The organism is Vibrio sp. 1078-1, assembly GCF_033340475.1.
The window spans coordinates 1-54006 of the sequence record NZ_JAWOWM010000016.1 but is presented as its reverse complement, the minus strand read 5'-3'; the positions used below and the strand labels follow the sequence as shown (position 1 = coordinate 54006).

Below are 54006 nucleotides of genomic sequence, written 5' to 3'. Positions count from 1 at the left end.
CACCCAAGTTGGCGGTACCACTGTCTTGAACAAAGAACGTCTCCATTTCGTCAGGACACTCCAACACGGCGACCTTTTCATAGTCGGCGTACTCTAAGGTTTCTTGGTTAACATCAATGTCTGTAACCTGATCCTCTTCATAGTGACCGCCACCAGCATTGGGCGCATTTTCTATCGGTCGATAAAGGAACGCCTCGAACGAATCCGGGGAGAGTGCAATAGCAGTTTGCCAATCCTTACGGATAGCGGCGTTTAGTGCTTCATGGCCATGAAATCTGGCCTTTCTCATCGTCATTTCAATAACCCTTTCAAACGTGACGGCGTGACATTTAATTGCTTGGCGTAATCGTTGATTGCTTGCGCCTTGGTTTTGCCTTGGGCCTTGTAGCCATCAGCAAACGAGTTAAAGCCAAACACGATCATGTCTTTCATTTGCGTTAACTGGTTTTGCTGCTTCCGTAGTCTTCGCGCTTGGCGTTTTACCTTGTCGCTAGTCTTGCCTTGTGCGGCGAGTTTACGATCCAGTGCCTTTTGAGCTTTTTGGTACTTGGCAAAGTCTCTATCCGCTTTGTTGCGGTCGGTCTGCTTGCCTCGGTTCGCTCGGCGTATCCGCGCTTGCGTTTTCTCATCAATGAATTGTGTCCGGTTGTCACTGCCAAACCCTACCTTGTCGGCCTGTGTCTTCATCTGCTTCACAAGCTGCCTTTGTATGGATGGCGTTTGCATCATCCGGGTAGCACGTAGGATGTGTTTACAAGCGACGCCCGCGAGCTCCGGGTTTCGGATCTTCGGAAAAGAAAACTCAGCTGGTGGCTTGATTTGGTAGTTACCCATCGTGGCGATGTATCGGTACCAGTATTGATGACGCCCACAATCACAATCTATCGAGATACGGCCCGCACAAGCAGCCTTTACCGCCTTGGCATAATCCCCGTCAGGCGGCGACGCCATGTAGTCGTCCCACTCTTCCAAGCGCACTTTGACCCGGTGATGCTGGTGCTTTGAGACTTGAGAGGCATCAACCGACATAATGAGCTCATTGCCTTTAATCCCTTTCAGGTTGGCCCACTGCACCCCGGTACCATCGTCCACCCGGTTGTTAGAGCGGTCGATATCCACTTGGCGGGAGTTCTTTACCAAAAACGCATACACAATCCCGGCGGTTCGGGAGTCGTACTTCTTGGCCACCCCTTTACGAGATTTGTCGAACGCTTCCAAATCGGACTTGGTAAAGCCCATGCCCTTTGCTTTCTCACCAAGCGCCTTAAGTGCTTTGCTGGTTGGATTGTTGAACGTTCCACGATTCAGCGTGCGCTTGGCATTGCGGCGGTTTTTCTTTTGCGCCTTCTCAATCTGGTTAAAGAGCTGGTTAAACTTCTTGGCCGTCAATCCCGACGAGTCGAACGCGCCATTATCTAGCTTCTCGAACTTAGGCATGGCTACAGCCTCAACTCATCCATGAATTGCCGCATGGTTCGTCTCACCCATGCTGAAGGCGGTAGATAGATCGTCTCTCCTACTGGTAGCGGCTCGGTGGCATCATCCAGATCGCAAATCAACATAATGAGCCAACCTAAATCTGCGCTACCGTAATGGCGGTAACTGATCAGGTCCGGGCGAAACTCTTCATCAATCTTGACGTCGTACTCGGCCAGATCACTATCGGCACTACTGACGTAATCCAGCACAATCCGGTAATAGGACGAACGCAATATATCGTCTTGGATGTTTAAGTCAGACAGGCGAGGCAAATCACTCATGCTCACCTCTCAACGCTCTCTCAAGCGGATCTGTTGACAACATGCGCTCGTTGGTTGCTTTTATGATGTTAGAAAAGCGATTCATTGGGCTTTGTTGCTGGTGGCCAGAGCCTTGCCCCAACACATTCAGAAAGTCAGAAAAGCTCTGTGCGTCCCCAAGAGAGGGATTAACAGCGGTGTATACCGTGAGTAGCAACGCCACGCTTTCAGGCTTGATAGAGTGCCAATCAATGCGATATTGGACCTTGCCGTCGTTACCTCTCACCTCGTTATAGAGGGTTTCTGATATTTCCATCATGCCACCAGCATTGGCCGGGAATGAGATGGACTGAAATTTCTTGAGGTTTTGGTATGCCTTCATCGCCTCAACGACAATCGGTGTACCTGAAGCGGATTCACCATCCAAACGGACCGCCCGGCCATGTTTGGCAAAGTTCGGCAACACTTCATCAACGATCACGATAAAGCCTTGGCGTCTTAATGCGTCCAAGCGTTTGTGCAGTGTCTTATTAAGCTCTTTAATGTTGCTCGGTAGGTTTTTGCATTCAACAATGTGGACCGCGCCATCTTGAACACCAGACAGCATGAGGCGTGCTTTTCCGGTGGAAAGCGTGACAACGGCAATGCGCTTACGGGACATGAGCATATCCTTTAGTGAGCGCGTATTTTCTAGGTTGGGGGCGTGATTAGTTTAGCATCAAACCCCGCAAACACATCAACTTTTACTTGTGTTTGCAGGGAGTGATTAGGAATTTATGAGTTAATCAAAAAGACCGACAGGAACGCTTATCCCGGCCATCTCATAGCAGCGTAAAACAAGCGACTGTTGAGTGCCGTGAATGGCTTCCCAAGCACGCTTACCTCCGACCGTTCCGCGAGCGTGTACGGGAATTAAGTCAGGGTATTGCTCGATCACTGCTTTGTCAGCTGGCGTGTCGTGGTGATGCGCACAAAGCGGTAAGCCTCTCGCGTGTGCCAGTTCTTTAGTGCGGCCATCAATATGATGATACGAAATAACCGGGTTCTCTCTTCCCTGTAGATAGCAAGCAATGCAAGGTAGCTTACAAATTGCGTCCATAATGCGCTTTTCTTCAGCGGTTGGTGTTCTACCTTTCAAGCCTCGACTAGCCTTAGCTGGCTTTTTGCTTTGAACTGGCTTAATTCTGCGGCTGGTGGCCTTTGTGCGGGCCCGCTCGCGTGCTTCCTCCCGCTTTTTGGCGATTTGTGCCTGATATTCTGGCGATTTAGCCTTGGCTATCGCTCTGTCTTGCTGGCGCTTGGCGGTAGCCAGTGCCTTTTTCCGCTGCCTCTCTTTAAACTCGGGATCTTTCTGCTTGGCCAATTGGCGTGCAATGGCCCTATCTCTGGCCGCTTTTTGCGCCTCTTGAGCCTTTTTTCGCTTCTCTTCTATTGTCTTCGCCATAAAAACACCTTACTATTTTGGCCATCAATGTGTCGCTTTGCTCGCGCTCATTGGTGTGTAGTTGGTCATGGTCTTTGCTTGGGCCTGACCATTAAAGAAAGCCGTGATTCGTTTCACGGCTTTTTTTATGCTTGCGATTTATCGTGCTGCGCTGGTGGTAAAGGCCAGTGCTTTAGTCGCAAACTCTAACTCTGACTGCCAATGCGAAAGGCTTCGCTCAAGCAGCAACTTGCCATAAGGTGTCGAATAAACAGTGTGCTCGTCTGCTAGTAGTTCTTTCGCCCATGTTATCTGACCGTTTAGTTTTTCTACCAACACCTCAAAGTAAGCCCAATTCCCAAGAGCAAGCTTACTGAGTGATTCGCAACGCTGCGGATCAAGCATGACGGCCTCGGGTATTTCATTTTTCAAGAAGTCGTAAAGCTCAAGCCCGGCATCTGCAATGCTGTAGTCTTTGCGATCTGGCTTGCCGTTCTGTGGTACATACGTCCATTTGGCCAGCTCAAGGTCGGCCAGTTTGTTAAGCTCTCGGTAAACCTGTTGATGGCTTGCAGCCCATACCGGGCCGAGAATTTGAGTCAAGGTGTAACCGGATAAGCCTTCCTTTGCTGTCGCCAATGTCGCTAAGATGATCTCTTGTAGCGGGGATAGTTCATTAGGATTTGATTTCTTGTGTTTCTTGTTCATTTGCTTGCTCGCTTGTGTGTAGTTAATACTGCTTGTGTATCTCGCCTGTAGTGGCATCAATGAAGCCATGACAGACAAACTCAGCCTCGCTTGAGTAGTGGATCATGCGACCCTTTAAGGCTTTCTTGTTTCGCGCATGCCAGTGTTCGTACCCGGCACTAAACGCATACTGGTTGTTGCTGTAGTCGGCGTAGTGCAGATCGTTACCTAACCTCGCCTCTCTGACGCCAGCCTCCCAACTTGATAGAAAATCATCTCTTTGGATAAGCTTTAACGCTTGCCTCTCATCATCAAAAACACCCACCAGCTCAATAAGGCCAACGAATTGCATTTTATCAATGACGGTTTTGTCAAAATAACCAATATAGATTTCATCGTTTGGGATAAGCTCTACCTGTGGCGGTGTTTCGTATTCCGTTCCGTCCATAGGCATTGCTTCCATAAGCTCGATAATCAAGCTCAACTGCTTTTTGGGGATTGCCATTCTTCTTAACGTTGCTCAGTGCGTTAATGATCTGTTTCGTGAACGCTGAAGAGAAAGAAAACTTACTCATAACCTGCTTAACGTTATGGTCGTTTATCTCGCTCAAAGCAGCTTTCGCGGCCTCTTCCTTTCCATAGTGCTCAGTGATTGAAATGTGGTTCACATGGCCATTCAGAAAAACAGTGAAGGTCAGTATTGCTCCCTTTCTCGTCACTTCTAACCAATGCCCTTTGTCATTCAAAGAGAACGTGTACTTTTTCATCAAATAATGCACTTTCTGTTAGGAATTGCGGCGAAGCATATCAGCGAGAGGATCTTAGTTCAATCATTTATTAAATTTAATGAATGCAGATCATATCAGCTTGCAACAATACACTTAATGAATTAAATTTACCGCCGATAGTAAAAAGCTGTTAGTAATTTAATGGAAGAAGAGGAAATAGTTTTGGAAGGAATAATTGTCCACATATGGCACTGCGATAAAGATATGGCATCTATGACCAGTCCCGACCAAACCATTGAGTGTGCATCCCAACAAGAAGCAACCTTAGCCATAGCGGAAGCAAAAGGGAATGGTGGGTACGCAGAAAGAATGAAGGAAAATCATTAATGGAAGCGTATACGATTGAAACCTTTGCAAAAAAATACTTTGGCACGGTTGCAGCGTTTGCAGAACATATAAACCGTCCTGCTAATTCTTTGTACCGATTGAGCAAAAAAGGTGCGGTCGTCGTACTCAAAGGCGACCGCATCACCTTATTCAAAAACGGGGAAGTCCACTCACTCTCTGAAAAGGCCACATGATGACCCCATTAGACAAGTTAAAACGGAACGTGGAAGCGACGAACTTTCACCGACACAACATCCAAACCATCGGGATTAGCATCATCTCAGTTGGGGAACTTGGATTTTCTTACACGCTAGGTGCATCACAATCGGGTTTACCTGATCTTATTGCAACGAACGTCTCACAAGCCGCTGCCCTGCATATCTTCAACACCATCTTTCAGAGCTGGTTGAAAGAAGGCTACCGAGATGGCCGTATTACTGATCTATTTGAATCCCCTGAATCCGGTCGGGATATGGCAATTTACATCAAGCCTATCGAGTATAACGATCACCTTATCGACAACTACGTCACTCAAGCCTACAACTTCTACAGAATGTTACCGGAGTTCGTGAGCCCTAAGCATGGCATTCGATACGTGCAAGTGTTTGCCCCTGACAACCAAGGGAAGACGCAGTTTGAGGCGGGATTCAATATGCAGTATCACCAAATGCTGGTGGAAGAACCAATAGGCAACCTACAGTAAGGCCACTACACACCATGAACCGAATGAGCAACCTACCCCACGTTAAAAAGCCCTGCCGAGACTGTCCATTCAAAAAGGACGCCCTAAAAGGCTGGTTAGGACGGGAACGCATGACAGAGATACTAGAATCAGATCGATTCGTCTGTCACAAAAAGCGACACTTACAATGCGCTGGACACATGATTATTAGCGGAATGGACAATCAATTTGTTCGACTCGCTACCGCCTTGGGTATCTCTCTAGAACTAACAGGCCATGAGCTTATCTTTAACACCAAACAGGAATGTATCGATCACCATGACCACAACCAAAAAGCGTAAGCACAAACTCGACGCGCATCGAGACAGGATCTTAAGCGGCCTAAAGCAAGGCAAGAAGAAGATCGATATATTGCGAGAAATTACCGTTATCACTGGCCAAAGCATTACGCCCCAAACGCTGCGTAACTGGCTTAAAGAGAATGGCGAGTCTTAGTCTATGGATATCGAGACAATCAAACGTGTAGCACCGGAGGGAGCCAAATATTGGAGCCCTGCCGTTGAGCAATACTTTTCTAGTAGCTTCATCAACTTATCGAGCGCTTTCAGAGGCCGATTCATTACGGTTGCACCGTCAGAACGCGCCGAGCTCATCCCTTTATACTGATACACCACCAGCCTTTTTACCTAACAATGGTTGATTTTTGTCCACTTGAGCATTAAGGTGTAAATTGTAGCTTGAAAGCTACGTAGCTTTTAAGCTACTATACTTGGTATGAACTTTACCGTTCTACGCACTAAAGTCTTTAGTGACTGGCTGACGAATCAAAAAGATCGTCAGGCGCGAGGTTCAATCGCCGCGCGCGTGCAAAGACTAACCCGAGGATTGACTGGCGATGTGAAGCCCGTAGGAAACGGAATCAGCGAACTACGAATTCACATTGGCAAGGGTTACAGAGTCTATTACAAACTACGTGGTAATGAAGTCATTGTGCTTCTATGTGGTGGAGATAAGAAGACTCAATCAAAGGACATTGAAAAAGCGAAAGAGCTTGCAAAAGAACTTGATTTGTAATCATACCGAAAAGCCAGCTAACCACTGGCTTTATCTTCAACCTCGGATTAAATACTATTTGTTGGGAGATACTATAACCATGTCAAAAAACACAGCCATGCTCGCAGAGTTCGACCCTGCCGAGTATCTAGATAGCCCTGAATCAATTCAGGCGTATATCAACGAGGCTGTTGAAACTGGTGATGCAGCCTTTATCAGCGAGTCTCTAGGCGTCGTTGCAAGAGCACAAGGCATGACAGACCTTGCCGCTCAAACAGGATTGTCTCGCGAGACTTTATACCGAACTCTAAGTTCCAAAGGAAATCCAAACCTTAAAACATTGCTATCTATCGTCGCAGCTCTTGGTTTATCCTTTAGCTTCACGACTAAACAGCATGCATAAGCCCCTAGCCTAGCGCAAGGGCAAAAAGAAAAAGCCCCGGCCTTAGCGTTGGGGTTTTTTTATGAACAAACCGAAAGGGAGAAGCATGGACATTCAAGCTCTAAAAGCCCTATCAAATGAGATTCACACAGCGATGCCTTGGTTACAAGGCATCCGTAACCATGAGCAATACCTAGAGCTTATGGAGCTCATGGATACGCTAGTGGAAGACTACGAGGAAAACCATGTCTTGATTGACTTGCTATTCCCTGTACTTGAGCGCTATGAGGAAGAATCAGAACACTTCCAAGAGTTTAACGCGCACATTGATAGCCTAGATACTGGTATCGCTACTCTTCGCGTTCTCATCGACCAATACCGCCTAACTCTAAGTGATTTACCTGAGATTGGTGGCAAGTCGCTAGTATCGCTAATCCTAAGCGGTAAACGCCAACTAACCGTTGGACACATTAAAGCGCTATCGGAACGTTTCGGCGTGCCAAAGCATATGTTTATTTAGCAGAATACCACCAGCAAGGACGTATCATAAGTAAAGGCAGCGGTCATATAGGTACGCTGCCTTTTCTAAAACATTTATGCTCTATTGTTGGTTAGCTCTGAAGCTAATTAACTTCATTTGGATAATGAGTTTTCTTTATCTATAGCTATCCGTCATTTTGCAATCTAATATCCAGCACCTCTCATTAACCTATTGATTTCCAATTGAACTGTAATTGGAAAGATTGCATGATAGGAGTATGAAAGACAGCTAAAATCCGTATAGAAAGCGTTAAGTGCAATCAGCGAGAGTCACATCAAAAAAGTAGGGAAGTATGAGCATTAATATAAAATGGAATGGTGATTGTCGCTTTAAAGTATCAACTGAAGGCGGTTTTACGTTTAATGTTGACGCTACAAGTGAGAAAGCCCCTTGTCCAACGGAAGTTCTATTGTCGGCTTTAGGTTCATGTAGTGCTACGGATGTCGTCTTGTTACTACAAGATCAAGGTTTTGAAGTTCAAGGTCTAGAAAATACGGTTACTTTTGCCCTAACGGAATCAGAACCTCGTTTATATAAATCGGCAAACTTACACTTTACAGTAAATGGCAGTGGTTTTAAGGAATCTGACATTTTGCGAGCAGCTCAAGAAGCGGTGGAAAAGCATTGTCATGTTTGTCTTATGTTGAGCCCTACGATCGATATCACTTGTTCAGCCGAAGTGGGTAAAAATTGCACTTAACAAAGCGTTTAAGAGGGATTTGGCACGCGTGGCATTTTTGACATGCGTTGAGTTTAGTGTTTAAGGTGCTTTGCAGAAGCTTTTGTATTGCGTGCCGGCACCCCTTAACGCGGCGTTAGCTGCTCTCGAAAAATTTATCTACGGAGTTATAAAGTGACTTTAATTATTGCAGGGCATACGCTTGAACGTTGCTTTCCTGGAGAGGCAAGTAATTTTGAAACGGGTTTATTTGTCTCAACAGACAGTAACATTACCCAGAACAATGTTGTGCTCGTACATGGCTTTCGAAAAGTGTATGAAGTTCCTGTAAGAGTCAAGGCATTAAATTTTTGTGGTGAATGGTTTAATGGGTATTTGGGGACGAGTCATGAGTACAAATCATTTGTAGCGTTTGCTGGAAGCTCATTGGTAGCCCAGCATATTATGAACTCAATTGAAAATCATCTGGGTGAGCTTTATCCAACTATTGTTAATGGTGAATATACGCTTGCAATGTCGTGTGAGAAACATAAGCATTTACCTCAAGCTGATTATTCACAAGATATGTTTCTTGACTCTGATATTGAAAGTTTAGTTACTGCAGAATACCTCTCGATGGTTGTCAAGCATTCGATCGAAGCAGTCATTGCATATGCGAATGGTAAAGGTCAGATGGCGCGCCTTTTTTCTGCATATCAAGCAGAGTTCATCTTCGGTATTAGATGCCCGATCACTCGTGAGCACTGTTTATATCAGTACGAAATCGTAGAAGAAGTTGAGGGTATGTACTCCAAAGCCATCGTAAAAGTAGAAGCTATTCAAAAAGGTTCGGTGGCAGTGATTGGCATGAAAGATGAATTTAAAATTGGGGCACAGAGAGCTTTTGATACTGCAGTAGAAAATGGTGACAAAACTTCACTGATAATACATGAGTATCTTAATCAGTCTATTCGTGAAAACTCAGCAAATAACAATAGTATTGGTTTTCCGTCAGGTTTGTTTTATTTAAATGGCCATAGTTTTGAACGAGTAGAACTGACGAGAGAATGAGCAGCTAACAAACTGTTTAAGAGGGATTCGCAACGCGTGGCATTTTTATCATGCGTTGATTTTAGTGATTAAGGTGGTATGCGGAAACACCGTATTGCGTTGCTCACCACTTAAGCGAGCGTTAGTTTTCCTACTTACATATAATCAAAGGTGGTTTTTTGGATAGTTTGATCGATGCAGTAAAAGATTGGCCAGTGATTCTTCAAGGGGCTCTAGGGTCTGCTTTATTTTGGTTAATCTTATTGTTAATGAACAAGTTGTTTGTTTTTTTATCAGAGAAATACAGCAGGTATTCGAAAAATAGTAGGCTATATTGGTTAGTCAGTGAACAGTTCAAGTTTCATGGATATTTATGCGAAGACATTCATGAGAAAAATTATTGGGTGTCAGCGCTAATATATCGTTCATTTCGATGTTTAATTAAAGCTCTAATGTGGCTTTCCATGGGGCTTATATGCCAATCATTCTTTTCTCCACTAGGGGTGATTGGTTTTGTTGGTGCTTTGTTTTATCTGTTTCGTGCCTATGACCTCGTCGCACCAATTGGCAAAGAAGCAACAAAAGAACGGTTGGAAGAAATCGAAAGAGAAATTGAGGAAATTGAAAACTAACAAACAATTTAAGAGGGATTCCCAACGCTTGGCATTTTTGCTTCAACTTCAATTTTAGTGGTTGCGGCACAATGCTTTAGGTCGGGTGGTAGCGTTGCTCACCCCTTAATTGGGCGTTATGTGACTGTGCAAAGATCGAAGGTATCATTAATGTTAGACATAGAAAAAAGAATCGAAGTCATTGAAGCGTTACTATCAGAAGGTTCGGCTGCAGCTCTAACATATGCAGCATTAGAATGTAGGCTTACAATTGAGTATTTATGCTATGAACGCTTCAAAGTGTCGCATTCCTATTTATCTCCCCAAGATCTAAAAAGATGGCAGCCAAAACATGTAGTTAAACAAGTGTCAGATGATATATCAGAACTTTCAAACCGTGAATTTACATTGTCGGTATGTAAAATGGATAGTGACTCTAACCGACCTAAAAATAAGCAGGAATATGAAAAATTAAAGTACAAAAAGGTTGGCACGCAAAAGTCGCTAAATTTAAGGAAACTAGATAAATTATGGCACTCACTTTCGAATGTGAGCCTACATATTCCGGTACCTACAATACATAGTGGTCAAATTTCAATGTATGGAGATGTCATTGAGATCAAGAAAAAGGTTGTCGATGTATTGGATCTGCTTCGAGATCTAGCAACGGCGAATCTAATCATGGGTGGCGTTTTTGGGGAAGTTCTTTCATTTGATTGTTTAGCTTGTGACACCACGGTTAAGAAGCCTAAATCTGTCCTCGAATCAGGAAAAGTGGTTATTAATTGTATTTCACCTGATTGCCCTGAAAGTTACACCATCGAAAAAGATGGGGAAGGGTACAGTTATGAAAGGAATGTGTTTGAGTTTAGTTGCCAAAATTGCTCAAGTGCCTTACATGTACCTCATCAAACATTTTCTAATTTGAGGTTGAACAGCGTACTTAAAATAAGATGCGGCGAGTGTGTTAGTGAAACATCTGTAATCATGCGCCCTCTAGTTAAGTGTGAACCAGCCACATAACAAAGCGTTTAAGGCAGATTCGCAACGCTTGGCGGCGTTAGCAGTTATGGAGGTTCAGTGGTATCAAATAAAGCAATATGGGTTTGTTGCATCAGCTTAGCTGCGAGTGGCTTTATTGTCGGAGCTAATTGGTTAATTGACCCCGATATATTGAAAATTTTCAATTTGAGCTTTACAGCTATCGGAGCTTTAGCAACAGCAGGGCTACTGTATTTTGGTTCTAAAGCCTTTTCAGTGTGGAAGTTGCAGTTTGTTTATGCTGAGAAATTTAAAGCATTCGTAGATCTAGAAAAATCATTTTCAAATGCTATTAGCTGCTACAGGCGCTTGGTAGCTAGTATGATCAATAAACATGATATACAACGAGGTATTCCAGCGGACAAGCTCATATATATCGAAATTGATCATGAGAGAGCATATTCAGATTTTAAGGCCGCAAAGCGTGATTATTTAACCAAAGTTGACTGGGCGATCTCTTTCTTACCTGATGGACAAAAATTTGAGTTAGACTACATAAAGTTTGAAAGTGAACTTCATAAAGGACTTCGTTATTGGCACCAATCGCACAATGCGGACGATACCGACTATGAACATGAAATGATGTGCAAAGCCGAGCAATTTATCGTTGATTTTAATGTAAAAGGTAAAAAACTAATTCGAGAGCAGCGAAATAAGTAACTCATAACAAATTGTTCAAGAGTGATTCGGCACGCGTGGCATTTTTACTTCTGATGCAACCAGAGTAACAACCACCAGCGACAAAAAAGCCTCGGAACGTCAACCGAGGCTTTTGCTTTCTATCGTTTACTTGAGTCCAATCAGTGAGTTTCTACCCATAAAGGCAAGCAACTCCATATTATTCTTGTGTGCGTGCATGAGCGCTTTCTTTGCCAGTAAGTAAGCCGTCAGCTTACCATGCTCATCACAGCTGTATCGACGCGCCACCTTGACAACCTCATCGCCTTTTCTCATTACCCAATTCGCTCTGTACTCTCCTGCTTGAGACTCCTTATCTGAAGCAAGGTAATGTCTTGGCTCTAGGTTCCTTGGCAATCTAGCGAGCAGTGTCCAATCAGAAACGACTTGATGCCAGAACTTACCCCATATCTCTTTACCTTTCTTGTTGCGCTCGATAATGGCTTTTTTCAATGCCTTCTCTTCACCAAGTCGCACAAATCCCACAGTTCGGTAAGTGTAACTTCCATCTGGCTTGGGAATGCTGATCTTAAATGCCGTCTTACCCTTAGAAATAAACCGATAACCGGTATTAGATTTGAAGTAGGCTTTCGCGTTAATTGTTTCCATTGCTTAACCCTATATTAATATCACCAAACTCTTTAGATCATTCATCGCTCTAGTCCTCGCTGGTGGCCGTTGCTTTTTGGCGTAGTTCTGTGGCTAATTCCATACCTCTATCAGAGACACGGAGGTTCTGATATTCAGGATGGTCGCAGTTATGGCCGAAGTATCCTTGCTTTGATGCTTCATCGGCAATACGAATCGCATGATCATTGCCCCTCTCTTAACCCCTTCAGGAACGCAGTCAGATGATCCTTGGCCACCTCTTCTAAGATAGCACGCCAAAACACCCCATCAGTAAATAGAAACTCGCCAATCACCACATCGACCGAGCTATCTAGCTGACAGATAAACCCTCGGCGTTGAACCGTATCAAACACAACACGCACTTGGTTTTCCGCATCAAAGTGAGACAGGTACGTTTCTATAACGACTTGCCCTATGCTGACGCCCTCTTGAGAGAGATCGACGTTCTTAACGACGCCTTTTGGTTGGCCTACTTGAAATACGCGCAGTTCGACCGCGCTAAGTGAAAAGATTTCCATTTTGCTATTACCCGTACTGGCTTAATGCGTTGTTTGCTTCTTGTCTGATCTTGGTAACATCATCCAAGGTTAGAATGGTTCTGAGAGAGGCCACCAGCCCCTCTTTATCTCTACTAATTTGACCTAGCATGCCCCTGACTTGAACCATGTGGGCATTTGGCACGCTATCATCATCATCATCATCATCGTCGTCGCTCTCATTTGGCAATCCCACGTACTGACAGTGGCTTTCCGTTTCAGCTTTAATCTCTTCTAGCGCACGCTGGATCTCGTTCACGGACATAAACGGATAACCCCGGAGCAAATCTATAAACCATCGTTTGATGTTGCTTTCCTGAATGTCGGCAGCGACATGACGAATAAAAGAGATTTGATACTGACTAAGGCGAGCAAAGGCACAGCTAAATGAGTCTCGCTTTTCCTCCCCTAGCAGCTCGAAATGTCGAATGGTTAGCTCTAGGTTGTAAATGAACTCTTCACGAACGTTGGCATATTTAAAGATCATTGCTCGCCCCCGCTGGTGGCGTGAGAGACAAGATCCAATCGCGCAGCTGGATCATTTGAGGACAAAACACCATGCTTTCTACATAGGTGTATAACTTAGGGTAGTCGTGCTGCTTTCTTTTGATGAACGCATTGGCGTCAGCTTCGGTTAGGCACGTTTTGACAACCACCTCGACCTCTTGCATGTGGAACTTTTTAAGCGAGTCAGGAAGCTCTTGTACGTTAGGGTCAAAGTGGCTCTGAAAAGCCACCAGCAGCGCGTCGTAGCTATCGCCCTCAATATCACCATCATGCGCTTTAACGTCCATATTGGCGAACTGCTCGGCCCATTCAATTAACCAATCTGGTTGGCAATCAAAAAGATGCTCAAAGAGCCCATCAAAGTCACTGTCATGCTTTGAGTGAAACAGGGTAATGCCCTCTTCTATATCAACGATTTCCCAATGGCTTTCGTTATAGTCTTCCTCGGTCACAAGGTGCGTTCTGTACTTTACTTGCCAAATAGGATCGCGTGTTGAGCGGTTGTCTTGCTCGTGCATTTGACGGGACATTTCGAGTAGAAAGTCTGGTACTTCTACGTGGTTGCTTGCTTGCTCTTTCATGGTGTGTAGTCTTCTTTATTAAAGGCTTTTCAGTTGCTTGTAGCTGGTGCCATACATCATATTGATGAGGCGTTTAGGCACTTCTTCTTTGAGTAGTTGACGAATACTTTGCTTTTGCTCATCGCTCAGGTAAGGATTGCCTATCTCTTTCTGGCGCAGCTTGTATTCGTTGGTTCGCATGCTTGTGCTCATTGCTTGCTCTCCGGTTTGGTTGGTTTGTTCTGCCTATCTAGTCGTTTGCGAACTCTAAGGCCAGTTCCTACGAGTGAACCGTTTAAGTACCACCCGCCACGACCGATATTGACGGACACCCATCGCGTGCCGAGCGTGACGCTCATAAATCCGCGCTTACCAAAGTTAAGGTGTACGCCGGGAAAGATTTTGATGCGTTTTTGAAATCGTACTTGTGTTGTCATTGAATGTTTCTAGTGCCTCGAATGGCTAGGTATTGCTGGACTCAGCGCTCATATGGCGCACTTCTACGTGTTGAACTCCGCACTCTTTTAACCAGGAGCACAAGCGATCTAATCGCCACGTTCTAGGCAGCTTTTTTGCTGCATGGCGAACCGTGAAACGAGCTCCGGTAGAGAGGTTACGAGCAATGACAATAAAGCCATGCTCAGTTTCTTGAGCGCCAATAGCGAAATGGCCACTTTGAGCAGCAGCAGCGGCGGTGCGTTTGAACTCGCCTAGAGTGACTAAGCCAACTTGCATGGGGATTCCCTTTTCGTTACTTGCTTTAAAACGTCAATATATGACTAATAATATGGTGTTTTATGATGATTGCAAGTTTTTGTTAGGAATTTATAGGGAGGAAAGGTTTAGTTGTTCAATAAAAAAGCGCACTCGAACGGTGCGCCCCTTGTCTATCAGGTTGCCGACTAATTCACTAAATCGTCCCCTTTGGGGCGAATCTTCTCTTCATTCTGGCTTTTTTCTTGTTGTCTAAGTTCTCTTAACTTCTCTGCTTCGTCCTCATCGAAAAGCAAGCCTTTCAATCCTAATGAGTTAGGAATTGGCTCAAGCTCTGCATAGACAGATGAGTTATCTCTTTTGACGGGTTTAACCGAGAAATGCTGTAGTGATGCGTTCTTATCTTTCACCGCAACCAGACCACCAACATTAACGCGCACCTTCTCCATGGCCACCGGACCACCCGCAACCGAGTACAGCGCAATAACATCATCGTGCGCTTTCGTTCTCAGACGGTAAAGTTTCTCAGGTTTCTTGGCGAACGTCGTCATTTCTGCCTTAAGCGTCTCGATTAACTCTTGGTTTTTCTCTATTTTTTCTTTTCTTTTGAGCGTCTTTAACTCACGCTCCAAGCGCTTGATGGCGCGAGCGTATCGAGCAACCAATTGCTCACCAGTACGCCTTTGGCTCGATACCGCAGAGTTAACCGTGACTTTTAGCTTGGTTACATTCCTAATAATTGTAGGCGTTCGAAACGATTGTGAAGCGTCCTTGAAATACATCGGAGCCTCTTCAACAAGCTGTTCATTTATCTTTGCTTGCTGCTCAATCTTTCCTAACAATTTATCTGTTGTATCACCTTCGTAAACAACGGCAACAATCCTAGAATCCGCATATTCAGAATCCATAACACCACTTACCTTTCCTTCATATAAAGCGTACTGCTTCATTTCGGCGTGGACGTCACGGTCAGCTCTCTCCTTGTCTGCAAGTAGATCGTTTATGCGTTCAGCATCGATACTCTTATTGTTTTCTTTATTCATTTTATTACCCATTACCTAATTGATTCTCAGATAAACCGAGTCACTAGCCATTCTTTATTTTTTTTATTATTCCGCTGATGATACAGGGAGTTATGGCGAGTATAGCAAAGAAAATTCCTAAATAATAAAGTTAAACTGCAATTAGACGCTTAAAACCCAAAAATGTCCGAAAAGAAATAAAAAAAGCCCGCCAAGTGGCGAGCTTTATAATAAAAAAACTAACATTTTTAATTATGATATTAAATGCAAAAATGATTAGTCAAAAATTGGGTAATAACTTCGGCATCAATAGTGCCAGATTCGGCCAGTTCTGGACGACAACTAACTAGACGTTTTGTGCAATCAAGGACCATTGCTGGAATGACACCTTGACCATGAGCGAATGGATCGTGTTTTTCTTCTAGTGCATCTAAAAAATCTTCAGGGAAGACCTCAAGCAGCTCACTTGTATTAATGTTCTCGTTCATTCTGAATCTTTCTGCTAGTTAAGGGATTTCTAAGCCGACGAGAATGTTCATACTTTTGGCCGATCTTGTAAATAACCTCTCTCGCAGTTGCATAGCAGCTAGGTTTTTAGCTGTTACTGACAAAGTTGTTTACAAATATGCAATAATACTCACTTGTACATACATGCAGTGGTTTATTCGAACCACTGCCCTTTGTTACATCGTAACGCTTTAAAAAATGTGCTTGTTACTAGGTGTTATAGTGGTTAAACTCTCAATCCATAGGTTTACTTTCATCTCTTCACAGAAATGAAAGTAACTCTAACCCTTGTTTTTGTGCAGATATCGCCCACACAAACAACCTTTTTCTTTAAAAACAATCACTTAGTGATTGTCAAAACACCAACGCAGTGAACGAGGGAAAATGAGGGATTTTTGACGCGCATAAATATGCACTATGACCGTAGCGGGTTTTTTGGTCACTTTTAGGATGGATCACAACTCTTTGTCATCCATTTGTAAGATAAACAAAAGAGTTGATCTGCGTTCCAAAACGCTTTTTGTGACATTGTCATTATGTGATATTGGTCACATAATTATGAGACATAACAACAATGGCCATAAGGTGAAGCAACACCAAGCCATTAAAAATGACCTCCTAACTCAGCAACTTATTGCAATGAACTAACGCGCCGAGATGCAATGAATACAGGCGTATACACACCAATTGAAGAGCAAATAAACAATGGCGACTGCATACCCAACAAGAAGTAAAGACGAACTGCTAGAAATTATCGACCGCCTCAATGCTTATAACCCGCTGGTGGTTATGTTTGTCGAAATGGAAGTGAGAACAGGATTGCGATACAGCGACATTAGCCGATTGAAATTTAAAGACGTTATGATTAATGGCGTTCCCCGAGAATCTTTTTCGGTTGTTCAATCGAAAGCACTTAACGCAAGACTAAGCAGCAAATCTAAAATGGACCGCGCCACTGCCATCAGCAAAAGCCGTGTTGTGATCCACGTTAACGAACAACTGTCCGACCTTATTAGGCGGCTTTACTTGGTGAATGGCCACAACGAATTAATGTTCCAATCCACTCACCATCACGCCAAGAAAGGCTCACCGATTAGCATTCAGTACATCAACCAAACGCTGAAGAAAGTCGCTATAGAGATGAAATTACCTTATCAATTATCGACCCACTCATTGCGTAAAACCTTCGCCAAGCTGCTAATGGATAACGGAGCGGGCCTGAATACGCTAAGGGACTTACTAGGACATGGTGACTCGAAAACCACCGATAACTATATTAAAACCTTCGAAAGTGAGCTAAAAGAACACGCAACAGGCATTTCATTCTAAGCCACCAGCAACAGGGCGGGATTATCCCGCCCTTGTCTTTTTCTCGCGTTCGTTGGCACTAACGATTAGAAAACCTCATCAAACGTATCACCCGCATCGGCCACCCAATCACCGCGACCTAAGTCGTCCTGATAGTCGTCATAGTCATACTCAGCGTCAGCCTCCCGGATCCAATCTTCTATCTGCGAGCGCTCTTGAATCATATCCTCGGTAATCACCTCGTTCGCCGGGACATAACCAACCAATTGAGTAAAACAATATGTGTCCCATTGGTCAGGTGACTTGATGTTTAGTTTCTCGCGCATTGTCTTCTTAGGCATGATAACAAACGCACCACGCTCATTCAGGCCACAAGGGATCTTACTGCCTTGCTCGGCGGTTTCTGAAGATGGATCCGTTACCATGCGACCCTGCCAAATAGCATCACGGCTCATCACGTTCGCATACGCACGCTTGTTTATGAATCGCTTCTTCAGTTCGTCAGAGAAGAGAGGTAAACCCCAGTTAATGCGCTCAACACGGCGATGATGTTTCTCAATCAATAGCGTGGCCGTATCGTGGCCCACACCGTCACTATCCACCGCGATAGTAATGTTAGGATACAAGTCTTCACTACACTCTGCATTAATGACGTCAGCAAAGCGAACAGGCGTAATATTGGAATCCATGATGAGCATCTTATGATTGACCACCAGCCTATTAGGTACCTCACCCCACACCTTACAGATATTAATGATCGACTTATCCCGACCGTTACCGACGTCACACGTAGCCATCCAACCCCAACCATCCGGTAGGGTAAGTTTGCGCCTTGCTGCCCGGTCCATATCCGCACGGCCAAGCAACATTCCCGAGATAGTTGACGGGAACTCACCACGTACTTTGATGAGGTATTCCGGGGATTCACGCCCGCCATATTCAATGAGCTTGGTTCTAATGAACTTAGTGGTAACAATCGGACTCTCTTCAGAGTTGAGCCTGATTGACGTCCATTCGCCCTTCTCGGCCAGCTTATGATGCGTATCGTAGAAGTAACCACTTGGGCGCGTTGGCTGGCTCAGTAGCAGCATGCGGTTATCGTCAGAGGTAAAGGCACCCGTCATTACACCAAATGCCTTATCGCTTACCCCGGACGCCTCATCGACCACAACCAAAAGGTGATCGGCGTGCTCACCCGCCAGTGCTTCCTCTTGCCCCAATCGGCAAGACTTCATACCTACAGACCACGATTGCTTACTCTCGTTCGCATAAAACATCGTATCGGTCATAGTGAAGTATTGCTCTAACCATGGGTAAGAGCGACACGCCGCGTTCCAGTGCTTTCTCAGGTACTTCCATACACCAATTTTTGCTTGGTTCGCGTTGTTGGCCGTCAATACCACACGCGCATCGTAGTACGTCGTGATAAAGGCAATGATCATCCCTGCCGTTGAATCTGACTTACCCGTACCGTGGCCAGAGGTTACAGATACCCGCGACCCTTCCTTATTGGTTTCATTAATAACCTTGCGTTGCTGCCATGTAGGTTGAAAGTTTAACGCCTCAACGAAATAGCGCGTCCAATCATGGCGGTACCGTCTGACATATGCCTGATATCGTGGATCACTTAGTATCGAGCGACGTTTACGGCTACCACCGCCTTTACGCTTGGCCATTACTCATCATCCTCGCTATCCGCTATAGGCAAGGCGTCATAATCCCCGGCGGTATCTGGCGAGAACTCATCAAACAGAGCATCAAGCTCTACTTTCTTGGTGTCCCACTTCTCTTGCTCTCTTTCTTCCAACCCTTTGAAATAATCAACCTGTCGACGCTCAAACTCTTCTGGTGATACCTCACCTTCTAGTATTTCTGGCTCGGCGGTTTCTAGTTCGTCTTTCAGCTCGAGCAATAACGCTGGTGGCACTTTCGCACCTAAACGCTCTAAGTTCTTAGCGGTTGTTAGAGCGTCCCATCCATTGCGCTCACGCAGTTCGAGGACTTGAACAACAAGGGCCGTCTCTTCAGCTGGTAGATAGTGTGGCATCTTCATTTCTTCTATCAGCTGCTTTCTATGGTCAAAGTGACGCTTATTCTCAAGAGCAACAAGGTTGGCTATGCCACGTTCCAGCTCGGAAAGGCGAGGCTCATAAGCAAAGAGCAATTCCTTCTGGACCCGTTTAGGATCGACTTTCTCCCCTTCAGCATCGAGCATCGGAATGTCTTCATCTATATGGAGCTGTACCGTATCGAGCTCTTTAGATAACCAAAGGTGCATCTTTCGGTATCGAGCTCGAGCAACCAGCAATTCCTCGGACACGGAAAGCGGATCAGCCTTTTCCAGAACGTCGAGCATTTCCGATATCAAGTTGATATCAGAACAGTACCCACCGTGACGCGCACCCCGGCGACCATCCATTAATTCATTGAGCTGGTGTTTCTTGTGTTGTGCCGACTCAAACCGGGACGCACTGAAGTTGGTAAAGCGGGTAATGAGCTCGGCCCCTTTCCCCAAACCCACATCATCAAGCGACGGCGAACCATTTTGCGCATTTTCAGGATCCGCGCCTCCCCGAGATCCATCACTTTGTTCACGCTCGGGCGTTTTTGGCGACTTCCCCCGGCGAGCCTCACCCTTTGACTTATCAGCACTTTTTTTGCCACCGCCATTTTGCATTGCGCGAAACAGCTCAACTTTCTCGTCATAAAGATCAAAAAGTTGCTCAAAATCGGGCGCTTTGCGCAATTTGGCGATCTCTCTGCGCAATGATGAGCTCGCCAAACCTTGGCTCTGAGCAAACGATGCCACCTTCAGACTTGGATTTTTTATCCCTCGACTCAAGAAGTTACGCACATGCTCGGCCCACTTAGCCTGTGCGGGCGTGCGATTGACGCGAGCAACTTCACTCTTTGCTTTCTTCTTTTTTGTGTCGTTTTTTAGCTTTTTGATCACTTCCTTGTCGGGCTTTCTCAAGTGACGTCGGGCAGTGGCGTATTTGAGCCCTTTATCCTCACAATATTGCTTCACTGTGAGCTTGGGGTTTTCCTCTAACGCCTTGATGTAAGCGGCTTGATGCGCCACATAGTCTATTTTGCTCATAGGGTAAGTTTGCGCTGAAAATACAAAATGATTAGGAATTATAAACACCCAAAAGTGCGCACCACAACATTATAAAATGCGCACAAGAGCGCCATAATGCTCAAAGTGCGCACTTTAAAGCACAAAAAACACCTAATACATTGAATTTCATGTAACGGTTAACACGCTCATGATATAATATTGTTAGGAATTGCCCCCGTTACATTAAACGCATTCCACTGAGGATAACCCCCTGTGTTAATGCACGAAAAGAAGCGAAAACAATCCCTAATGAAAGGAAGTAAGCGACAAGAAAGATTCAGAGAGAAGCAGCGTAACAACCAGCTGTTTCAGCTCCAATTGCGCATCACTCGATACTCACACCGAATGGCAAAAAAGCTCAAAGATAAGCAAGGCGGGAAGATTAGCGATATCTATGAGGCGGCAATTCTGGACGCCAGCACCACTACCCCGCCCATCATGCACGAACCGTCGTTTGAAGAGGATGATTTAGGCGTGCGCTCGATTTGCCCTTGGGTACAAGAGACAACCGCCACCCATTTTGGCGAGGTGGCCACCCACTACCGCTCGACGGTTACGGCAATGAGCGCCATTCTTTACCAATACTGCAAGAAAAAACTCAATGAATAGGCTTGGCCACGTTGCCGGGGCAATAGCGTTCTCCCCGGTCGCGATTCTCCCGGTGTGGGACACAAACCCACTACTCACCCCTTTGTGCGCTATGGGCCTCATCATAGGCTCTAACGCACCTGATTGGCTTGAGTTTGGCGTTATCCCGCACCGAACGTTTACGCACATCCTTTCTATTTGGCTCTGTGTCGCTCTGTATGGGCTCCTTTCTCTTATCGGGTTGCCCTATATAGAAATGACCCCGTTCACACCCGCACGCCCGGAACTAGCCGCACTACTGGCGGGTTTTGGTTGTGGCGGCGTCTCTCATTGGCTCGGGGACGTCCTAAACATGCGCCCGGTACCTATCGTGACCCCATTCGACAAGATTGCGTTACGCCTGTTTAACAGCGGTACCAATCAGTCATTCACATGCCTTTTCATTTTCTTGGTTTCGTTAGCACTAACAGACGTAGTGACAGTGTAATTACCAAAAGCCACCAGCTTTCTATACATACAACAAAGGGCCACCATCTCAAAAATGGTAGCCCTCTTACTTTCGGCGCTTTAAGTCAATCCAATATGCAATCAAGGCGTTCACGCTGCAACTACTTCGCTTGTACACCCTATAAGTGCATTAACTCAGGTAACAACACATAAGCACTAAAGACACCGGCAACAAAGCCAACTATCAGACAAAGCATACTGGTTATATTGATTAACTTGGCTTGCTCTATTGTGCTTTCATACACCAAGCGCCCATTGATGTATACATGCTTACCATTTACCTCTACGGTGATATCGTCTGTTTGAATGATGGAATGTCTCATTGGTTGTATTGCCTTACTCTCTGGCTTCATTTTGGATTGCTCAGATTGGCTTCGTTTAACACTCGGTGTATCAACAGATTCCCCACCAGCTCGGCCACGTCATCAATATCAGTAACAGACTCATCATTCAGTTTTGCACTGGCTCGCTTTATCCACTCTTCGATAATTGAAGTAGCGACATACGCCTCAGGGCCATGCCATACAAGATCGCCCGGCTGTGCGCCTTTCAAGTAGCCATCGTGATTGATGTTTTGAGTATCAATCATATCCTGGTTTAACTCGGCAAAGTTATTGATTTTAGTGTGTAAGTTTTCAATGTTTGTGTTTATTGCTTGCTCTTCATCTTCGTAAGACGGCGAGATTGTAATACCTCGACGCTCTTCTTCAGCAAGGACCATTAGCTGCACTAGAAATAGCTCTTGAATCTGTTCTTTGGTTACTGTGCTCATCATTTCCTCTCTATGCTTGTGCTGTTTCGGTTTCTTTTGACTGAAGGTATAGCTTTAAACCTTCTCTAACTGCCTGAATGATGCGGCATAAGTATCCGTATTCGGGATTTTCACATTTGGGTAAATCGTAGTACAAATCTTCGCCGTAAACTTCACTCAGTAACCGGGCATTATCAGATAGCCAAACTTGCTCTTCACAGGGCATGACGCTGAAATCCAAATCAGATACTTGCTCTATCAATTTCTCAGCCTTCTTTCGGTCAATATGTCGATGAAAGAAGTTGGCGAGTATCCGTCGCTTAAGGTGCGTTTCCAGCTGGTCAAAGTTGTAAATATCCGAGTCCAGTTGCGAGGCTAGATTCTTTGCTAAATAGTCGTCGTTGCTATCAATAAAAAACTCTTCCAGCTGACAACCCATTGCTGGCCAGAACGACGACCACGAACGGCCAAAACATTCAATCGTGATTCGGCCCCGGTGCGCTCCAAAATGCTCAAGGAACACGGTTATCGGATCGAGTCTTTCTAATTCTGTTAGTCGTAAACGTATTACGTTGCTTTGCTCTAATTTCATGGTGTGTAGCCTTATTTCTCTGTAATTCTGAATGACTCTTTAGTGCCATCTTCCAGTTCAACCACCAGCCGGGCCTTAATATTCATGGCGTTCAGGCTGGTGGCCAGTGTCGAAACCCTCAATGACATTTGGGTATCGCATTCTCGATGCGAGTAAGCGCCTGTCGTGATACCAACACGCTTGGCCATCTCGGTCTGCGTCAGCCCCGCCAAACGGCGGCAGCGTCGCAAAATGTCTCGGAAAATCATTGAGCAACTTTCTCAAGCTCTTGTTCGTATTGCTTCATGAAGAGCTTGCCGAACTCAGTGAGACGCTTTGGCACTTTGTTCTCACTCGGGCCGTCAACAAGAAAACCACCATCAACCATGATGCTGTATGCGGTGCGACCGGACCAATACCCATTAACTTGGTCAGAGAGATTCTTGTATAGCTCTTTGCGCATTGCCTGAAGATCTTTTGTGATTGAGGCGCCCACCCAGCGAGAGGTGAAAAGGTCAAAGATAACTTGGTCAATTGGGCTTGTGGTTTGCTCGTTATTCATGGCGTGATGTTTCCTGTTTCTATTGGCTCATGTTGCTTTTGCTTGGTTCTTGCTTGAATGTGGGCGCATGACACGCCCACGCAAACAAACTTTTTCTTTGAATCGCCGCAGTTATTTCTCTTGTTTCACCTCCCTCATGTTTAAGACCGGTATCTTGTTTTGCTTGTGTATTTCAGCGCTTTTTTCAGCCGCACTAACTACGGCATGAAGCGCACATTGGGCCTGACTGATAGCGTCGTATATAATCCGATCGGCAACATCAAACCCAAGCGCCCCTATCGAATTTAGCTCGCTAGGAAGTGCGTCTTTCATTCGCTGGCGAGTCACCATGTAATCGCCAAGCTGGTCCAGCAACCCTTTAGTGGCCATCGTTATCACCCTTACCATTAACTACAATCACATCGTCACTCAATGGCATTGGCTCGCCAACAGTAATGCGGTGAATCGTCGGCATCGCATTGGTGTAAGCATTTAGCTCGTCGGTTGTCTCGGTAATGTCTGAAAGTGCCGTGTGTGCCAGCACCTTTTTAGGTTGTGGCAGGTAAAGTGCACGCCAGATAGGTGTACGAGAAAGAACGTTAATCGTGCTTACATCCATCTTGCGGTAGCTAAAGTGTTCGTAAATCGCTGGCATTTGAGCGTTCAGGAAGTTCATATCAAAACCAACGTTATTGCCGTAAACCATCGCCCCGGCAGACTCTTTGCGATTGAACTTGCGTGAGCCGTTATCCTGTAACCACTGAAGTATGTGTTGTTCAGCCTCTTCCGTTGTCTTGGCCACAAAGTCGAACCCTTCCCCGGTTTTAAGACGATCCAGCAGTCCACTCTCTGCGTGCTGCTTTAAAGCCCAAGGATGGCAACGCGCTTCACGCTCTTCAGTCATTTCAATACCAACAACGAGCTTGTTACCTTTCTCGATGTTCAGCGTGCCGTTTTCCTCCACCAGCGGCAGAACCACGGCAATTTCTATAATTGGGTAGTACATCGCGCCATGAACACGGCCCACACCCTCAATTTCTTGGTAGCCATCAAGACCACCCGTTTCCATATCGAGCCCGCCGATATCTGCGTCATACTCATACATCATTCATCAACCACTTATTTACGTTATTGTGTTTTAAAACCAGCTCTCAACGATCACTTCATCGTCAGACGGCATTCTCGCCGCACGAATCAAGCGATCCGGGATATTCTTTCGAGCGCCATCCAGACTAAGAGCGACCGCGCATTCCTCACTAACCTTAATCTGGCCACCTCGAGTTTCATGCAATCGAACCACGTACTTATCGCCATAGTCTGCGGTGTTATGTGTGATAACAAAGATAGGCATACCATTGTTTTCATAAGACTTATCTAGCAACTCTTTAAAGCGCTCTTTCATCTCACCGTGATTTGCTTCGCTCATATCTGTTTCTCTCGAGGTTATTACTTAAGGTTTGGGATTACGATGATCTCTTGCTCATTACGTCGACTGAAGTAGGCAAGGATCTGTTTTTTGTTAAATTGACGTTTTACTACCTGTCTTTTGCCGTTATGAGAGAAGACACGCTGTGCAATCTCCGGTGATAAGGTCCACGATATCGCTGTTGATATCTCAGACTCGCCGTTAATCGCTCGGTAAGCTGTCACCGTCTCAGGCAACCGGGCAAACTCTTTACGCTCTGAAGACGTCATGATCTTGTGTCGTGAGCGGCGAGAACTGCGGAAAAGCGGTAGCCACAATGATTGCTGTTGGACTTCGCCAATATCCTTCCAGAGAGAGCCGAGCACGTTCCAGTAAGTCGAATCGTCTTTAATCTCGTCAGAGAAGCGACGAAAGGCAATAAAGCGCTTTTGCTCAGGTAAAGCCACCAGCGCCGAAACAATTTGAGAGTCATTCATGTTAGCCATGCGCCACCCCTTTATTGAATATGTCGATTTGCTTTTCTTGGGTACCGCAAACTGAAGGAACGGACGGCTGAATGTCGATAATGTGGAACCACATGATAGGGTATTCCTTTCCAGAGCTTGAGCGAACCATCACGCGAGGATGGCTACCCATGCTGTAGCTCAGAACCGTGCCGTGGCAGTGACGACCGGAACGTAAATAACTAATCTTTGCCTCATGGCCATACGAAACAAGACGGCGCTTTATCTCTTGATGAACCTCGACAAATAATGCCTTTATCGTCTTATCCTTCACTGCACTACCTCAAAACTTACCTTGTTAACTCAAGGATTTATTCCTAACAAAACGTTACATGAGGGATAATACACATAGTGTTGGTTTACTGCAATTACTAACAGCTTTTTTATTTTAATATTTATTGTGATTTCTTCAGACGCAAAAAAAGAGGCCAGCTGGCCCCTTGGGAGATTGGAAAGGTTTTAAGCCTCAGTCATGAACTTGGTGTACTTCTGGCGAGGCGTACTTAACTTACGACGAGTGAACAGCAATAACACGCTACCAAAGTTAACCCCGCTCTTTCGGGTATAACCATCGGCCTCATAGAACGGATAACGCCCGTTTGGTTCGTAAACCATGGAGGCATAGCCATCAACGTAATCTATCCACCAACCGGACAAAGGCTCATAAGGCAATAGCATCATGCCATCGCGCCCTTTGAACATTTCCTCTGTCGCCTTCTGGATAAACTCAGGCTTACGGTCAAACGGAGGATTGCACCACCAGCCATCTTCCCAATCACACTGAAGCGCATCGAACCCCACACAAGTTGCCGGGCCACCGCCGGGAACGTTGTTATCCTTCAGCTGTGATACCCAATCACGACGGCCCGCTATCCAGTCATTTGGCAACAGGTACCGGGAAAACTTCGCCGTTTGCGGTTCTGCGGCAGCATCAAAGACAAGCTCTTTACCTGTCGCATCACGAAACAAGATCTTGCCATCAACGACGGCCCTTGGATCCGTTCCCCACTTATTCTTGATGGATGGATCGGTTTTACTCTTGACCAGTATCGCCATGACCGACCTCATTTAACGCATGCGCCTTCTCAATAACCAAATGATCCATCTTGGTTTGTATCGCTGGCTGTAGGTACAACCCGTTCACCGCATAAGGCACCATCACAACAAACACTGACAGAGAAACGAATAAACTTGCCAGCAATAGACGCAGGGAGTAAGCCAAGGCTTTCATGGTTGAATTATTCATGGACAACCACCCCATCACCTAATGGCGAGAACTTCAGGCTGGCAAAGGTACGCTCACCCACATTTTCAAGCGTCTTGGGATTGAAAACGCTCTTAGTGATAACCATCGTGTCAAAACGGCCAAACCCACGAAACATAGTGCCACCAGCGACCGAACCCGCCGCAATCTCATTCATCATAATGTCTAACAGCTTTTTGACTTCTTGCTCTGATAAATCGCACTTTTCAGAAACTCGAGTAATCATTTCGCTGTGTGCGATTGTGGTGTTTGATTTCATTTGGACAACTCCATTAAGCGAGCGCGGAACGGTTTCACGGTTTTAAAACTAAGAACGCGACGAGGTTTGATAGGGACAGGCTCTTTGGTCTTAACGTTACGCCCCATGCGGAGCTTTTTATTAACGCATTCAAAGCGACCAATGCCAGTGAAAATAACGGCATTGCCATTACTCATTGTTTCTGTGAGCACTTCGTCTAAATAGCTTTCTATTACCTTTCGGCATAGCGCTTTAGTTAAGCCTGTCTGCTCGGCCATCGCCGTTGACACTTCACTCTTACCGATCATGGCCTTGTAACTCCCCGTTCTTTAGTTTCTTGTTAATTTCTGGCACTGAAATGCCTCATGCAAAAACGCCTCTCGACTATCGCAATTGGTTAGCTGTTGGCCTTCATATGCTGCGGCCCGTTCAGACTCACTCAGCTTGACGCCACACTTTTTGACACCGAACTTATCAAGCTTTTGCTTGAATCGAGCCTGTCTAGCAGCTGGCGTCATGGCGTTGGACTTTGATTTTGCCGTCATTCCTATAAATTCCTAATAACTTTGTTAAATTCTATCTAAAAACATCCCTCTTAGGAACTATGATCATGGAAGAAACAAGGATTTATTTTTGATGCTGCGTTACAGGCAAAAAAAAGGGCCGACCAACTGGCCGACCCTCTCAATGCTGTTTTCGTTATTTGTGCTTAAACCGGGAGAAATGCCCTACTTCACCTTCTGGTTTTGGCCCTACACGGCCTAGAATACCTATACGCTTGGCCACATGATAAAGAACGTCTTCCCATTCAGATAATGTCATGTCGTTGAGCTTAGATACTGGCTCACCCGCTTCGTTAGAAAATATCCACGTTCGAGTTGTCTTACCCTTCGGGATGTGACTGCCGTCTGCCTTGCAGATCTCAAATGCACTGCGGCTTGTTATGTAGTTTACCTTCAGCCCATACACACTAGCCACGGCCTCAAGCCTAGCGGTTGTCACCTGACCTTCAGAGCCAATGATATAACGACGCATGATTTCACGACGTTCGGCCAGTGCTTCTTTGGACCACGTAAACAAGATAAAACGTGGATGCGGGCGTTTCAAATCAAGCCTAACCTCAAGCACGCCAGCCTCATACAGCTGGCGAATGATACGAAAGTTAACCTTGTATAGCGGCTTGACCGGGCAATAACGCTCAATGTCAGGCTTAAACTCTACTACCCAACCACCAAGATAAAGCTGAAACCCACCACGTTTGGCGAACTCGTTTGATGGCGCATAGCTCAGGACCAAGCCGTCATGAAATAGCCAATCACAAAGGAAGTTCCTCACGCCCTTAGAGCAAGCCAGCTTCTTAAAATTAAGCGGCATCAGTGGTTTTTTAGCGTACTTTTCTGACAGCATTGAGTTAAGCCTTTTGGTTATGCACTTTTTCGAATCATAGATTTACCATCAAACAATGGCAAATCAAGATAATTATTTAGTAATTCCCAACACGCATCAAACCCTTTTTGTGTTTCGACTAAGTACCCCTGCTCTTGAAACCGTGCTTGCACTTCCTTTTGTTCCTTGCTGGCCCGGCCTGATTCCGTCTTAACCTCAAGCATAAAGCCATGGTAACGGCCTCGAGGCTGCAAAAAGAGAATGTCAGGAACCCCTTTCATCTGCCCTTCGTACATCATCAATCCAGCGGCCTTACCTGTTCGCGTACCACCATTTGGAACCGTGAACGCCAACAAATAAGCCTCTGGCAAGTATCGCTCTATCATGTAGAACAACCGAACCTGAATCCAATGCTCTTTATACTGTGGATTGTTACGCTCTTTTTCGTTTCGAATGCCTTGTCCTATACGGCGTTTGTGAGGTGACGGCACCTGATCTTCTGTTACTTTCTTATTGGTAGCAGCAAAGGCAACCTCGGGATCCGTTTCCATCGCACGAACCATCCAGCCGGGAATATCTGACGTATCCATCAAAGCAACGGTTGGCGCTTTCGGAACGATATTTTTAATGCCATCACTTACGGTGTTCATAGAACGGTTCAAGTCTTTCACGACGCCATCAATATCAAACTCGCCACCATGCCCGGCCTTCACCCCTTTCTTTTTCCACTTCTTGCGCTTATCTATCTGGTGGACCAAAAAGTCCGTACCAAATCGTGCACCCTTAGCCATTGCCACACCTCGATCAAAAAGGGCCGCTCATCTGCGGCCCAAACTCTTACTTAACTCAACTATTCTTCTGATTCCGCTTCGGCTTCTTCTTGCTCTTCTTCTGGATCCACTTGCTTAACGTCTAACGTCGCATTTTCTAATGCAGCCACCAGCCAAGCGCGGTTTTTAACGGTAACGTCTTGCTCAACAAGATTATTGCCATGCTCTTCTGCATTAATGTGTTCGTCTTGTTTGTTAATGATTTCTTCAACAACTTCTAGGAACGTGACACGGAATGCACGCAGCACTCGATCCAAGTTTTCATTAACAAGCGCTTTCATCGGCTTCATCACCACTTTAAGCGCAATATCTTTCTCGCACTGCTCAACCAAGCGTTGAGCAAACGTATCACCCGCTAGGTAGTCAAAGAACGAGTTAAGATGAAAAGACAGATAGCCAGCTGGAAGTAGTGTTTTGCTGCCTTTGTGAATATCAGCAAACTTCAACTTAACCTTGGTTTTAGGCTGGTCCAGCTCTTCAAAGAACTGGTTGCGAGCGCGCTCCACACAATGTCTCGCCAATGTCACGTAAAACTGCGGAGAAAAGCGCAGTAAGCCATCTGAAGCAATGTAAGCGCCCGCTGAAAGACCTTGGCTTTGTTGGTTTTGGTTTTGTTCTGACACTGGTTTTTCCTTCTTTGTATATTGATGGCCTCATTAGCCATGACTAGGTATTAATGGAGCGAGCCTTTACCACTCACTCCGTAGATAAATTGATTACTTGCGCTTCTTGCGCTTCTTCTTGTTGTTGACCTTCCCCGCAACTGGATTGACGAGCTGTTGCGTTCGACGTCGGTCAATCATTGGGAACTCGGTACCGTATCGCTCATTAATTTCTGCAATCTTCTTGTTGGTTTGCGGGATGAGCATTCGACCTCGATTAACGGCCTCTGAAATATTCTTAACATCCGATTCAGGAAGGTACTTGTGCAATTGTGTACACACCTCAACCAATGTAGGTGCCTTGCTCCATTCAACGTCAAGTAAACGGGCATAGTGGATGATGTTTTTCGCTCGCTCTGAAGTGCGATCCACCAGCTCGTTAAACTGCTTTAAGTTCGCCTTAAGTAATCCCGCCTCGAGGTCTGCGTGACACTCTTCCGGGATGCGCATTTCTATCGGCGTGTCTTTCGGGAAGGTCAGCTTCTTATCTTCGTTGAGGTAAACAAAGTGGCCGCAGCCTTTATCCTGACTAACGCAGAAACAAACGGCATAATCACTACTTGGCTTTTCATCGCCGTTCCCTGAAGTTAGAGCGCTAGGCGAACACATCACAATCGCTTTCCACTCGTCATTCTCGTAAACGGTCTTCAGCTGTTCATACTCGAGCATGAGAGCGTGTAATAGGTTGTCATTTTTCAGGGTTTCGTTTTCATTCGTCAGCAATGCGGCATAGCCATTTACATCACTGATATGCTTCATGACCCCGGTCCACTTAGCCTCTGCGTTGTCGTAGGCAGCTTCGATACCCTTGCAGATTTCCGCTTGCTGCATGGTCAGCACTTCCAGATCTCGATTCTTTGCCTTCTCTTTGGCCAGCTCTTCATTGAGCTTTGAATTCGTCATAGAACGCTCGCTTAGTTTGCGCTCGTATTCCTGGGCCTCTTCCTTGCTCAACCCGGTTTTTTCAGCCAATGCAGCACTCACGCTGTTCTCAATGCGCTTAGGCACGCCCGCCAGCTCTTCATTGGCATGACGTAACTCAGTGGTAAGGCGTTTGATTTCGGCCTCTTGGCGTTGCTTTTCATTGACTAGGTATTCGTTCTCTTCGCGCAGCTTGGCGGCAATCTTTTCTGCCTCATTACGCTTTTTACGCATCACCTCAGAGCCAGCCAGTGCACGGTCACGCGAGCTCACCAAGTCTTCTCGATCGGCTTTCATTGCGTCGTAAAGCTCTTTCAGCTTCTTGTTTCGTGGTGCGGCGTTGGCTTCTAGCTTGGCCTGAAGATCATCAATGATGAGCTGTTGCAGCTTCAGTAATGGAAACTCCAATTCATTAATGACAAAAGGTGAATCACTCGGTAGACCCCAAGGAAGTTCGACGGTAAAAACATCGCCTTGATTCGTCTCTGGTGCGACTTGCTGCTCTGGTTGTGCTGACATAATTTTCAAACTCTTTTCTTAAGCGGGGAGGCTTCGTATTACATGCAGTGAAGAATTGCCGGGAACTGCAACCCGATTGGAGCGAACGGTATATTGTCGTCAAAGTCCATTGGCGGCTCGCTGTATTGCTGCTGTGGTGGCGCGTGCTGTTGCTGCTGTGGTGGCTGCTGCGGCTGTTGAGGCTGACCCCACCCGCCTTGCTGCTGTTGGGTACCGTTTCCACGACCACCAAGCATCTGCATGACGCCCTTAAAGCCTTGAACCACTACCTCTGTGCTGTAACGGTCTTGGCCTTGCTGGTCTTTCCATTTGCGCGTCTGTAGCTGACCTTCGATGTAAACTTGCGAACCCTTACGTAAGTATTCGCCCGCCACTTCTGCCAACTTCCCAAACAGCACAACACGGTTCCATTCCGTTTTTTCTCGGTTTTCCCCGGTCGCTTTGTCGCGCCAAGACTCCGATGTGGCCACGGTAATGTTGGCTACAGCACCGCCACTTGGTAGGTTTCGAATTTCTGGATCGGATGCCAGATTTCCCACCAAAATGACCTTGTTAATCCCCCTCGACACTATCGAACCCCTCTATAATCTTGTGTTCTTCTGGAATATCGCTACCAAACATGAGCCATAAAAATGGACGCTTAGTAACGTTGGCTATGGACAGCAAAGTGAAAGCACCGACTTGGCTCGCGCCATCCTCGATACGGCCTAGCGTGATTCGGTTAATGCCAACCATTAACGCCAGTTCAGAGAGTGTTAACTCTGATTTCACTCTGGCCTTTTTGATTCGCAAACCAAGCTCTCGCCGTAGCTCAATCTTTGATTTTTGCGTCACTGTAAAACTCCTCAACGGCTTCGGCGTGCCTCTCTTCATCTGTGCGCGGATCCTTTAAGCGCTTAATTTCAGCACCCTGTCTTGAAATGCGCTCTCTCGCCCAATCCATACACGCTGACTGCCACTTGATAACCGCAATCGGATTGCTCATATCGAATCCGGTGCCATAACATTCAGCACACTCCCACTTAGAAAAGAGAGACTTAACGTACTTACTGCCGTTGCAAGTCGGACACTTGGCTGGTGGCGTTGAAATATCAACGTCCTCAACGTCTTGCATTTCCATGGGCGTACTCACTGGCTCAAGCCCTAGCGAATCCAAGACGGAAGAGTTTTCTTCGTCTCGTTTTTGCTTACGTTGAATCAGCGCCGCAGCTTTCAGAGAGATACTTTCGTCCATTATGCCAAATTCCTAACAACATTTGATATGCGTATCATAAAATAATTGTTAGGAATAAAAAACCCTTGAAGTAATTAAAAGAATTAAATATTCTAGCCACTCAAGCAAACAAGTTTCATACACACCTAGAGCATAAGAGAGCAAATTATGACTTCTACACAAAACGCGAGCAAAGCCAAACACGACGCCATACAGCAAGAAATTGCAATGTTTGAGAAGGGAAAAGCAACGATGATAGACCTAATGGTCCATAACACTATCGCGCTTGGGACCACCAGCATTGAAAAGGTTTCTGAAAAATTAAGAATTCCTAAACAGAAACTAATTGATAGCATAAGCTCTAGATTGTTTAGTATTTCTGGTGATACAATCGCTAGGAAGGTATAAGATGTGACCCATCTTAAAAAGGCACTAACCATTACAGTTAGTGCCTTTTTTATTTGCTACGAAAAGGAATGCTTTGGATTAGTAGTCGAATATATCCAGTAGATCTAAATCGAATTCAACACCACGCAAGTCATGTTCATTACACAAGTTCTTTAGCTTGTCATCGCAATACAGCAAGTTACACCCTTGCATAAACGACTTAAAAACGTACTTATCTGTAACACTAGACTCTACGAACTTGAGCGTTTCCAATCCCGCCGGATGGCCATCAATGTATTCGTGTTTCGTGTGTTCCTTGTCTTCTTCGCCAAAGCTCATGACATTGAAAACCTGAAACTTCTCACCATCTATCACGATAGGTAAAAATTCACCATCTGTTTCAATGTATGGCCTCAACACTTCAACCGCTCGAGGCGTTAGTACCAACCATGATCCCCATACGGATATGTCTGGAATCTTTACAGACGTTTTGTAGTGAGCGGTAAATTTAACACTCTCTTCTACCCAAACGTCGGCCAGCCCTTGCGCTCTTACTGGCTCATTAAAAAGCCTATCCAACAGGACTCCATCGCCCGCAGCCATAGCCCTTTGGAACGGGTCATGCTCAAGAACTTTAAAGTAACGATTGAGATTTCTTATTTGGTATATACTCATTCAGGTGGGTTCCAAGTTGGGTCTTTCTTCATAAGGATTTGGGGAGGGTAAGTACCATCCTTTAACTGAGATTTGATTCTCACAAGTCTAGATCTAAATGCGCTTTCATTGTGACGAATATCGGCCAATCTACCAACCCATCTCTGATAATTGTTGCCATGTATGCGCGAATGCGTCGGTGAATTGGGTGTAGTGTAATGTCCCTTGTAGGCGGTAGAACGTGGTAGCCAAATACCATTCATTGAGTCGTTAATGCCTATCCCAAATATGAACAGTTGCAACCGAGCGTCAGTCATGGCCCTAACTCGACCATTACCCATAACGATATGATGCGCCGCATGATTTGGTGACGGCTGTGGCTCTGAAACAGCATACAAGTTACTTACCAAGCGATTTGTAGGATGATGATTTTCCATCCCCAGCTCGGGACTAGATTTACCTTTGTTATCGTCTCGATACGCTTCCAAATCTGCAAGCAACTGCTCTTGCAACTGTGCATGCGCGTTAATCTTGGCACGTTCTCGATTCAAATGAGCAATTGTTTCCTCTGCTTCTTTAACCTCTTTAGGCGAGGTTTTATCTAGATCCTTTATCTTGTGGTAATGCTTGTACGCTTTAACCTGAAACCTATATATCGCCATCTCCAATCCTGACGGGTTCTTTGGCCTTAAAGGGAGCTTCAGAACGGGAGATTTACCTAAAATAACCTTTTCCATATTCTTTTTAACTCTTCAAAAAGAATAATGCTCTCCCCTGCAAGCGCACCCGGTCAACGAGTCAAACGTGTTTTTGTGCTTAAGTTAAAACTGTCACGAACTGACTAACATATTAATTACATCAGCCATTTAGCCAACGGATCTGCATGCGGCTCGCGCCATCACGATAGTATTCCGCCTTACCTTCAGCAACGTCTTGATCTGTAGGAATTGTGCTTTGGTATTGCTGGTACGCCTCTAATGACGGACTGCTTACGGTGGATTGAGTAGATCCTGCATAAGCTTTAGCAATCACACTGTTTAGATAGCGCCTGAATGATTGAGCCAGATCCACACCATGCTTGGCATGAATAGCAATGAGCTTCTTAGCCCCACTTGCAGTAATACGGCCTTGTCTTGCTGATTGCTGAAGAGACTTAGCATTGTCGGCGTCTTTCTTGAAGAACTTCAAAAAGAAAGAGTCAGACGGCTTGCCATTATACTTATCACTCTCTTTAGAGAAATCCTTTGATCCTTTAAGTGCGCAATTCTTAGTATTTTCAGATGCTTGAAAACCCTTTTCCGAACAGGCTTTAGTAGAGTTATCCAGATCAGACCGGGACGACGGCAACGTATGGCGAGCATGATATTTTTTTGCACAGTTCGCAGCGTAATTGAATACACCGGGGAACACAGATTTCACGCCATCAAGGATCACTGATACAAGGCGTCGAGTCTGCCCCGTTTCATGGTTGTGGGCGTAATCACGCGAGATAAGACCAAGGTTTTCAGCGTCTTTGAGACGATTTGTTAACGTTCGAGTGCTGATCGGTTTGATTTGGTATGTTGCCGATACTTTGTTGTACATCGCTAGTAGGCGACCCGTAAAAGCAAAGCAGCTATGGCCATGTTTGAGAGTGTGGTCAGAGATAACCTGCATCAAGCACGCCATTTGGCGAACCTTAAGCGGCTGGCTGATTGAAATGTTTCTGGCTTGAGTTCTAAACCCGCTTTTTAGGAAGCGCGGATTCAGTTCTAGCGCATTTTTTACGCAAAAATCCATATTTGTTCCATAAGGAAGTTTGCACCGGAGATCGAGCGTTGCTATAATCACCAGTGCGTTAGTCGTACGCATGGCAACTTTGTTGCCACACAACAGAACAAGGATGCTGCAAACATCGCTTGTTCACTTTTCTGAAAAGACCCGCCTGCCAGCGGGTTTTTTTCTGTCTGATACTTTAGATCCAATTCTCGAGAAGATCTACAGCGGCGGCTATTATTGATCACCTAAAAACAGACTTCAATACGTTTAAATAAAGCTTTATTCCTAACAAAAAATCACTTTTCTATTCTTTTCCTTTGTTCTACTCTTGGTTTTTTCCTCATAAATTCCTAATCATTTTTGTGGGTAACTCTGTTAATTATGAATAAAACCGACCAGCTAATTGCTCAAATCCAAGAACACGCAGACGAGATACAACGGGAACGCAAGCGCAATCAGGTTCCAAAAAAGAACGCGCCAACACTCGATAAGTCATTGTTAATAACTTTGTCAGGATGTGCCTTTAACGTCCATAAACAAACGCCTAACCAGCTTATTTTGTTTTCGAACTCAGAAATCAACTTTGATAAAGGTGTCGATGAAATTCGTGTGATTAGTTACATTCATGGCGTATACAAGGAAGTAAGTATTGCGGATTGGAACTGGCGTCCGGTGAAATGGAAGAAAAACAAACTATTCCTAAAACCTATGGCCCCTACTTTGATGTAATAAAAAATGGGAGCCTAGCCGCTCCCATTCAATTACTAACAAATCTTTATTGCTTGTCTACTCAGATTTAGATCCTTTTTGTGACTTACGTGAAGCGTCTAGGGGTATCAAATTTGATCTCTCCTTCAATGCGACCAGTACCCAACGAACGCGATGAAAGCGTGGCTGGTTTGTACTGACTTGTCGGCAACGTCTCTAGCGGCGTGGACCCCATAGACTCAAACATCGCGTTTACGACTTCAAAGTCATGCTCGTTGCTCATGCTGGCCAGTGCGTTTTTCTGCTCATCTGTAATGTAGAACGGCAGTTTGTTCAATGACTCAAGCAGCATGTTACGGAATCGAGACTCGCTATCGAGCTTCGTTCTCAGTTCCATATTCACGCCCTCAAGATACATTTTGTCGCCTTCCAGTTCAGTGATGATTTCTGGTGAAACACCGATTTGATTATTGAATGAATCCACGATGTTAGCGGCACTGTTTGTATCAAACCCACCAACCGACTGAAGCGACTCAAGCAACATTTCATTCTTCTGCTCGACGCTTTCTAACATCATGGCTGGATGATCCAGTGATAGGTAGTTAGGCTGTAGAACGTAATCAACACCATGGAAGCTAGTCGCAATGGCGTTGCTTGCGCTGTCATGGCCACCCGTCGCCCAACTCCAACCACCAGCTTTGCTTTGATGCAGAGAACGCGCAATACGGCCCGTTTCCGTCTCTAGAAATTCTTCTGTGTGAGAGACAATACCGTCATTGTCACAAGCAATCATAATCGTGCGGTTTGAAGGAATATTCTCAACAACAACAGGCTTGTTGTTGATGTTGATCACTTCGGTTTCACCTAACGATAGCTTTCCCGCACGCTGGCGCGGAGCATGGCCATAGTAACCGTAGGCTTCGCCTAAGCGTAAAGCCTCTTTCACCTCTTTGGTATCAAAGAGCTTTTGAACGGCTTGCACGATGTATTTTCGCTTGTTAGCACCAATTCTTCGACCGTGATTAAATAGACTGAATCGGTCGTTAACTTTTTGTAATCCTTTCATTTTTACCTCTTACATGTTTGAAAGAAAATCGAGAACGACGTCTTTAATCACTCGTTCTATGTCATCGTTTTTGGTTAGCCCGACCGACTCCAAAAGCTGATCGTCACTGCTCACTTTCTTGGAAAGCTCGCTAATAAACTGCTTGGATTTCTCTGCGTCGATATTGAGAACAGACGTATAAAAATGGCTTTTCAGCGATGGGCTGTTGGAGATAGAAGACTGTTCAATCATGTCGAGAACGGTCGCTAATGTTGTCGCGTAATTTGCTGCGCTTTCTCGAGCTTGACCTTCTTCAATCTGCATGGCGGTGTTCACGGAATGGAACTTGAGACGATAAGGACGGTTTTGGTCCGTCCAGACCTTGCCGTCTTTGAAGATGGTGTGAATGTCTATTGAGCGATGCACCAATTCTGCAAATGCAGTGCGGATCATGTTGGCAATCAGGGCCGCTTGTATGGACGTTCTGAAGTAACCACCCTCACCTAAACCACCAGCAAGCAGATCACCAAAACCAAGCATCGACGGATCGATACCAAGTGCGCCCGACATACGTTTAAGGTGAAACATAACGTCTTCGATATGCGCGATATTTGGATCGATACTGAACGTGTCGATGTTTAAGCCCCCTTTACCCGGAGACAGCGACGGCAGAATGCGGTTAATTACCGTGGGAACGACGCCCGTTTTGCTGGCGTGCTTGATGATGTTGTCCCGGTCTTTTTGGAACTGCTGCGCGATACCATTGATGTATTCAGCTGCGCGACCAGAATCTAACCCCTCCATCTCGGCGGTAATGATGCGGTCAATCATGGCTGCATTCACACGGCTGGCTGAAAGAGAAGCAATAGACTGTCTCATGAGCGTCCACGATTCGTAGGCAGACTCTAGGATTGAAGTGCCATAGTTTTGCGTTTCTATAGCGCTTCGGGAGTACGCATCCGAATACAGCGAGTATTGTTCACCCGTATAGTTCACTGGCTCGTTATAGATATCCGGTGTGTACATTGGCATTTTCAACGCAACCAGCGTCCACGGCTCGGCAAGACGAACCTCATCCCCATTGGGTTTTTGCTTCAGGCTTTCTGAAGTGAACCCGGCCAGCTGTCCCGAACGCTCAAACTCTCGTACCTGTCGCGGCGTGGTGAAATAGTTGTTTTCAAAGTGCGTGATGCCTTTTCCCGGTGCCGCATATGGTCGAATGTAATTCACACCAAACGTGGCCATGACTCGGCCCCAGTTAAACGCATTGCGAGCAATTGGCGTCAACACTTCACGCTCGAGCGATTTCACGTATTCCGTGTCTTTCTCGTCTATTGGTTCGAGGTACATGCACATCCCGCCATCGGTTGGCGTAGAAAGCGCATAAGACAAGTGCAAGTTAAGAGCTGAAGAGATCGTGCTGTCTTCGGCCATCTCTTGAAGAATGTCGTATTTGAGAAAGCGATCTTTGGGTAGGCGAACAAGGGAGACGACGTCGCCCTCTTTGTTGCCAGTGGTTGTAAGCGGAGAGTGCCCCGGTTCTGAATGAGCTTCAGTGAAAGCCGTAGCGCCATACCCGGCACCTGACTCGTAGGACACTCCTGCATTAGCGTTATCTTCCTCATTGAAGAAAGGAAACGCCATTTTCATTAGGTTTTTTAGCGAACCTTCGCTTTTCGGAGCCATTGTGCGACCTCAATAGAAGGACGCGATTTCTTTATGCGGGGGAGCATTAAAAAATGAGTGTATAAAATAACTTAGTATTGAACTAAATCCCACAAGGCTTATTTTTTAATAAGCGTTACATACAGATTTGCAAATCAAATAACATTGCCCGTAAAAAAGTTGTTAGGAATAATGAGCGCTGTCTATTAAAAAGATTATGGCGAACAACCTAGTTGTTCAGAATTTCCATGCGTTTTTTTTAGGCGGGGAGCAATAAAAAAGTCGAGCCAAGTGCTCGGCTTTTTTTTTAACTGAGGAAAATTCCATGTTAGAAAAACTCAGATCGGCAGTGCTCGGGGCAAACTCTCACAGTGAGCTACTTTCGGTCTTCAATACCTACTCCATATCCATCACACCTGAAAGCCTCAAAACCGCAAGCGCTCGCGTTAGAGCCAACGAATTAGCACAATCCATTCTTAAGCGCGTTAAAGGCGACTTTAGCAAAATCACTGAAGAGGAACGCGAACAGCTGCGCGACTATTCCGGTTGGGGCGGCATTGGTGGATCCACTAACGAGTATTACACCCCTAAATGGGTAGCAAGTGCCGTATGGGAAGCGATGAGCGCTTATGGCTTTAATGGTGGTTCCATCCTAGAACCAGCTGCGGGCGTGGGCGTATTCAGCGAAACCAAACCAGACAACGCGCTTATGACGTCCGTTGAGATGGATCCGACCAGTTCAGCGATAAACCAAATCCTTCACCCTGACGACAACGTGATTTCTAGCGGCTTTGAAGCCGTCGCCACGGACCCACACAACGGCAACTATGACGTTGTAACCGGGAACCCTCCATACGGCGACCGTTCAGACACGATTGCTGAAGATAGCGAATACAAAGACGTTAAGAAGAACGAGCAGTATTTTGTATTGCGCTCTATCGACAAGGCCAAACCGGGCGGTCTTATTGCTTTGGTCCTACCTACTCAAATTTGTGACAGTTCCAAGCTAAAACGCTTCAGAACGCGCACGGCCATGAAAGCAGAATTCCTTGGTGCGCACCGTTTACCTTCTGGCGTATTTGACGGCTCTAGTGTGGTTACGGACCTAGTTATCTGGCGCAAACACTCTGAAGATGCCGCAGAACGCATAGCGAATGCAGACAAGAATACATTGGTTGAATCTAATGTACTTTGGTCCGATTGGATTGATGGCCATTGGTTTGACCGAGAAGGCAAGCGATTCATCAACGGCACTCAAACTATCGGATTCCAAGGCCGCAAGCTGGTGGACCGTGGCGATCGCTCTAACGAGCAAATTGCTAGGGCACTCTCACACAGGTTTGAATCTCGCATCGAATGGGATCAGCTCGATACGGTTGAGCCAATCAGCGATAAGTACAGCGATGGCGATACCATTTTCCATAATGGTCAGCAGATGGAATACATCGCCGGGCAATGGCACCCGGTACACGTTACCGAGCAACAAAAGACGCTTGATATAGCCTCTTATGGCATTGAGCACATCGACGGAATTGGTGACGCCACCAGCACAACAAAAGCAATGAGCAAACTCACCGCAGAGCAAGCCATTGCACTCAATGACGACTATGGCCATCTATGCCATGGCGAATTTAAAACCATTGTCGCCAACATCAAAAAGCTACCCCCTCGCGCTCGAGAAAAAGCCTACAAGGGGATCTTGATTGGCAAACAAATCGAGCAGCTACAAAACGTTATTGAGTTAAGCCGAACAGACAACGAGCTATCTATCAATAATGATGAGGTTAGCGCACTACGCACCAAACTTAGCGCCGATGTGATGGCTATGCACATGCAGCATGGACGCAACCTACCCTCTGGCATCAAGGGCATTGACGACAAGCTCACTTCTCACTGGCTGCGCTACCAGAACTCAGTGAGCAAAGATGGCCAGCTTTCCGATCTGCTTACTGGTGAACTTACCGTTATCAAAGCGGAGCAATACGATATGTCGCGCATCGACGATGTATTGCATTTCTTTGAACACGACAAAGGAATGAGCTCTGTTCGTCTCACTGACATTCGAATGGCTTACCTCAATGAAGCCTCTCAACTAGACGACGACCAACTGACGAAACACCTAGCGGGAATGGAAAACGTTGCCGTAAATCGAGACGGTTCTTTCTCTCCAATGCGTGTGGCCACCAGCGGCAATGTCGCAGCCAAAAAACGCAACCTAAGCGAAGCGGTAGCCAATACCGACAGTGAAGTGCTGCGTGCGAACTACATCAAGCAGATAAACACCATTGATGAGAAGCGCAACACCATTCCAATTAACCAGATCAAAATGAAACTCACCGACAAGTGGATCCCTAAGCGAATCATGCTTGAGTTTCTTCATGACCAAGGTTACACGGAGTTTCAGCTAGGCCGCTTTGTGGTTGATGAGCAAGGCTTTGAAGACTTTGTTGCAGACGGCGACGGCGACACGTTCACCGGGTACCGCTGGCGAGATGGTAAGAAAGTTAGCTCTCAAGATGAAGCATTCGAACGCCAAGTAGAATCCTACCTAAACAATGGCTCTGTTCGTGGTGGCTCTGACAACGAACAAAAAGCGATTGTTCGTGAGCGCATGCGAAACCTAGATCGAGATTTTACGAACTGGTGTGCATCGAGCGTTTACGCTGACGAACTAGAAGGCGATTACAACGATGCTTTCAATGGTTGGATTGAACCGACATACGAGACGACAAGCATCGACCTCGAGGACGTTTCTGGTGCTATCAAGTTTATGCCTTACCAGAACGCGACTATCCGTAAGCACGCAGCTGACGGCAACGGTATTCTTGCTCTTGGTACCGGGTTAGGTAAAACGCTGACAGCCTTGGGTTTAGGCCAATATCTCATACAGCATAACAAGGCGAGTCGTATTGCTTATGTTATGCCGAAATCGGTACTCGATAACTGGTTGTTTGAGTCGGATATTTTCTTTGGTGAAGCCAACCTAAAAAACAAGGTGTTCATTGGCATCGAATTCGAGCGTGACGACGATGGCGCACTGGTTCGAGAGGTCGCACTCGATGAAGACGGGAACGAGAGAAAAGACGCGAAAGGCGACTTAATCAAACGCCCTAAAATCAAAGTAAACACCAACGGCAAGAAGATTGCCGAGCAGCTTCACGCACTGGCACAAAGCAGCGCTCAAATGGTCTTCATGACCAAGGACGTTTACAACTCTATTCCTTTGAAACCAGCCACGATCACCGAGAACGTGGAAAACATGGTGGATGCTGGCCTTGTCGCTGGTTCAAACAAGTACGCCAAGGAAGCGAAGACATACCGCGAAGCTCAGAAAAACGCGAAGTTTAAGCAGAAACACTCTGACGACGGCACGGCCAAAAAAGAAACCCTTCCCTACTTTGAAGACTTGCTATTCGACAGCGTAATTGTCGATGAAGGGCATGATTTCAGAAACAGCTACAAAATGGGCGGCTACGGCAACCGTCTTGCTTACTTGCCTAATGCAGCTCAGGCCAACCGTGCGCTTGATATGCAGATCAAGAACAACCACATCAAGAGCCGCAATGACGGGCGTGGCGTTTACATGCTAACAGCGACACCGACCGTGAATAGTCCGGTTGACCTGTTCAATATGCTATCCCAAGTGTTGCCACCTCAAACCCTAGCCGATATGGGTATTGTGGATGCCGACGACTTTATCCGTTTGTTTGGCCACACCGGGGAAACTGCCGTAACCAAGCTATCTGGTGAGGTGGATACTCGAGAGGCGCTACTTGGCTTCCAAAACCTCGATGCTCTGCGCTCTATCTTCCGACGTTACACCACCGCCATGAGCGCGGAAGACGTTCGCTCTGACGTCCATGTCCCAACGCTTAAATCAATGACCAACGTTGTTGAAATGAGCGATGAACAAAAGGAAGTGTATGAAGAGTTGCGCCAGCGTGCCGACGCTTTGAGCAATCCTGACGAGCCAGAAAACCAAGAAATCATTGAGCAGTACCCGAACGACTCAGTATTCAGCCTGATCCGAATGATGGACAAGGCCAATACCGATATGGACCTATATCACGGCGTCGTCACTTACCGATTCAACAAAGACGATAAGAGCAAGGTTGATGAAGTTGTTGATAAATTACCGAAGACGATCAAGGTCCGTCGAGAGAAATTGGACGACGAAGGCGAGCCAGTGCTTAACGCCGCCGGACAAGCGGTTACTGAAACTGTCGAGATTGAAGCTAACTACCAAATCAATACCGATGGCAAATTCCTTGAGCTAAAACTGGCTCAAGAGCTGGACGGGCAATTCTCTAAACTATGCAGCGATGCGGGCCTGAAATTCTCACACCCGGTATCACCAAAATACGCCAAGTTCCTAGAGACAGCCAAGGCAAGCTATCTGGCTGGTGGTAAGCAGCTAATCTTCACTGAAGAGAAGACGCAGCACGTTAAAATCGCTCGCATGGTGGCCGATTATATCGGTTGTGATATGTCTGAAATTGGCATTCTAAACAGTGACACGGTAGCGGGCAAAAAAGGCTCTAAAGCCACGGAAGATGATGAAGAGGCGGGCTTGGCTGCGCTTGAGAAGGCTTACAACTCAAGTAAATACAAGTTCATGATTCTTAACAAAAAAGGTGAAGTTGGCGTGAACCTGCACAGGGGCACCACTGATATTCACCACCTCACCCTTCCTTGGACTCCATCCAGCCTGACTCAGCGTAATGGCCGTGGTGCGCGTGTCGGCTCAAAAGCAGCAAACGTCAATGTCCATTACTACGCTGGCAAAGGATCATTTGACCAGTTCCGTATCGAGACTATCGAGCGTAAAGCGCGATGGATTCAGGACTTGTTTTCTGGTGACGAAAGCTATGTTGAAAACGGCAGTGCTGACGATGGCAGCGAAACCTCAATCATGCTGGCAGCGGATCCAGAACTGGCGAAAGCACGTATCGAGCAAGCACGCATCGAGCGCGAACGCCGAATTAAACGCGAAGAGCAGCGACAAGCCGCGATTAACGTAAGCAAGTACGTTCAGGCGTCCATTGCTGCAAACACGGACCTCGGTCCAATTCGCCAGCGCCTACAAGAGCTGGTGGAAGAGATCGAGACGCAAACCGAACGCACGAAAGATGCGGAAGAAAACGCGCAAGGCGAAAAACGAAACTCTTATGAATACCGACGCTTTAAGTCAGAAAAAGACTCGCTATTCCGTCTAACCAAGGAACGTGCAGAGCTTCAGAAAACCATCAAGCTATCTAACGAGGCGGGCAATGCAATCAAGCGACTGAAGTCAGTTATTGAGGCATCAGTCAAAGATGGCACGCTGGCGGGTTATGACGATATCACCACACACCCGGAGCTTTATGCTACGAAAAATGGCGTCGTTCTACGTAAGGGATTCACTTATCACGTTAACGTTCCAACTCATTATTGGAAAGAAGATGGCGAGCATGAGGAATACATTCTCACGCTATCAGAATTCAATCGTAATGAAGGCACCGCAACAGGCATTATTGTCAGCAAGCCAAACGAGCAGAACCCAACCGCGAGCGCGGGTAGCCGTAAATCAAACATCGCGTTTGAAAAGTGGTACCAGCTGGCCGATGTGAATCAGTCAGAGCAAGAGCTGGCATCTCGAATTGCAAGTGGTATCCCACTTAGTGCTATCCCGTCCACCATCGACCGGGAGACGTTCTTTGATTTCCACAAGCGCGGATTGTTGTCAAAGTATGGCCACCACAAAACCCCACTGGTTTACCTGACCAATGGGCGCGTGAAGCAACTTGATAGCATGGAGATCCCTGACGGCGCATTCTTGATTTACCCGGACCCAAGCGACGAGTCGTTGGTTAAAGCGCTTATCACCCAAGCAAGTGCCGATCTTGAAAATCGTGGGATAGTTACATTCTGCGAGCATGGAACAATCAAAGCGCTTGTTGGTGACGATTGGATGCAACAAGCACAATCGGGCGGGAACGTTGCAACACAAAGTGACGTTGTGGCCGCTGTACAAAACGCGATAAACACCGTTGAGCGTGATGAAGCAAACCAACCATATCTAGAATCAGATTTGATTGAAGCTGCGAGCTCTTACATGATATCGAGAATCAGAGTCGTTGAATGGGTACAGAATGAGTTAAACGCACTTGATTGGACGGGTTATTCAAACCGCGATCAAATCCGTGGTTATATTTCTGACGCGATGAAAGACTACCGCAGTGCATTCAAAGAACGTGGACGCATCAAGCGCCAAGAAGTCATTGATAAACTCTTTGCTGATTACATTGCTCTTGTTAAAAGCGACCCAAGCCGTAAAGAGCGACTAATTAAGCTGAATGAATCAATGCAGCGACGCAAGCGAAGTCATGACTTTATTAACGATATTGACGCGCTCTACCCTGACGATAATAGCGCGATTGTTTCAGCGTATGCAGACCTAACCGTCACGGAAAGGCACGCTCAACTGGAAGGTGGTGAGGTTCTACTCGCAACAGCCAGCTACTCGCGTCGAAACGCTTTAGACAAGTGGGATAGTGTGCGCCTAAATTACCGTAACTTGTTCGACCAAAAGATTGATGAGCTATACGGGGAGAAAGAGACGCCCGAGCTGGAACCGGTTATTACTGATCGCCAGAAGGAAAAAGTTGAACAAGTCTTATCGGTCGACTTTGAAGGCGTCGACACACTCAAGACGGAATTGGCGAAGATTGGTATTACTGTCCAGCCTGTTACCCAAGATTTATCTTGGAAGTACAAGCGCAAGACAATATCCATCAAAGCCTACGAAGGTATTGGGCTGCAAGATATCAATGAGAAGCAAGGCGCTCTGGCCAAGCTGCTTATGGGTAGAAAGAACGCAGACAATAAAGAAAAGTATGGAGCCAAGTTTAACAGCGACCCTAGCAATGATTTTGTTGGGGCTTGGTGGTTCATTGATTCTGAGAGCGATCTAGAATCGTTCTATCAAGATATCATGGCCGTAGCATAAGTGAAGAAAGGGAAAGTTTGGCATGCCAAACTTTCTCTATCCGAGGAAGTTTTATGATTACTAATATTGAATTGCCACCAGCTGAAGCTCTGGCACCATTAAGAGATGAAGCATTAGAAGGTACCACCGCCGGAGCATGGCTAAACAAGCAGTTGACGGCAATATCTACCCTACTCCAAAAGAATCCGCAGTCATACCGCAGTTACGGCCCGTACTGGTGGGCGGTTAAGTCTCTGCTTAAGGCAAGCGGCTTTGATTATGGTGAAGACGATGAGGCGATCACTCGAGAGCATTTTAACTACGATGATCCAGTTGATTTGATGTGTGCAGCATGGGCCTACCAGCAACACATCATTGATATGCAGATGCTAGGTTACAATATTCACCCGTTCACAATTGACGATGAACCCTTTGATTACTCGATAGAAGATACCGATTTGGAAGCAATGAAGTATCTTTAACGCCCAAGCAGGAATTAAACCTTAACTTGACTGTGTTCATTTAATTAATCATATTGGGTATAATTAAGCGTTGTTTGGGGGCTTTCGCCCCCGTTAGTTGACTAGCCGAATAGTGCTTGCACTATAACGGCGACGAGATTGATTATCGCTATAATCAGTTCAATTAAATTTACCATTTGTTCCCCTGATAAGGCTCATGGTTAAAGACAACGCACAAGGGTATTTGATGGCTGCAACCATCGTTTACCCGCATACACGGAGTGAAGCTTTCTAGTTAGCTCCGAACTTGGTAGGTAATTACATAATTAGTTATCTCCTAGTTAACTAAAGGTTGGGTTCTCTGGATCCAACCTTTTTTATGCCTATCATATCAGCATGGTTTTGCGGGCAGTAATCCGCCCCACCTGAGCCAGCACAAAAATCAAAGCAATCATAAACCACTCAAAACCAAATTGCGGTTTTTTCTGAAAAAAGCGACGTCTATCCATTCCGTGCCAAACTCGACAAAGCCAATATAAACCAACTGGACCTCAAATTCTGGCAAAAATGTCTGACAGATAGTTTCGGTGACTGTTTTGCATGATTCAGGTTTATCTTATTACTAGAAGGGGTTCGACGGCAAATAGAGTAGAAGTGATCTATATTACCTTTATGATTTGAATGAAATTTTTCGGATTGCCGTTGACTTAGTGGTTTTGAATTTCTAAGTTTTAGTCAAAGAAAAAAAACAAATGACTAATTTCTTAGCTCGTATCGCAGCTGGCTTAGCGATTTACAAGAAAGCCGACGAAGTTCCAGAAGAAAAAGTACAGAGCCTAACCGACCTCTTTAAATCCATTGGTTCCTGCTTGAAATGGCTTGCTATATGGCAGTTTGTTTTTAGCGTTGCTGATATTGCCGATTCCATTACGTTGATGAGTAATGCCATCATGATAGTGATCCAATATTTCTTTGGGAACTCTGCTTAACATGCAGTAATGGAACGCCATTGAGACACTTGATGGCGTTTCTACCCATATAGACTACACCCCATAAATGGGAAACGTGTCACGATTTACCCATTTAGACTACACCCCATTTAAACTACACCACCCTATCAACCCTTATGGAATAAGGCTTTACCTCTTAATCAAGGACTTTGATAATCACACGTTATTCCTGGTCCTATCGCCCATTTAGACTACACCTAAAGCTTACCCATATAGACTACACCCCCCTCGGGAGCCCTTATATAGCAAGGGTTTCGGGCTAATGAGCTGGGCTTTTACGCCATTTTAGGCGCTACCCGTATAAACTACACCCATATAAACTACACCATGGCCAAAGCCTTACACGGCAAGGCTTTGGCGCAATTGGAGTACCAAAGAAAGCCTAATTTACCCGTTTAGACTACACCTTTTGAGTGTGCCAGTAGTTCTCTATCCCTTACATGGACCAAATACGCAGCCTCGCCGTTAAACTGGACCCACTCCCCTTTTAGGTACCCAATGGATTCAAGTTTTTCTATCGCCTTCTTGATACTGCGGTTCGCTTCTTTATTTGGCATGTTAAGCAGCAATCGCGCTCTCATGCGGCTCAAGGTTATTGGTAATGGATTTTGTGGTAGGCCAACGATGAACAGATACAGACATTGCGCCGTCTCTGACTTGGGGATTTTCTGCAACACATTGAGACTTACCAAGATTTGGTGATCGACTCGATACACTTCCCACAGCTCTTTATCACCAACAAGAGATACTACATCCTCGTCAAAGTCGTAGCTCGCCTTAAGTACAAGCGATGTAGATATGCTTTTCTTAGCATCCTTTCTTTTAAATCGGATGTTTTGGCCCTGCAAGCGCCCTAGAGAGGCTTCTATTTGAAGTCTAAGGTTTTTATCGATCCTTTTGCTTGGGTAGCCACAGAGCTTAACAAAGTCCGAAAATGGTAGGTTAATCGCGTCAGTGTCGTAGCCGTACTTAGAGAAGGCAAAGATAATACCGCACCATACTTTAAAATCGGTTTGAGGATTAAGCCTTTTACCCTCAATGATTACAGAGTCATACCCTTCGCTCTTGAATAACTCTAACGTGCGAAAGCTCTCCGTTATATCGTTGCTGACAATGGTTCCTTTGTGCTTGCCAACCGGGACAAATAGCGGCGTTCTCAACAAAACATTTGGCTGAACGGTGTCAGTTTTAGATATGTATAAACTCTCTTCAATGGAGTTAATGATTTGATTTGTTATGTTTTTTTCATCCACAGCTTTGTATTCCTTTGCCCATATAGACTACACCTGTTACCCATATAGACTACACCATTTACCCGAATTGACTACACCTTTTACCCATATAGGCTACACCACTTACCCAAATAGACTACACCCGATCAGTTCGTAAGCATTGAAAACAAAGGCTTGAGAGAGCGCACGGATCATTTTGGTTCTTTTTGGTCCATTAGGATCTTATTAGGTCAATGTTTGTGGATAAGTGGATAAGTAAAAATGCTTCATGGTTCATCGCATTAATGAGCAATAAAATGATGATTGAGCAATAAATGCGAATAAATCATTGAAATACGCTCAATGGTGAGTACAATGAAAAAATAACTACACACCAAACAACAGGTAAAAAAATAATGAGCGTAATCGAAGACTTAAGAACAGTTGGCCAACGAATGGTTAAAGAGCAATCTTCTTTAAAAGACTTGCTGGCCAAAGAGCGAGTGATGAATGTTACCGACGATACGGTAAATGGCGTAGACCGACTTATTTACAACCACTGCCTAAACAAAACGGATTTAGCAGCAAGCATTGGGATTGCTCGCAACACGCTAGTTAAATACCTTTCCGAGCTTGAAGAAAACAACGAAATCGCTGAACCAATCCAGCAAGGTAAGAACCACCTTTACTCTCGTCATGCCATACAAGAAATTATGGAGAAAATGGGGACGCCTAAATACTCGGATTATCATAACCCGGTTGTTATGTGTATCGAGAACCAAAAAGGCGGTACAGGCAAATCAAGCACCGCAACAACACTAGCGGTAGCAACGGCTCTAGATCTTAGCTTGAACGCTCGTGTTTGCTTGGTCGACCTTGACCCACAAGGCACATTAGCATCAAACCTGATACAAAATGCAGATTGCGAAAACTCATTAACCTTAACAGCTATAGATATCGTACTTGGCGAACAAGAAGCAGAAGGGGAGTTTTCTTACTATCGACAATCTGGTCACTCTGAAGAAGAGATCGTACTTGCTGCGCCTTTCTCTACACACCTTCCAAACCTAGATATTATTGCTTCACATCCAAATGATGAGCGATTTAACGATGAGATAGCTAAAGCTTCAGACGAGAAGGGCAAGCACCTTTACGAACGATTCCGTGACGTTCTGATCAGCAATCTCAAAAAAGAATATGACATTATCATTGTCGACTCGGCACCACACGACGCACCTATCGTTTGGGCTATTAACGAGTGTGCTGATGGCATTCTTATCCCTGTCATGCCAAATGAGTTTGACTTCTCATCAACATCAAACTTTATCGCCTCACTACCAGAGCGACTTGTAGATCTTCCTAGTCGTGGAGAAAACCTTAAGTGGTTCCGTGTTCTACCAGTTAATTACAATGCTAAAAGCATTTCCCAACGCAAAACACTTGATAAGTTAACTCGTACCGTTCAAGACAAGATGCTATCAACTCAAATTAACCGCTCTGAGCTTTTCCCTGCCGCTGCAAGTGCCGGGAGAACAGTTTTAGACGTCATGAAATCTGAAAAGATGGTGTCACCTAAACAATTCGACTTGGCCATTTCCTCGGTAGAAAGTGTGTACCGACAAATCAAGAGTGAAATTATTGCCCTAGCAGCGAAAGAGGTATAACGAGAATGGAACGTAAAAAGGTTACTGGCTTTGCGAACATGAACAAAAGAACGCTCGGCGGCAGTGAAAGCGCAAGAAGAGCGTACACATTAGCAAGCGGCAAAGTGGTTTATGGTATTCATACGGTTACACCGCACAGAGAGCTAAAAGAAAAAATATCAGTTCATCCGTTAAATCCAAGAATACAAGAAGATCTTTCTTTTGACGCATGCAGTGATATCGCACCAAAGATAGAACATGAAGGTGTACTAGAAAACGCAGTAACAATATTTAATGAGTCTACCGGGCGATGCGAAGTTATTGAAGGTAGTCGTCGCCTATGGTGTGCAGATAAATACGAAAAAGACTTTCCACACTGGAAGATTACCGCTGATATTTCAGATGAAGATATAGCAGCACTAATTAGCTCTTTCGAAATTAAGAAGCCAATTTCTTACAGAGAACGAGGCATTAAATATCCAGCTATCATGGCTGAAAACAACTTAAAAACAGTTGATGAGCTGGCGGCGTTCCTGAACAGAAAAAAAGAGACAACCAGAAAACTGCTACAAGCGGCAACAATTGACCCGCTATTGATTCATGCGTTTCCTGACTGTAATGGCATCCCAAACACCTTTTATGCAAAGTTAGCTAAGGTTGAAAAGGACGTAAACAAGAACAAGGTAGATCTCGCTGAGTTCATCAAAGAAGCATTATCAAGAGTCACAACCGATAATGAAGCGCCTTTGGCTAACAGACAAAAAGCGGTTATGGATTCACTAGAAGAACTACGTGCAGAAAAGTTTGACGCTGACAAGGCCAAGACGGAATCTAGAGACATCGTTACATTTGAAGACAAACGGAAAGCCGCAATCATTCAAACCAGCCCGGACAAGCGAACGACAACCTTTATTCTTAAAAGGCTAGCACCATCTCTAATTGAAGAAATTGAACAGTTAATAAAGAGCAAATCCGAGTAGTTTTAACAAACCTGCCCCCAAAACCATGGGGGTGGTTTCCCAAGAATCTACTTGATATGTAGTTTGCAAGCTACCTTGAACTAAAAGTAGTTCCAATTATTTAAAATCAAACCTTCTCCTACTTTTCATAAAATATCCTTTAAGCTACTCCGTTATGCTATAAACCTTGATAACAATCAAACCCCTTCATATTAAATCCCCCCCCTTATAAAATTACCAAGAAAAATAATATATATATTTTTACTTTACATATGAATAATAAGTAAAAATCAATTTAAAAACATTAGAACATCGGACCAGTTAAGTGTTTTATCTAATTTTTCTCATTCTGAGAATCACAATGACAAATATCAACAAATAAATATTAAATAATTTCTCATAATAAAAGTTATAAAACGTATCTTCCTGATATTTAAGGATTTAAAAAACTGGCGCGCTAAGTGCTTAAGTACAGTAAAAGGGAGATTTAATATGAAGAACTCGATATCTACTTTAATTCTATCTTTACTAGCAACTGGATGCTCAAACGGACTTAAATATGAATCCGATATAGTAGAACCTTATTTTAGTAGTCCAGTACTTACAAATGAAACTCCATATTCAAAGTGCTTATCGAGTCTATCTAATATTAAAGCCGATAAGTTACCAGTTTTCACAGTTGGTCAAGTAGTTGATAAAACAGGCCAGCTATCTTATTCAACATTCAACGACAGCACCGCCTTATCTCAAGGCGTATCAGAAATGATAATAAGTGCCTTATACAAAACAAAGCGCGTTGTTTTAACAGAAAGATTAGACATTAGAGTCCCTATAGCGGAACAGCAGCTATACGAAAATGGGGCCTTCAAGGGTGAAACCAAAAAGTTATCCGCTATCCCCGCTAACTTTGTGGTTCTAGGCGCTCTGACTGAACTGAATTATAACATTCTTTCAGATGGAGCAAGGTTATATATTGGATTAATCGGAGGTGGAGTAAGAAGAGCAGTCATTAATGTAGGCATTGATCTGAGGTTGGTTGATGTAAGGACGTTACAAACAATTTATGTCAGTAGCCTACAGAAGCAAGTTATTGGATTTGAGGTAGAAACTGGGGTCTATCGTTTCTTCGACAACCAGTTGGTCGAGTTTGACGCTGGCAGCGTTAAAAATGAACCCCTTCAGCTAGGCGTACGTTCGGTCATAGAAATTGCCGTGTACAACATGCTTGTGGAAGGCCTCAAGTTTCCACTAACGGACGAGAGCGACAATTGTAAAGTGATTAATCAGTCATTTAAGGAAATATTATGAAAACTGTAAAAATCAATAAAGTAGCACTATCTTTAGGTCTTTTTGGTCTTGTTAGCTTTGGAGCGAACGCGTTTGATGTCGTATATTGGGAGTGGAATGCTTCCGTTGACACAACCGTAACTCAAACAATTAGTGCCAATACTGATGTGACACCGACAGGACTTACAATGGTTGAAAACGAGCAGGATATGGTCGGTAGTGTATTAGCTACAAGCTCAATCATCGGTGCCGAGAATATCTCGCTCGACCCACTACTTGGTGGCCAAACGAGTGTAGAAAGTACTGCGACCGCTGTAGGTAACAACGCAAGCATCAGTTCAGATGTCCAAATGGATATCGACTCTAGTCAAAGCTTTGCTGGGGACGATTTACTCCTTATCGGCAACATTAATGCTACCTCTTCTGTATTAGGCACTATTAATGCTTCCGTAGATAGCGCTGCTACCGCTGTTGCCAACAATATGTCGATGGATTTGACCACCACATCAGATCAAGATGCATTTATGCTGGCGAACAATGTTCAGTCATCTTCTGCAAACATCAACTCGCTATCTACTGTTGATGTTGCATTAACAACCGATTACTCAGGTACAGACCCTTTTGTTAGCTCTTCTGCAACCTCAGTCGGTAACAACTTAGATGTAAAAGTAGATGGTATCAACTAAACTGACTAAATAGGTGCCGCGAGATAACTTTTCTCGCGGCTCTACAAGGAGTTACTATGTATAAGCTGACCACTTTTTTTCTTTTGACTCTAGTTTCTGTTTCTATCAACGCTAGACCTCAAGACCCTGTTAGAGGTCCACACCCTTACGACTTTCCTGCGCGTAATGCTCAAACCTCTCTGGTGTTACAAGAAAATAGAGATAGAAATAGAAATTCTGGAGCCAAACACCACGGTGTTCTAGGTGGTGATATGAGCGCTGGTGTCATTATTAATAACACTACAATTGCAGCAGGCAACTGGCAGCAGATTGAAATGACCCTCGGTGATGGCTCTGAGGGAATGATCATGTCTGAGTCTCACCAAGATAATACAGGTGACAGCCAAGCAAATAGCCAAGTAAGTAATAACTCAGAATCACTATCAAACAAACAATCGTCAGATGAGCAATGAGATCGAGGAAACCGTCATGAGAAATGTAATTGAGCTTGAATTATACGAGCCGCTTTTAGACGAAAAAGTACTCAAGAGGCTAATTAAAGATACTGATCTTGAAACCGTTGAACTTGCTATCGACAGTTATTTGAAAGAGTCGATGACGAGAATTGAAAAGATACACCTAGCATTTGATAACAACGATCTAGATACATTAGAGCTTGAACTGCACACATTAGGTAACATTGCTTTAACGTTTGGTAACAAGCGCTTAGCCCGCATAGTTATGGATACGGAAAACTGTCTAAGGATAGAGAATAATTTGGAAGCCCAAAAACGTCTAAGAGCATTACCATCAGTCGCTCAGAAATCTTTCAATACTTTAATTCAGATGCGCTGCAGTAACTTTAGTTAGTTTTTAAACAGCCAACTGCACGGGCTCATATTAATAATTCAACTTACGTGGGAGTCCTAAAACAGCCACAGGCCGACAGAAAAACCATGGGGGTGGTTTCCCAAAACAGCCACGGCCCACATAAAAACCATGGGGGTGGTTTCCCAAAACAGCTACGGCCCACATAAAAACCATGGGGGTGGTTTCCCAAAACAGCTACGGCCGACACAAAAACCATGGGGGTGGTTTCCC

74 protein-coding genes (1 of these 74 only partly in view) are annotated in these 54006 nt (G+C 45.2%); 27 read left to right on the top strand and 47 right to left on the bottom strand.

The genetic code is table 11. From position 1 onward, the window contains the following. The 7 genes from R7190_RS21625 to R7190_RS21595 form a co-directional block, all read right to left on the bottom strand. Positions 1-289 carry the 5' portion of a hypothetical protein gene (locus R7190_RS21625; RefSeq protein ID WP_318137607.1) on the bottom strand. The gene continues 326 nt to the left of window position 1, outside the view, so 289 of the gene's 615 nt are visible here — the first part of the coding sequence; its start codon is at positions 287-289; its stop codon lies off the left edge, out of view. Positions 290-291: 2 nt separating this feature from the next. After that, positions 292-1437 carry a hypothetical protein gene (locus R7190_RS21620; protein ID WP_318137606.1) on the bottom strand — a complete coding sequence of 382 codons (1146 nt, stop codon included), beginning with the start codon at positions 1435-1437 and terminating at the stop codon, positions 292-294. Between the two features lie 2 nt (positions 1438-1439). After that, on the bottom strand, positions 1440-1760 hold the full coding sequence (locus R7190_RS21615; protein ID WP_140365133.1) for a baseplate protein: 321 nt from the start codon (positions 1758-1760) through the stop codon (positions 1440-1442). Next, complete coding sequence (locus tag R7190_RS21610; protein WP_140365134.1) at positions 1753-2400, bottom strand: hypothetical protein; 648 nt, start codon at positions 2398-2400, stop codon at positions 1753-1755. The genes R7190_RS21615 and R7190_RS21610 overlap by 8 nt, the downstream gene beginning before the upstream one ends. 120 nt (positions 2401-2520) lie before the next feature. Further along, positions 2521-3183, bottom strand: a complete 663-nt coding sequence (locus tag R7190_RS21605; RefSeq protein WP_164667016.1) for a Ref family recombination enhancement nuclease — start codon at positions 3181-3183, stop codon at positions 2521-2523. A 138-nt stretch (positions 3184-3321) separates the two neighbouring features. Continuing rightward, positions 3322-3870 (bottom strand): PadR family transcriptional regulator, encoded by a 549-nt coding sequence (locus R7190_RS21600; RefSeq protein ID WP_151514275.1) that lies wholly within the window; start codon positions 3868-3870, stop codon positions 3322-3324. Positions 3871-3892: 22 nt separating this feature from the next. After that, positions 3893-4354 (bottom strand): hypothetical protein, encoded by a 462-nt coding sequence (locus R7190_RS21595; protein WP_140365137.1) that lies wholly within the window; start codon positions 4352-4354, stop codon positions 3893-3895. Positions 4355-4799: 445 nt separating this feature from the next. Between R7190_RS21595 and R7190_RS21590 the strand changes: the two genes are divergently transcribed. The 13 genes from R7190_RS21590 (at position 4800) to R7190_RS21530 (ending at position 11642) form a co-directional block, all read left to right on the top strand. Next, a complete protein-coding gene (locus tag R7190_RS21590) occupies positions 4800-4964 on the top strand; it encodes a hypothetical protein (protein ID WP_164667017.1) in 165 nt (54 codons plus the stop codon). Next, positions 4964-5158, top strand: a complete 195-nt coding sequence (locus tag R7190_RS21585; RefSeq protein ID WP_140365138.1) for a hypothetical protein — start codon at positions 4964-4966, stop codon at positions 5156-5158. The genes R7190_RS21590 and R7190_RS21585 overlap by 1 nt, the downstream gene beginning before the upstream one ends. Continuing rightward, the gene (locus R7190_RS21580; RefSeq protein ID WP_238959171.1) at positions 5155-5667 is read left to right on the top strand and encodes a DUF4262 domain-containing protein; all 513 of its coding nucleotides are present in this window, start codon (positions 5155-5157) and stop codon (positions 5665-5667) included. The genes R7190_RS21585 and R7190_RS21580 overlap by 4 nt, the downstream gene beginning before the upstream one ends. A 14-nt stretch (positions 5668-5681) precedes the next feature. Beyond that, on the top strand, positions 5682-5987 hold the full coding sequence (locus R7190_RS21575) for a DUF6283 family protein (RefSeq protein WP_309474574.1): 306 nt from the start codon (positions 5682-5684) through the stop codon (positions 5985-5987). Beyond that, positions 5965-6141 carry a hypothetical protein gene (locus tag R7190_RS21570; protein ID WP_238959173.1) on the top strand — a complete coding sequence of 59 codons (177 nt, stop codon included), beginning with the start codon at positions 5965-5967 and terminating at the stop codon, positions 6139-6141. Before R7190_RS21575 ends, R7190_RS21570 begins: the two co-directional genes overlap by 23 nt. 279 nt (positions 6142-6420) lie before the next feature. Continuing rightward, entirely contained in the window at positions 6421-6720 is a 300-nt protein-coding gene (locus R7190_RS21565; protein ID WP_140365141.1) for a type II toxin-antitoxin system RelE/ParE family toxin, read from the top strand. A 79-nt stretch (positions 6721-6799) separates the two neighbouring features. After that, positions 6800-7102, top strand: coding sequence for an addiction module antidote protein (locus R7190_RS21560; protein ID WP_318137605.1), 303 nt, complete (start codon positions 6800-6802; stop codon positions 7100-7102). A 61-nt stretch (positions 7103-7163) separates the two neighbouring features. Then, positions 7164-7601, top strand: a complete 438-nt coding sequence (locus R7190_RS21555) for a transcriptional regulator (protein ID WP_318137604.1) — start codon at positions 7164-7166, stop codon at positions 7599-7601. A gap of 313 nt (positions 7602-7914) precedes the next feature. Beyond that, the gene (locus R7190_RS21550; protein WP_318137603.1) at positions 7915-8322 is read left to right on the top strand and encodes an OsmC family protein; all 408 of its coding nucleotides are present in this window, start codon (positions 7915-7917) and stop codon (positions 8320-8322) included. Positions 8323-8475: 153 nt separating this feature from the next. Continuing rightward, positions 8476-9351, top strand: coding sequence for a hypothetical protein (locus R7190_RS21545; RefSeq protein ID WP_062853723.1), 876 nt, complete (start codon positions 8476-8478; stop codon positions 9349-9351). A gap of 158 nt (positions 9352-9509) precedes the next feature. Next, positions 9510-9962: a hypothetical protein gene (locus R7190_RS21540; RefSeq protein ID WP_318137602.1), complete on the top strand. Its 453-nt coding sequence runs from the start codon at positions 9510-9512 to the stop codon at positions 9960-9962. A gap of 150 nt (positions 9963-10112) precedes the next feature. Beyond that, positions 10113-10964: a hypothetical protein gene (locus R7190_RS21535; RefSeq protein ID WP_318137601.1), complete on the top strand. Its 852-nt coding sequence runs from the start codon at positions 10113-10115 to the stop codon at positions 10962-10964. Positions 10965-11021: 57 nt separating this feature from the next. Next, positions 11022-11642 carry a hypothetical protein gene (locus R7190_RS21530; protein WP_318137600.1) on the top strand — a complete coding sequence of 207 codons (621 nt, stop codon included), beginning with the start codon at positions 11022-11024 and terminating at the stop codon, positions 11640-11642. A 126-nt stretch (positions 11643-11768) separates the two neighbouring features. Here R7190_RS21530 and R7190_RS21525 read toward each other — a convergent pair whose 3' ends face one another. The 9 genes from R7190_RS21525 to R7190_RS21485 all read right to left on the bottom strand — a co-directional run bounded on the left by R7190_RS21525 (position 11769) and on the right by R7190_RS21485 (position 16117). Further along, a complete protein-coding gene (locus tag R7190_RS21525) occupies positions 11769-12269 on the bottom strand; it encodes a Fe3+-citrate ABC transporter substrate-binding protein (RefSeq protein WP_140365049.1) in 501 nt (166 codons plus the stop codon). A 203-nt stretch (positions 12270-12472) separates the two neighbouring features. After that, entirely contained in the window at positions 12473-12808 is a 336-nt protein-coding gene (locus R7190_RS21520; RefSeq protein WP_140365050.1) for a hypothetical protein, read from the bottom strand. A gap of 7 nt (positions 12809-12815) precedes the next feature. Continuing rightward, positions 12816-13313, bottom strand: a complete 498-nt coding sequence (locus tag R7190_RS21515) for a hypothetical protein (protein WP_318137599.1) — start codon at positions 13311-13313, stop codon at positions 12816-12818. Further along, complete coding sequence (locus tag R7190_RS21510) at positions 13303-13914, bottom strand: ead/Ea22-like family protein (protein WP_318137598.1); 612 nt, start codon at positions 13912-13914, stop codon at positions 13303-13305. Before R7190_RS21510 ends, R7190_RS21515 begins: the two co-directional genes overlap by 11 nt. A gap of 18 nt (positions 13915-13932) precedes the next feature. Next, on the bottom strand, positions 13933-14106 hold the full coding sequence (locus R7190_RS21505; RefSeq protein ID WP_180912451.1) for a hypothetical protein: 174 nt from the start codon (positions 14104-14106) through the stop codon (positions 13933-13935). Then, positions 14103-14330, bottom strand: coding sequence for a DUF4236 domain-containing protein (locus tag R7190_RS21500; protein ID WP_151514264.1), 228 nt, complete (start codon positions 14328-14330; stop codon positions 14103-14105). Before R7190_RS21500 ends, R7190_RS21505 begins: the two co-directional genes overlap by 4 nt. 25 nt (positions 14331-14355) lie before the next feature. After that, positions 14356-14628: a hypothetical protein gene (locus tag R7190_RS21495; RefSeq protein WP_140365054.1), complete on the bottom strand. Its 273-nt coding sequence runs from the start codon at positions 14626-14628 to the stop codon at positions 14356-14358. A gap of 167 nt (positions 14629-14795) precedes the next feature. Then, a complete protein-coding gene (locus tag R7190_RS21490) occupies positions 14796-15650 on the bottom strand; it encodes a hypothetical protein (protein WP_318137597.1) in 855 nt (284 codons plus the stop codon). 239 nt (positions 15651-15889) lie between these two features. After that, entirely contained in the window at positions 15890-16117 is a 228-nt protein-coding gene (locus R7190_RS21485) for a hypothetical protein (protein WP_151514261.1), read from the bottom strand. Positions 16118-16841: 724 nt separating this feature from the next. Between R7190_RS21485 and R7190_RS21480 the strand changes: the two genes are divergently transcribed. Then, the gene (locus tag R7190_RS21480) at positions 16842-17465 is read left to right on the top strand and encodes a tyrosine-type recombinase/integrase (protein ID WP_171345087.1); all 624 of its coding nucleotides are present in this window, start codon (positions 16842-16844) and stop codon (positions 17463-17465) included. A gap of 65 nt (positions 17466-17530) precedes the next feature. Here R7190_RS21480 and R7190_RS21475 read toward each other — a convergent pair whose 3' ends face one another. Then, on the bottom strand, positions 17531-19120 hold the full coding sequence (locus R7190_RS21475; RefSeq protein ID WP_238959180.1) for a terminase: 1590 nt from the start codon (positions 19118-19120) through the stop codon (positions 17531-17533). Continuing rightward, positions 19120-20544, bottom strand: a complete 1425-nt coding sequence (locus R7190_RS21470) for a hypothetical protein (protein WP_171345022.1) — start codon at positions 20542-20544, stop codon at positions 19120-19122. The genes R7190_RS21475 and R7190_RS21470 overlap by 1 nt, the downstream gene beginning before the upstream one ends. A 234-nt stretch (positions 20545-20778) precedes the next feature. Between R7190_RS21470 and R7190_RS21465 the strand changes: the two genes are divergently transcribed. Next, the gene (locus R7190_RS21465) at positions 20779-21174 is read left to right on the top strand and encodes a hypothetical protein (RefSeq protein WP_151514258.1); all 396 of its coding nucleotides are present in this window, start codon (positions 20779-20781) and stop codon (positions 21172-21174) included. Further along, on the top strand, positions 21167-21640 hold the full coding sequence (locus R7190_RS21460) for a metal-dependent hydrolase (RefSeq protein ID WP_171345023.1): 474 nt from the start codon (positions 21167-21169) through the stop codon (positions 21638-21640). Before R7190_RS21465 ends, R7190_RS21460 begins: the two co-directional genes overlap by 8 nt. A 139-nt stretch (positions 21641-21779) precedes the next feature. On the opposite strand, the gene R7190_RS21455 is transcribed toward R7190_RS21460, so the two are convergent. From R7190_RS21455 to R7190_RS21350, 22 genes are all read right to left on the bottom strand, one after another. After that, the gene (locus R7190_RS21455) at positions 21780-21983 is read right to left on the bottom strand and encodes a hypothetical protein (protein ID WP_171345024.1); all 204 of its coding nucleotides are present in this window, start codon (positions 21981-21983) and stop codon (positions 21780-21782) included. Positions 21984-22009: 26 nt separating this feature from the next. Further along, positions 22010-22435, bottom strand: coding sequence for a hypothetical protein (locus R7190_RS21450; RefSeq protein ID WP_171345025.1), 426 nt, complete (start codon positions 22433-22435; stop codon positions 22010-22012). A 7-nt stretch (positions 22436-22442) separates the two neighbouring features. Continuing rightward, positions 22443-23003, bottom strand: coding sequence for a hypothetical protein (locus R7190_RS21445; protein WP_171345026.1), 561 nt, complete (start codon positions 23001-23003; stop codon positions 22443-22445). Positions 23004-23014: 11 nt separating this feature from the next. Further along, positions 23015-23251 (bottom strand): helix-turn-helix domain-containing protein, encoded by a 237-nt coding sequence (locus R7190_RS21440; RefSeq protein ID WP_171345027.1) that lies wholly within the window; start codon positions 23249-23251, stop codon positions 23015-23017. After that, on the bottom strand, positions 23248-23544 hold the full coding sequence (locus R7190_RS21435; protein ID WP_171345028.1) for a hypothetical protein: 297 nt from the start codon (positions 23542-23544) through the stop codon (positions 23248-23250). Before R7190_RS21435 ends, R7190_RS21440 begins: the two co-directional genes overlap by 4 nt. A gap of 111 nt (positions 23545-23655) precedes the next feature. Then, positions 23656-23913: a hypothetical protein gene (locus tag R7190_RS21430; protein WP_171345029.1), complete on the bottom strand. Its 258-nt coding sequence runs from the start codon at positions 23911-23913 to the stop codon at positions 23656-23658. After that, a complete protein-coding gene (locus R7190_RS21425; RefSeq protein WP_171345030.1) occupies positions 23903-24631 on the bottom strand; it encodes a hypothetical protein in 729 nt (242 codons plus the stop codon). The genes R7190_RS21430 and R7190_RS21425 overlap by 11 nt, the downstream gene beginning before the upstream one ends. Before the next feature lie 30 nt (positions 24632-24661). Continuing rightward, positions 24662-24949 carry a hypothetical protein gene (locus R7190_RS21420; RefSeq protein ID WP_171345031.1) on the bottom strand — a complete coding sequence of 96 codons (288 nt, stop codon included), beginning with the start codon at positions 24947-24949 and terminating at the stop codon, positions 24662-24664. Between the two features lie 20 nt (positions 24950-24969). After that, positions 24970-25434: a hypothetical protein gene (locus R7190_RS21415; RefSeq protein ID WP_238959182.1), complete on the bottom strand. Its 465-nt coding sequence runs from the start codon at positions 25432-25434 to the stop codon at positions 24970-24972. Beyond that, positions 25427-25726 carry a hypothetical protein gene (locus R7190_RS21410; RefSeq protein WP_164666972.1) on the bottom strand — a complete coding sequence of 100 codons (300 nt, stop codon included), beginning with the start codon at positions 25724-25726 and terminating at the stop codon, positions 25427-25429. Before R7190_RS21410 ends, R7190_RS21415 begins: the two co-directional genes overlap by 8 nt. A gap of 185 nt (positions 25727-25911) precedes the next feature. Then, positions 25912-26508: a DNA N-6-adenine-methyltransferase gene (locus R7190_RS21405; protein ID WP_164666973.1), complete on the bottom strand. Its 597-nt coding sequence runs from the start codon at positions 26506-26508 to the stop codon at positions 25912-25914. Further along, complete coding sequence (locus R7190_RS21400) at positions 26486-26698, bottom strand: hypothetical protein (RefSeq protein WP_171345032.1); 213 nt, start codon at positions 26696-26698, stop codon at positions 26486-26488. Before R7190_RS21400 ends, R7190_RS21405 begins: the two co-directional genes overlap by 23 nt. Further along, a complete protein-coding gene (locus R7190_RS21395) occupies positions 26691-26975 on the bottom strand; it encodes an HU family DNA-binding protein (protein ID WP_151514251.1) in 285 nt (94 codons plus the stop codon). Before R7190_RS21395 ends, R7190_RS21400 begins: the two co-directional genes overlap by 8 nt. Continuing rightward, on the bottom strand, positions 26972-27262 hold the full coding sequence (locus R7190_RS21390) for an HU family DNA-binding protein (protein WP_171345033.1): 291 nt from the start codon (positions 27260-27262) through the stop codon (positions 26972-26974). The genes R7190_RS21395 and R7190_RS21390 overlap by 4 nt, the downstream gene beginning before the upstream one ends. A gap of 21 nt (positions 27263-27283) precedes the next feature. Further along, complete coding sequence (locus R7190_RS21385; RefSeq protein ID WP_318137596.1) at positions 27284-27499, bottom strand: hypothetical protein; 216 nt, start codon at positions 27497-27499, stop codon at positions 27284-27286. Between the two features lie 154 nt (positions 27500-27653). Beyond that, positions 27654-28361 (bottom strand): hypothetical protein, encoded by a 708-nt coding sequence (locus tag R7190_RS21380; protein WP_151514248.1) that lies wholly within the window; start codon positions 28359-28361, stop codon positions 27654-27656. 17 nt (positions 28362-28378) lie between these two features. Beyond that, positions 28379-29131, bottom strand: a complete 753-nt coding sequence (locus R7190_RS21375) for a VRR-NUC domain-containing protein (RefSeq protein ID WP_171345034.1) — start codon at positions 29129-29131, stop codon at positions 28379-28381. Between the two features lie 59 nt (positions 29132-29190). Beyond that, on the bottom strand, positions 29191-29793 hold the full coding sequence (locus R7190_RS21370; protein ID WP_171345035.1) for a hypothetical protein: 603 nt from the start codon (positions 29791-29793) through the stop codon (positions 29191-29193). A 93-nt stretch (positions 29794-29886) separates the two neighbouring features. Next, positions 29887-31272 (bottom strand): hypothetical protein, encoded by a 1386-nt coding sequence (locus tag R7190_RS21365; RefSeq protein ID WP_171345036.1) that lies wholly within the window; start codon positions 31270-31272, stop codon positions 29887-29889. A gap of 38 nt (positions 31273-31310) precedes the next feature. Further along, positions 31311-31844 (bottom strand): single-stranded DNA-binding protein, encoded by a 534-nt coding sequence (locus tag R7190_RS21360; protein WP_171345090.1) that lies wholly within the window; start codon positions 31842-31844, stop codon positions 31311-31313. Then, on the bottom strand, positions 31825-32106 hold the full coding sequence (locus tag R7190_RS21355; protein WP_171345037.1) for a helix-turn-helix domain-containing protein: 282 nt from the start codon (positions 32104-32106) through the stop codon (positions 31825-31827). Before R7190_RS21355 ends, R7190_RS21360 begins: the two co-directional genes overlap by 20 nt. Continuing rightward, positions 32084-32506 (bottom strand): hypothetical protein, encoded by a 423-nt coding sequence (locus R7190_RS21350; RefSeq protein WP_171345038.1) that lies wholly within the window; start codon positions 32504-32506, stop codon positions 32084-32086. The genes R7190_RS21355 and R7190_RS21350 overlap by 23 nt, the downstream gene beginning before the upstream one ends. A 147-nt stretch (positions 32507-32653) precedes the next feature. Between R7190_RS21350 and R7190_RS21345 the strand changes: the two genes are divergently transcribed. Beyond that, positions 32654-32893, top strand: a complete 240-nt coding sequence (locus R7190_RS21345; protein WP_213964520.1) for a hypothetical protein — start codon at positions 32654-32656, stop codon at positions 32891-32893. A 78-nt stretch (positions 32894-32971) separates the two neighbouring features. On the opposite strand, the gene R7190_RS21340 is transcribed toward R7190_RS21345, so the two are convergent. The 3 genes from R7190_RS21340 to R7190_RS21330 all read right to left on the bottom strand — a co-directional run bounded on the left by R7190_RS21340 (position 32972) and on the right by R7190_RS21330 (position 35305). Continuing rightward, positions 32972-33547: a hypothetical protein gene (locus R7190_RS21340; protein WP_151514243.1), complete on the bottom strand. Its 576-nt coding sequence runs from the start codon at positions 33545-33547 to the stop codon at positions 32972-32974. Further along, the gene (locus R7190_RS21335) at positions 33544-34263 is read right to left on the bottom strand and encodes an AHH domain-containing protein (protein WP_171345040.1); all 720 of its coding nucleotides are present in this window, start codon (positions 34261-34263) and stop codon (positions 33544-33546) included. The genes R7190_RS21340 and R7190_RS21335 overlap by 4 nt, the downstream gene beginning before the upstream one ends. 121 nt (positions 34264-34384) lie before the next feature. Next, positions 34385-35305 carry a hypothetical protein gene (locus R7190_RS21330; protein WP_171345041.1) on the bottom strand — a complete coding sequence of 307 codons (921 nt, stop codon included), beginning with the start codon at positions 35303-35305 and terminating at the stop codon, positions 34385-34387. 360 nt (positions 35306-35665) lie between these two features. Between R7190_RS21330 and R7190_RS21325 the strand changes: the two genes are divergently transcribed. After that, positions 35666-36013: a hypothetical protein gene (locus tag R7190_RS21325; protein ID WP_171345042.1), complete on the top strand. Its 348-nt coding sequence runs from the start codon at positions 35666-35668 to the stop codon at positions 36011-36013. 85 nt (positions 36014-36098) lie between these two features. On the opposite strand, the gene R7190_RS21320 is transcribed toward R7190_RS21325, so the two are convergent. Next, positions 36099-37058 (bottom strand): head processing protein, encoded by a 960-nt coding sequence (locus tag R7190_RS21320; RefSeq protein WP_171345043.1) that lies wholly within the window; start codon positions 37056-37058, stop codon positions 36099-36101. A 9-nt stretch (positions 37059-37067) separates the two neighbouring features. Next, the gene (locus R7190_RS21315; protein ID WP_171345044.1) at positions 37068-38723 is read right to left on the bottom strand and encodes a portal protein; all 1656 of its coding nucleotides are present in this window, start codon (positions 38721-38723) and stop codon (positions 37068-37070) included. A gap of 304 nt (positions 38724-39027) precedes the next feature. Here R7190_RS21315 and R7190_RS21310 point away from each other — a divergent pair, with 304 nt between their 5' ends. After that, entirely contained in the window at positions 39028-45690 is a 6663-nt protein-coding gene (locus R7190_RS21310) for an SNF2-related protein (protein WP_171345045.1), read from the top strand. Positions 45691-45743: 53 nt separating this feature from the next. Next, positions 45744-46151: a hypothetical protein gene (locus R7190_RS21305; protein ID WP_171345046.1), complete on the top strand. Its 408-nt coding sequence runs from the start codon at positions 45744-45746 to the stop codon at positions 46149-46151. A gap of 365 nt (positions 46152-46516) precedes the next feature. Here R7190_RS21305 and R7190_RS21300 read toward each other — a convergent pair whose 3' ends face one another. Further along, a complete protein-coding gene (locus R7190_RS21300) occupies positions 46517-46639 on the bottom strand; it encodes a hypothetical protein (protein ID WP_318137595.1) in 123 nt (40 codons plus the stop codon). 243 nt (positions 46640-46882) lie between these two features. Between R7190_RS21300 and R7190_RS21295 the strand changes: the two genes are divergently transcribed. Continuing rightward, the gene (locus R7190_RS21295) at positions 46883-47119 is read left to right on the top strand and encodes a hypothetical protein (protein WP_171345047.1); all 237 of its coding nucleotides are present in this window, start codon (positions 46883-46885) and stop codon (positions 47117-47119) included. A 416-nt stretch (positions 47120-47535) separates the two neighbouring features. On the opposite strand, the gene R7190_RS21290 is transcribed toward R7190_RS21295, so the two are convergent. Beyond that, positions 47536-48393 (bottom strand): RepB family plasmid replication initiator protein, encoded by an 858-nt coding sequence (locus tag R7190_RS21290; RefSeq protein WP_238959149.1) that lies wholly within the window; start codon positions 48391-48393, stop codon positions 47536-47538. Between the two features lie 374 nt (positions 48394-48767). On the opposite strand from R7190_RS21290, the gene R7190_RS21285 reads away from it, so the two are divergent. The 6 genes from R7190_RS21285 to R7190_RS21260 all read left to right on the top strand — a co-directional run bounded on the left by R7190_RS21285 (position 48768) and on the right by R7190_RS21260 (position 53775). Next, a complete protein-coding gene (locus tag R7190_RS21285; protein ID WP_171345048.1) occupies positions 48768-50015 on the top strand; it encodes a ParA family protein in 1248 nt (415 codons plus the stop codon). A gap of 5 nt (positions 50016-50020) precedes the next feature. Continuing rightward, entirely contained in the window at positions 50021-50974 is a 954-nt protein-coding gene (locus tag R7190_RS21280) for a ParB N-terminal domain-containing protein (RefSeq protein ID WP_171345049.1), read from the top strand. Positions 50975-51445: 471 nt separating this feature from the next. Further along, complete coding sequence (locus tag R7190_RS21275; protein WP_017634036.1) at positions 51446-52261, top strand: CsgG/HfaB family protein; 816 nt, start codon at positions 51446-51448, stop codon at positions 52259-52261. Next, complete coding sequence (locus R7190_RS21270) at positions 52258-52926, top strand: hypothetical protein (protein ID WP_158174283.1); 669 nt, start codon at positions 52258-52260, stop codon at positions 52924-52926. The genes R7190_RS21275 and R7190_RS21270 overlap by 4 nt, the downstream gene beginning before the upstream one ends. A gap of 56 nt (positions 52927-52982) precedes the next feature. After that, entirely contained in the window at positions 52983-53378 is a 396-nt protein-coding gene (locus tag R7190_RS21265) for a hypothetical protein (protein ID WP_017634038.1), read from the top strand. A 16-nt stretch (positions 53379-53394) separates the two neighbouring features. Beyond that, complete coding sequence (locus R7190_RS21260) at positions 53395-53775, top strand: Hpt domain-containing protein (RefSeq protein ID WP_171345050.1); 381 nt, start codon at positions 53395-53397, stop codon at positions 53773-53775. Positions 53776-54006: the final 231 nt, after the last annotated feature.

What these genes read in the sequence shown, in the direction of transcription:
- R7190_RS21620 (WP_318137606.1), bottom strand. Translation starts at nt 1,437, where the DNA reads ATGCCTAAGTTCGAGAAGCTAGATAATGGCGCGTTCGACTCGTCGGGA.
- R7190_RS21615 (WP_140365133.1), bottom strand. Translation starts at nt 1,760, where the DNA reads ATGAGTGATTTGCCTCGCCTGTCTGACTTAAACATCCAAGACGATATA.
- R7190_RS21610 (WP_140365134.1), bottom strand. Translation starts at nt 2,400, where the DNA reads ATGTCCCGTAAGCGCATTGCCGTTGTCACGCTTTCCACCGGAAAAGCA.
- R7190_RS21605 (WP_164667016.1), bottom strand. Translation starts at nt 3,183, where the DNA reads ATGGCGAAGACAATAGAAGAGAAGCGAAAAAAGGCTCAAGAGGCGCAA.
- R7190_RS21600 (WP_151514275.1), bottom strand. Translation starts at nt 3,870, where the DNA reads ATGAACAAGAAACACAAGAAATCAAATCCTAATGAACTATCCCCGCTA.
- R7190_RS21595 (WP_140365137.1), bottom strand. Translation starts at nt 4,354, where the DNA reads ATGGCAATCCCCAAAAAGCAGTTGAGCTTGATTATCGAGCTTATGGAA.
- R7190_RS21585 (WP_140365138.1), top strand. Translation starts at nt 4,964, where the DNA reads ATGGAAGCGTATACGATTGAAACCTTTGCAAAAAAATACTTTGGCACG.
- R7190_RS21580 (WP_238959171.1), top strand. Translation starts at nt 5,155, where the DNA reads ATGATGACCCCATTAGACAAGTTAAAACGGAACGTGGAAGCGACGAAC.
- R7190_RS21575 (WP_309474574.1), top strand. Translation starts at nt 5,682, where the DNA reads ATGAACCGAATGAGCAACCTACCCCACGTTAAAAAGCCCTGCCGAGAC.
- R7190_RS21570 (WP_238959173.1), top strand. Translation starts at nt 5,965, where the DNA reads ATGACCACAACCAAAAAGCGTAAGCACAAACTCGACGCGCATCGAGAC.
- R7190_RS21565 (WP_140365141.1), top strand. Translation starts at nt 6,421, where the DNA reads ATGAACTTTACCGTTCTACGCACTAAAGTCTTTAGTGACTGGCTGACG.
- R7190_RS21560 (WP_318137605.1), top strand. Translation starts at nt 6,800, where the DNA reads ATGTCAAAAAACACAGCCATGCTCGCAGAGTTCGACCCTGCCGAGTAT.
- R7190_RS21555 (WP_318137604.1), top strand. Translation starts at nt 7,164, where the DNA reads ATGAACAAACCGAAAGGGAGAAGCATGGACATTCAAGCTCTAAAAGCC.
- R7190_RS21550 (WP_318137603.1), top strand. Translation starts at nt 7,915, where the DNA reads ATGAGCATTAATATAAAATGGAATGGTGATTGTCGCTTTAAAGTATCA.
- R7190_RS21535 (WP_318137601.1), top strand. Translation starts at nt 10,113, where the DNA reads ATGTTAGACATAGAAAAAAGAATCGAAGTCATTGAAGCGTTACTATCA.
- R7190_RS21525 (WP_140365049.1), bottom strand. Translation starts at nt 12,269, where the DNA reads ATGGAAACAATTAACGCGAAAGCCTACTTCAAATCTAATACCGGTTAT.
- R7190_RS21520 (WP_140365050.1), bottom strand. Translation starts at nt 12,808, where the DNA reads ATGGAAATCTTTTCACTTAGCGCGGTCGAACTGCGCGTATTTCAAGTA.
- R7190_RS21515 (WP_318137599.1), bottom strand. Translation starts at nt 13,313, where the DNA reads ATGATCTTTAAATATGCCAACGTTCGTGAAGAGTTCATTTACAACCTA.
- R7190_RS21510 (WP_318137598.1), bottom strand. Translation starts at nt 13,914, where the DNA reads ATGAAAGAGCAAGCAAGCAACCACGTAGAAGTACCAGACTTTCTACTC.
- R7190_RS21505 (WP_180912451.1), bottom strand. Translation starts at nt 14,106, where the DNA reads ATGAGCACAAGCATGCGAACCAACGAATACAAGCTGCGCCAGAAAGAG.
- R7190_RS21500 (WP_151514264.1), bottom strand. Translation starts at nt 14,330, where the DNA reads ATGACAACACAAGTACGATTTCAAAAACGCATCAAAATCTTTCCCGGC.
- R7190_RS21495 (WP_140365054.1), bottom strand. Translation starts at nt 14,628, where the DNA reads ATGCAAGTTGGCTTAGTCACTCTAGGCGAGTTCAAACGCACCGCCGCT.
- R7190_RS21490 (WP_318137597.1), bottom strand. Translation starts at nt 15,650, where the DNA reads ATGAATAAAGAAAACAATAAGAGTATCGATGCTGAACGCATAAACGAT.
- R7190_RS21485 (WP_151514261.1), bottom strand. Translation starts at nt 16,117, where the DNA reads ATGAACGAGAACATTAATACAAGTGAGCTGCTTGAGGTCTTCCCTGAA.
- R7190_RS21480 (WP_171345087.1), top strand. Translation starts at nt 16,842, where the DNA reads ATGGCGACTGCATACCCAACAAGAAGTAAAGACGAACTGCTAGAAATT.
- R7190_RS21475 (WP_238959180.1), bottom strand. Translation starts at nt 19,120, where the DNA reads ATGGCCAAGCGTAAAGGCGGTGGTAGCCGTAAACGTCGCTCGATACTA.
- R7190_RS21470 (WP_171345022.1), bottom strand. Translation starts at nt 20,544, where the DNA reads ATGAGCAAAATAGACTATGTGGCGCATCAAGCCGCTTACATCAAGGCG.
- R7190_RS21460 (WP_171345023.1), top strand. Translation starts at nt 21,167, where the DNA reads ATGAATAGGCTTGGCCACGTTGCCGGGGCAATAGCGTTCTCCCCGGTC.
- R7190_RS21455 (WP_171345024.1), bottom strand. Translation starts at nt 21,983, where the DNA reads ATGAGACATTCCATCATTCAAACAGACGATATCACCGTAGAGGTAAAT.
- R7190_RS21450 (WP_171345025.1), bottom strand. Translation starts at nt 22,435, where the DNA reads ATGATGAGCACAGTAACCAAAGAACAGATTCAAGAGCTATTTCTAGTG.
- R7190_RS21445 (WP_171345026.1), bottom strand. Translation starts at nt 23,003, where the DNA reads ATGAAATTAGAGCAAAGCAACGTAATACGTTTACGACTAACAGAATTA.
- R7190_RS21440 (WP_171345027.1), bottom strand. Translation starts at nt 23,251, where the DNA reads ATGATTTTCCGAGACATTTTGCGACGCTGCCGCCGTTTGGCGGGGCTG.
- R7190_RS21435 (WP_171345028.1), bottom strand. Translation starts at nt 23,544, where the DNA reads ATGAATAACGAGCAAACCACAAGCCCAATTGACCAAGTTATCTTTGAC.
- R7190_RS21430 (WP_171345029.1), bottom strand. Translation starts at nt 23,913, where the DNA reads ATGGCCACTAAAGGGTTGCTGGACCAGCTTGGCGATTACATGGTGACT.
- R7190_RS21425 (WP_171345030.1), bottom strand. Translation starts at nt 24,631, where the DNA reads ATGATGTATGAGTATGACGCAGATATCGGCGGGCTCGATATGGAAACG.
- R7190_RS21420 (WP_171345031.1), bottom strand. Translation starts at nt 24,949, where the DNA reads ATGAGCGAAGCAAATCACGGTGAGATGAAAGAGCGCTTTAAAGAGTTG.
- R7190_RS21415 (WP_238959182.1), bottom strand. Translation starts at nt 25,434, where the DNA reads ATGGCTAACATGAATGACTCTCAAATTGTTTCGGCGCTGGTGGCTTTA.
- R7190_RS21405 (WP_164666973.1), bottom strand. Translation starts at nt 26,508, where the DNA reads ATGGCGATACTGGTCAAGAGTAAAACCGATCCATCCATCAAGAATAAG.
- R7190_RS21400 (WP_171345032.1), bottom strand. Translation starts at nt 26,698, where the DNA reads ATGAATAATTCAACCATGAAAGCCTTGGCTTACTCCCTGCGTCTATTG.
- R7190_RS21395 (WP_151514251.1), bottom strand. Translation starts at nt 26,975, where the DNA reads ATGAAATCAAACACCACAATCGCACACAGCGAAATGATTACTCGAGTT.
- R7190_RS21390 (WP_171345033.1), bottom strand. Translation starts at nt 27,262, where the DNA reads ATGATCGGTAAGAGTGAAGTGTCAACGGCGATGGCCGAGCAGACAGGC.
- R7190_RS21385 (WP_318137596.1), bottom strand. Translation starts at nt 27,499, where the DNA reads ATGACGGCAAAATCAAAGTCCAACGCCATGACGCCAGCTGCTAGACAG.
- R7190_RS21380 (WP_151514248.1), bottom strand. Translation starts at nt 28,361, where the DNA reads ATGCTGTCAGAAAAGTACGCTAAAAAACCACTGATGCCGCTTAATTTT.
- R7190_RS21375 (WP_171345034.1), bottom strand. Translation starts at nt 29,131, where the DNA reads ATGGCTAAGGGTGCACGATTTGGTACGGACTTTTTGGTCCACCAGATA.
- R7190_RS21365 (WP_171345036.1), bottom strand. Translation starts at nt 31,272, where the DNA reads ATGTCAGCACAACCAGAGCAGCAAGTCGCACCAGAGACGAATCAAGGC.
- R7190_RS21350 (WP_171345038.1), bottom strand. Translation starts at nt 32,506, where the DNA reads ATGGACGAAAGTATCTCTCTGAAAGCTGCGGCGCTGATTCAACGTAAG.
- R7190_RS21345 (WP_213964520.1), top strand. Translation starts at nt 32,654, where the DNA reads ATGACTTCTACACAAAACGCGAGCAAAGCCAAACACGACGCCATACAG.
- R7190_RS21340 (WP_151514243.1), bottom strand. Translation starts at nt 33,547, where the DNA reads ATGAGTATATACCAAATAAGAAATCTCAATCGTTACTTTAAAGTTCTT.
- R7190_RS21335 (WP_171345040.1), bottom strand. Translation starts at nt 34,263, where the DNA reads ATGGAAAAGGTTATTTTAGGTAAATCTCCCGTTCTGAAGCTCCCTTTA.
- R7190_RS21330 (WP_171345041.1), bottom strand. Translation starts at nt 35,305, where the DNA reads ATGGATTTTTGCGTAAAAAATGCGCTAGAACTGAATCCGCGCTTCCTA.
- R7190_RS21325 (WP_171345042.1), top strand. Translation starts at nt 35,666, where the DNA reads ATGAATAAAACCGACCAGCTAATTGCTCAAATCCAAGAACACGCAGAC.
- R7190_RS21320 (WP_171345043.1), bottom strand. Translation starts at nt 37,058, where the DNA reads ATGAAAGGATTACAAAAAGTTAACGACCGATTCAGTCTATTTAATCAC.
- R7190_RS21315 (WP_171345044.1), bottom strand. Translation starts at nt 38,723, where the DNA reads ATGGCTCCGAAAAGCGAAGGTTCGCTAAAAAACCTAATGAAAATGGCG.
- R7190_RS21310 (WP_171345045.1), top strand. Translation starts at nt 39,028, where the DNA reads ATGTTAGAAAAACTCAGATCGGCAGTGCTCGGGGCAAACTCTCACAGT.
- R7190_RS21305 (WP_171345046.1), top strand. Translation starts at nt 45,744, where the DNA reads ATGATTACTAATATTGAATTGCCACCAGCTGAAGCTCTGGCACCATTA.
- R7190_RS21300 (WP_318137595.1), bottom strand. Translation starts at nt 46,639, where the DNA reads ATGGATAGACGTCGCTTTTTTCAGAAAAAACCGCAATTTGGTTTTGAG.
- R7190_RS21295 (WP_171345047.1), top strand. Translation starts at nt 46,883, where the DNA reads ATGACTAATTTCTTAGCTCGTATCGCAGCTGGCTTAGCGATTTACAAG.
- R7190_RS21285 (WP_171345048.1), top strand. Translation starts at nt 48,768, where the DNA reads ATGAGCGTAATCGAAGACTTAAGAACAGTTGGCCAACGAATGGTTAAA.
- R7190_RS21280 (WP_171345049.1), top strand. Translation starts at nt 50,021, where the DNA reads ATGGAACGTAAAAAGGTTACTGGCTTTGCGAACATGAACAAAAGAACG.
- R7190_RS21275 (WP_017634036.1), top strand. Translation starts at nt 51,446, where the DNA reads ATGAAGAACTCGATATCTACTTTAATTCTATCTTTACTAGCAACTGGA.
- R7190_RS21270 (WP_158174283.1), top strand. Translation starts at nt 52,258, where the DNA reads ATGAAAACTGTAAAAATCAATAAAGTAGCACTATCTTTAGGTCTTTTT.
- R7190_RS21265 (WP_017634038.1), top strand. Translation starts at nt 52,983, where the DNA reads ATGTATAAGCTGACCACTTTTTTTCTTTTGACTCTAGTTTCTGTTTCT.
- R7190_RS21260 (WP_171345050.1), top strand. Translation starts at nt 53,395, where the DNA reads ATGAGAAATGTAATTGAGCTTGAATTATACGAGCCGCTTTTAGACGAA.